At 49.1% G+C, this 57,671-nt stretch carries 47 protein-coding genes (2 of these 47 cut by a window edge); 29 read left to right on the top strand and 18 right to left on the bottom strand.

All coding sequences use genetic code 11. From position 1 onward, the window contains the following. From IEY24_RS31735 to rimK, 6 genes are all read left to right on the top strand, one after another. A protein-coding gene (locus tag IEY24_RS31735) for a sugar phosphate isomerase/epimerase family protein (protein ID WP_188939318.1) crosses the window boundary here: on the top strand, window positions 1-591 show its 3' portion. 321 nt of this gene lie to the left of the window's left edge; the window shows 591 of its 912 coding nt (coding positions 322-912); its start codon lies off the left edge, out of view; the stop codon is at window positions 589-591. Between the two features lie 130 nt (window positions 592-721). Then, on the top strand, window positions 722-964 hold the full coding sequence (locus IEY24_RS31730; RefSeq protein WP_188939317.1) for a type B 50S ribosomal protein L31: 243 nt from the start codon (window positions 722-724) through the stop codon (window positions 962-964). Window positions 965-1,118: 154 nt separating this feature from the next. Next, on the top strand, window positions 1,119-2,309 hold the full coding sequence (locus IEY24_RS31725) for a putative sugar nucleotidyl transferase (protein WP_188939316.1): 1,191 nt from the start codon (window positions 1,119-1,121) through the stop codon (window positions 2,307-2,309). Between the two features lie 35 nt (window positions 2,310-2,344). Then, the gene (locus tag IEY24_RS31720; protein ID WP_188939315.1) at window positions 2,345-3,463 is read left to right on the top strand and encodes a DNA polymerase III subunit; all 1,119 of its coding nucleotides are present in this window, start codon (window positions 2,345-2,347) and stop codon (window positions 3,461-3,463) included. Continuing rightward, on the top strand, window positions 3,460-3,936 hold the full coding sequence (locus IEY24_RS31715) for an ATP-dependent zinc protease family protein (protein WP_188939314.1): 477 nt from the start codon (window positions 3,460-3,462) through the stop codon (window positions 3,934-3,936). The genes IEY24_RS31720 and IEY24_RS31715 overlap by 4 nt, the downstream gene beginning before the upstream one ends. A gap of 54 nt (window positions 3,937-3,990) precedes the next feature. Beyond that, window positions 3,991-4,893, top strand: a complete 903-nt coding sequence (gene rimK, locus IEY24_RS31710) for a 30S ribosomal protein S6--L-glutamate ligase (protein ID WP_188939313.1) — start codon at window positions 3,991-3,993, stop codon at window positions 4,891-4,893. Here rimK and IEY24_RS31705 read toward each other — a convergent pair. Then, window positions 4,890-5,969, bottom strand: coding sequence for a DUF2652 domain-containing protein (locus IEY24_RS31705; RefSeq protein ID WP_188939312.1), 1,080 nt, complete (start codon window positions 5,967-5,969; stop codon window positions 4,890-4,892). The genes rimK and IEY24_RS31705 overlap by 4 nt on opposite strands. 166 nt (window positions 5,970-6,135) lie before the next feature. Here IEY24_RS31705 and hemC point away from each other — a divergent pair, with 166 nt between their 5' ends. Further along, window positions 6,136-7,068 carry a hydroxymethylbilane synthase gene (gene hemC, locus IEY24_RS31700; RefSeq protein ID WP_188939311.1) on the top strand — a complete coding sequence of 311 codons (933 nt, stop codon included), beginning with the start codon at window positions 6,136-6,138 and terminating at the stop codon, window positions 7,066-7,068. Window positions 7,069-7,137: 69 nt separating this feature from the next. Here hemC and IEY24_RS31695 read toward each other — a convergent pair whose 3' ends face one another. After that, window positions 7,138-10,065 carry a TonB-dependent receptor gene (locus IEY24_RS31695; RefSeq protein ID WP_188939310.1) on the bottom strand — a complete coding sequence of 976 codons (2,928 nt, stop codon included), beginning with the start codon at window positions 10,063-10,065 and terminating at the stop codon, window positions 7,138-7,140. Between the two features lie 357 nt (window positions 10,066-10,422). Between IEY24_RS31695 and IEY24_RS31690 the strand changes: the two genes are divergently transcribed. The 3 genes from IEY24_RS31690 to IEY24_RS31680 are packed head-to-tail and all read left to right on the top strand — an operon-like array spanning window position 10,423 to window position 13,655. Then, on the top strand, window positions 10,423-11,493 hold the full coding sequence (locus IEY24_RS31690; RefSeq protein ID WP_188939309.1) for a sensor histidine kinase: 1,071 nt from the start codon (window positions 10,423-10,425) through the stop codon (window positions 11,491-11,493). Window positions 11,494-11,495: 2 nt separating this feature from the next. After that, window positions 11,496-12,227 (top strand): LytR/AlgR family response regulator transcription factor, encoded by a 732-nt coding sequence (locus tag IEY24_RS31685; protein ID WP_188939324.1) that lies wholly within the window; start codon window positions 11,496-11,498, stop codon window positions 12,225-12,227. Between the two features lie 60 nt (window positions 12,228-12,287). Then, complete coding sequence (locus tag IEY24_RS31680; RefSeq protein ID WP_188939308.1) at window positions 12,288-13,655, top strand: hypothetical protein; 1,368 nt, start codon at window positions 12,288-12,290, stop codon at window positions 13,653-13,655. Between the two features lie 58 nt (window positions 13,656-13,713). On the opposite strand, the gene uvrA is transcribed toward IEY24_RS31680, so the two are convergent. Beyond that, entirely contained in the window at window positions 13,714-16,566 is a 2,853-nt protein-coding gene (uvrA, locus tag IEY24_RS31675; protein ID WP_188939307.1) for an excinuclease ABC subunit UvrA, read from the bottom strand. 326 nt (window positions 16,567-16,892) lie between these two features. Here uvrA and IEY24_RS31670 point away from each other — a divergent pair, with 326 nt between their 5' ends. The 3 genes from IEY24_RS31670 to IEY24_RS31660 all read left to right on the top strand — a co-directional run bounded on the left by IEY24_RS31670 (window position 16,893) and on the right by IEY24_RS31660 (window position 22,224). After that, window positions 16,893-20,150, top strand: a complete 3,258-nt coding sequence (locus IEY24_RS31670) for a SusC/RagA family TonB-linked outer membrane protein (protein ID WP_229223376.1) — start codon at window positions 16,893-16,895, stop codon at window positions 20,148-20,150. A 34-nt stretch (window positions 20,151-20,184) separates the two neighbouring features. Beyond that, window positions 20,185-21,948 (top strand): RagB/SusD family nutrient uptake outer membrane protein, encoded by a 1,764-nt coding sequence (locus tag IEY24_RS31665; RefSeq protein ID WP_188939306.1) that lies wholly within the window; start codon window positions 20,185-20,187, stop codon window positions 21,946-21,948. 111 nt (window positions 21,949-22,059) lie between these two features. Next, window positions 22,060-22,224 (top strand): hypothetical protein, encoded by a 165-nt coding sequence (locus tag IEY24_RS31660; RefSeq protein ID WP_188939305.1) that lies wholly within the window; start codon window positions 22,060-22,062, stop codon window positions 22,222-22,224. On the opposite strand, the gene IEY24_RS31655 is transcribed toward IEY24_RS31660, so the two are convergent. The 3 genes from IEY24_RS31655 to IEY24_RS31645 all read right to left on the bottom strand — a co-directional run bounded on the left by IEY24_RS31655 (window position 22,221) and on the right by IEY24_RS31645 (window position 24,651). After that, a complete protein-coding gene (locus IEY24_RS31655; RefSeq protein WP_188939304.1) occupies window positions 22,221-22,829 on the bottom strand; it encodes an IMPACT family protein in 609 nt (202 codons plus the stop codon). The two genes, IEY24_RS31660 and IEY24_RS31655, sit on opposite strands and share 4 nt — an antisense overlap. Beyond that, window positions 22,819-24,006, bottom strand: a complete 1,188-nt coding sequence (locus tag IEY24_RS31650; RefSeq protein WP_188939303.1) for an MFS transporter — start codon at window positions 24,004-24,006, stop codon at window positions 22,819-22,821. Before IEY24_RS31650 ends, IEY24_RS31655 begins: the two co-directional genes overlap by 11 nt. A gap of 168 nt (window positions 24,007-24,174) precedes the next feature. After that, window positions 24,175-24,651 (bottom strand): DUF6934 family protein, encoded by a 477-nt coding sequence (locus IEY24_RS31645; protein WP_188939302.1) that lies wholly within the window; start codon window positions 24,649-24,651, stop codon window positions 24,175-24,177. Window positions 24,652-24,763: 112 nt separating this feature from the next. Between IEY24_RS31645 and corA the strand changes: the two genes are divergently transcribed. Both corA and IEY24_RS31635 read left to right on the top strand, forming a co-directional pair. Next, window positions 24,764-25,708 (top strand): magnesium/cobalt transporter CorA, encoded by a 945-nt coding sequence (gene corA, locus IEY24_RS31640; RefSeq protein ID WP_188939301.1) that lies wholly within the window; start codon window positions 24,764-24,766, stop codon window positions 25,706-25,708. 383 nt (window positions 25,709-26,091) lie between these two features. Then, the gene (locus IEY24_RS31635) at window positions 26,092-27,078 is read left to right on the top strand and encodes a glycosyltransferase family 2 protein (protein ID WP_188939300.1); all 987 of its coding nucleotides are present in this window, start codon (window positions 26,092-26,094) and stop codon (window positions 27,076-27,078) included. On the opposite strand, the gene IEY24_RS31630 is transcribed toward IEY24_RS31635, so the two are convergent. Together IEY24_RS31630 and IEY24_RS31625 are read right to left on the bottom strand one after the other, a co-directional pair. Continuing rightward, window positions 27,065-28,099, bottom strand: a complete 1,035-nt coding sequence (locus IEY24_RS31630) for a glycosyltransferase family 4 protein (protein WP_229223375.1) — start codon at window positions 28,097-28,099, stop codon at window positions 27,065-27,067. The genes IEY24_RS31635 and IEY24_RS31630 overlap by 14 nt on opposite strands. A gap of 44 nt (window positions 28,100-28,143) precedes the next feature. Continuing rightward, on the bottom strand, window positions 28,144-28,938 hold the full coding sequence (locus tag IEY24_RS31625) for an FkbM family methyltransferase (RefSeq protein ID WP_188939298.1): 795 nt from the start codon (window positions 28,936-28,938) through the stop codon (window positions 28,144-28,146). A 255-nt stretch (window positions 28,939-29,193) separates the two neighbouring features. On the opposite strand from IEY24_RS31625, the gene IEY24_RS31620 reads away from it, so the two are divergent. After that, entirely contained in the window at window positions 29,194-30,189 is a 996-nt protein-coding gene (locus IEY24_RS31620) for a ribonucleoside-diphosphate reductase small subunit (RefSeq protein ID WP_188939297.1), read from the top strand. 126 nt (window positions 30,190-30,315) lie between these two features. On the opposite strand, the gene IEY24_RS31615 is transcribed toward IEY24_RS31620, so the two are convergent. After that, window positions 30,316-30,768, bottom strand: coding sequence for a regulatory protein RecX (locus IEY24_RS31615; RefSeq protein WP_188939296.1), 453 nt, complete (start codon window positions 30,766-30,768; stop codon window positions 30,316-30,318). Window positions 30,769-30,889: 121 nt separating this feature from the next. Between IEY24_RS31615 and IEY24_RS31610 the strand changes: the two genes are divergently transcribed. Together IEY24_RS31610 and IEY24_RS31605 are read left to right on the top strand one after the other, a co-directional pair. Then, window positions 30,890-31,705: a metallophosphoesterase family protein gene (locus tag IEY24_RS31610; protein ID WP_188939295.1), complete on the top strand. Its 816-nt coding sequence runs from the start codon at window positions 30,890-30,892 to the stop codon at window positions 31,703-31,705. A 143-nt stretch (window positions 31,706-31,848) separates the two neighbouring features. Then, complete coding sequence (locus IEY24_RS31605; RefSeq protein ID WP_188939294.1) at window positions 31,849-33,069, top strand: NAD(P)/FAD-dependent oxidoreductase; 1,221 nt, start codon at window positions 31,849-31,851, stop codon at window positions 33,067-33,069. A gap of 24 nt (window positions 33,070-33,093) precedes the next feature. Here IEY24_RS31605 and tyrS read toward each other — a convergent pair whose 3' ends face one another. Continuing rightward, entirely contained in the window at window positions 33,094-34,389 is a 1,296-nt protein-coding gene (tyrS, locus tag IEY24_RS31600) for a tyrosine--tRNA ligase (RefSeq protein WP_188939322.1), read from the bottom strand. 149 nt (window positions 34,390-34,538) lie between these two features. Between tyrS and IEY24_RS31595 the strand changes: the two genes are divergently transcribed. After that, window positions 34,539-36,320: a family 43 glycosylhydrolase gene (locus tag IEY24_RS31595; protein WP_188939293.1), complete on the top strand. Its 1,782-nt coding sequence runs from the start codon at window positions 34,539-34,541 to the stop codon at window positions 36,318-36,320. 23 nt (window positions 36,321-36,343) lie between these two features. Here the strand turns inward: IEY24_RS31595 and IEY24_RS31590 are convergent, their stop codons facing one another. Together IEY24_RS31590 and IEY24_RS31585 are read right to left on the bottom strand one after the other, a co-directional pair. Further along, on the bottom strand, window positions 36,344-37,612 hold the full coding sequence (locus IEY24_RS31590; protein ID WP_188939292.1) for an S-adenosylmethionine:tRNA ribosyltransferase-isomerase: 1,269 nt from the start codon (window positions 37,610-37,612) through the stop codon (window positions 36,344-36,346). Window positions 37,613-37,623: 11 nt separating this feature from the next. Next, a complete protein-coding gene (locus IEY24_RS31585) occupies window positions 37,624-38,136 on the bottom strand; it encodes a hypothetical protein (protein ID WP_188939291.1) in 513 nt (170 codons plus the stop codon). 107 nt (window positions 38,137-38,243) lie between these two features. Here IEY24_RS31585 and IEY24_RS31580 point away from each other — a divergent pair, with 107 nt between their 5' ends. Continuing rightward, the gene (locus IEY24_RS31580) at window positions 38,244-38,804 is read left to right on the top strand and encodes a cob(I)yrinic acid a,c-diamide adenosyltransferase (RefSeq protein ID WP_188939290.1); all 561 of its coding nucleotides are present in this window, start codon (window positions 38,244-38,246) and stop codon (window positions 38,802-38,804) included. 141 nt (window positions 38,805-38,945) lie between these two features. Next, window positions 38,946-40,013, top strand: a complete 1,068-nt coding sequence (locus tag IEY24_RS31575; protein ID WP_188939289.1) for a branched-chain amino acid aminotransferase — start codon at window positions 38,946-38,948, stop codon at window positions 40,011-40,013. 128 nt (window positions 40,014-40,141) lie between these two features. Here IEY24_RS31575 and IEY24_RS31570 read toward each other — a convergent pair whose 3' ends face one another. Then, window positions 40,142-41,026 carry an AraC family transcriptional regulator gene (locus IEY24_RS31570; RefSeq protein WP_188939288.1) on the bottom strand — a complete coding sequence of 295 codons (885 nt, stop codon included), beginning with the start codon at window positions 41,024-41,026 and terminating at the stop codon, window positions 40,142-40,144. A gap of 232 nt (window positions 41,027-41,258) precedes the next feature. On the opposite strand from IEY24_RS31570, the gene IEY24_RS31565 reads away from it, so the two are divergent. The 6 genes from IEY24_RS31565 (at window position 41,259) to IEY24_RS31540 (ending at window position 51,022) form a co-directional block, all read left to right on the top strand. Beyond that, a complete protein-coding gene (locus IEY24_RS31565) occupies window positions 41,259-43,088 on the top strand; it encodes a sodium:solute symporter family protein (RefSeq protein ID WP_188939287.1) in 1,830 nt (609 codons plus the stop codon). A 31-nt stretch (window positions 43,089-43,119) separates the two neighbouring features. Further along, entirely contained in the window at window positions 43,120-44,337 is a 1,218-nt protein-coding gene (locus tag IEY24_RS31560; RefSeq protein ID WP_188939286.1) for a glycoside hydrolase family 130 protein, read from the top strand. A gap of 294 nt (window positions 44,338-44,631) precedes the next feature. Then, a complete protein-coding gene (locus tag IEY24_RS31555; RefSeq protein ID WP_188939285.1) occupies window positions 44,632-47,832 on the top strand; it encodes a SusC/RagA family TonB-linked outer membrane protein in 3,201 nt (1,066 codons plus the stop codon). Window positions 47,833-47,843: 11 nt separating this feature from the next. Then, window positions 47,844-49,424, top strand: a complete 1,581-nt coding sequence (locus tag IEY24_RS31550) for a SusD/RagB family nutrient-binding outer membrane lipoprotein (RefSeq protein ID WP_188939284.1) — start codon at window positions 47,844-47,846, stop codon at window positions 49,422-49,424. A gap of 107 nt (window positions 49,425-49,531) precedes the next feature. Beyond that, window positions 49,532-50,047, top strand: a complete 516-nt coding sequence (locus IEY24_RS31545; RefSeq protein WP_188939283.1) for a cupin domain-containing protein — start codon at window positions 49,532-49,534, stop codon at window positions 50,045-50,047. 75 nt (window positions 50,048-50,122) lie between these two features. Continuing rightward, window positions 50,123-51,022 carry a DUF72 domain-containing protein gene (locus IEY24_RS31540; RefSeq protein WP_188939282.1) on the top strand — a complete coding sequence of 300 codons (900 nt, stop codon included), beginning with the start codon at window positions 50,123-50,125 and terminating at the stop codon, window positions 51,020-51,022. A gap of 33 nt (window positions 51,023-51,055) precedes the next feature. Here the strand turns inward: IEY24_RS31540 and IEY24_RS31535 are convergent, their stop codons facing one another. Next, the gene (locus IEY24_RS31535) at window positions 51,056-52,003 is read right to left on the bottom strand and encodes an MBL fold metallo-hydrolase (protein WP_188939281.1); all 948 of its coding nucleotides are present in this window, start codon (window positions 52,001-52,003) and stop codon (window positions 51,056-51,058) included. A gap of 95 nt (window positions 52,004-52,098) precedes the next feature. Between IEY24_RS31535 and IEY24_RS31530 the strand changes: the two genes are divergently transcribed. Both IEY24_RS31530 and IEY24_RS31525 read left to right on the top strand, forming a co-directional pair. Further along, window positions 52,099-52,593, top strand: coding sequence for a GNAT family N-acetyltransferase (locus tag IEY24_RS31530; RefSeq protein ID WP_229223374.1), 495 nt, complete (start codon window positions 52,099-52,101; stop codon window positions 52,591-52,593). Window positions 52,594-52,616: 23 nt separating this feature from the next. Next, the gene (locus tag IEY24_RS31525; protein ID WP_262892454.1) at window positions 52,617-53,750 is read left to right on the top strand and encodes an AI-2E family transporter; all 1,134 of its coding nucleotides are present in this window, start codon (window positions 52,617-52,619) and stop codon (window positions 53,748-53,750) included. A 27-nt stretch (window positions 53,751-53,777) separates the two neighbouring features. Here the strand turns inward: IEY24_RS31525 and IEY24_RS31520 are convergent, their stop codons facing one another. The 4 genes from IEY24_RS31520 to pdxR form a co-directional block, all read right to left on the bottom strand. Beyond that, window positions 53,778-55,079, bottom strand: coding sequence for an ABC1 kinase family protein (locus tag IEY24_RS31520; protein WP_188939279.1), 1,302 nt, complete (start codon window positions 55,077-55,079; stop codon window positions 53,778-53,780). A 2-nt stretch (window positions 55,080-55,081) separates the two neighbouring features. After that, the gene (locus IEY24_RS31515; RefSeq protein ID WP_188939278.1) at window positions 55,082-55,756 is read right to left on the bottom strand and encodes a TetR family transcriptional regulator C-terminal domain-containing protein; all 675 of its coding nucleotides are present in this window, start codon (window positions 55,754-55,756) and stop codon (window positions 55,082-55,084) included. A gap of 62 nt (window positions 55,757-55,818) precedes the next feature. Beyond that, a complete protein-coding gene (locus IEY24_RS31510) occupies window positions 55,819-57,162 on the bottom strand; it encodes a D-arabinono-1,4-lactone oxidase (RefSeq protein WP_188939277.1) in 1,344 nt (447 codons plus the stop codon). An 82-nt stretch (window positions 57,163-57,244) separates the two neighbouring features. Further along, window positions 57,245-57,671 carry the 3' portion of a MocR-like pyridoxine biosynthesis transcription factor PdxR gene (gene pdxR, locus IEY24_RS31505; RefSeq protein WP_188939276.1) on the bottom strand. The gene runs 1,061 nt beyond the window's last position, so 427 of the gene's 1,488 nt are visible here — the last part of the coding sequence; its start codon lies beyond the right edge, outside the window; the stop codon is at window positions 57,245-57,247.

Genomic DNA, 57,671 nt, shown 5'->3' with positions numbered 1-57,671 from the left:
AGCCTTAAGACGCTGGGTCCCGAAGCGAACCACGAGGCGATCCTCCAAAGAACGGAGACCGTATTGAAACGCGCCAAGGAATGCGGCTCACAATTTGTCGTATTCGGAAGTGGTGCTTCCAGAATCATCCCCGAGGGTTTCGACCGCGCGAAGGCGAAGGCGCAGCACATTGAATTAACCCAGAAAATGGCCCCGCTCGCCGAAAAATACGGGGTTACCATCGCCGTGGAGCCTTTGAACCGCGGAGAAACCAACTTCATCAACAGCCTGGCCGAAGGCGTTGAAATTGTGGATGCAGTTAAAAGCCCGCGCGTGAAGCTGCTTTGCGATATATACCATATGTTGAAGGAGGACGAACCTGCTTCCGAAATCGTTAAATATGGTAAGCATATTGTGCATTGCCATATTGCGGAGAAGGAAAAACGCACGCCACCGGGCGTGAAAGGCGACGATTTCAGGGCCTACCTGGGGGCATTGAAGAAAATCGGCTACAAAGGCGGGCTTTCGATCGAATGCTTCGTGTATACCGATTTCGAGAAGGAAGCTAAACGCGGCGTCGAAGTGCTCAAACAACAACTCAGTGAAGTTTAGTACATTAATTTCCGCCGTATTGCATTAATATTAAAAAAGATAGCGTTTCAATACTTGATTTACAAGTCAGGATTTTTTACTTTTGCAATCCTTTTGAAAACCGTATAGAAACAAATAATACCATATACCAATGAAAAAAGATATTCATCCCAATTACAGAGAAGTAGTTTTCTGGGATCTATCAAGCGACTTTAAATTCATTACTCGCTCTACCATAGAGACTTCTGAAAACGTTACCATGGAAGATGGCAAAAGCTACCCTGTGTACAAAGTCGAGGTTTCTTCGCAATCACACCCTTTCTACACTGGTAAGAACGTACTGGTTGATACAGCTGGTCGCGTTGACAAGTTCAGAAAGCGTTACGGAAAATAAGCGACGCATTGACTTTTTCCTGCGTGGTCGAACACAGCAGGACGACGAAAAAATACGGTGGCAGTCTCCCGACAAATATGTCCGGGAGACTGCTTCTTTTTTTGCCGTAACCAATAAAATGCCCGAACTTTGGCAGGCACATACGATTTAATTTATGCCCAGTACCATTCTGTTCGACGATCCCAAAATAAGAATCCAGCTTTTACCTTTTACCTATACAAGACCAGTCGCCGGCATCCGGTGCGGCATTCACACACTGGCCGAGAAATGGGCCGACAGATGCCACACCACGGTTTCGTTCCAAACGGAAACTTACCTTGCCGCCAAATTTCCAGAGCACACTTCGGGTGATAACCTGTATATCAACGGCGCGTTATGCCCGGATGAACATCTGACCGGCATTGTTAAAGGCTTACCGCACGGCAATGCACTCGTGTCCGATAAGGGCGAGATACTGGCCGTACGCACGTATGACGCCTGGAAAGCGTCGGAAGGCACCAAAAGCCTGTCGGTTGTGCAATATGCCGAGCCATTTACCATGGTCCGCAATGTGTGGGATATTTTTGGCCAGAATGGTGCGCAGATTAAAGCCGATTACGAACGCATTGTTTCCGTTAGAAAATCGGTAGGTATTAATGATCCGTTTACGCATTGCTATAAACAAGAGCATATTTTCGTGGAAGAAGGCGCGGTGATCAAAGCATCCATACTAAATGCGGAGAACGGCCCTATTTACATTGGTAAGAATGCATTGATCCAGGAAGGTTCGATGATCCAGGGGCCATTTGCCATCGGCGAAAATGGTGTTTTAGCGCAGGGAACGAAGATACGGCCGAATACGACCGTTGGACCTTCATCCAAAGTGGGCGGCGAAGTGAGTAATTGTGTGGTGTTTGGATATAGCAATAAAGGGCATGACGGCTACCTGGGTAATTCGGTTTTGGGAGAATGGTGCAACCTTGGGGCCAATACCAATAACTCGAATTTAAAAAACGATCACACGAACGTCAAGCTGCATAGCTATGCTACCAATACATTGGCTGATACCGGCCTGATCTTCTGCGGGCTGATGATGGGCGATTATTCCAAAGCAGGAATTTCGACCATGTTCAACACCGGGACGGTTGTTGGCGTAAGTGTGAACGTATTCGGCGCGGGATTCCAGGCCAAACACATCCCCTCTTTCTCCTGGGGCGGAGCGACCGAGGGCTATTGCGAATATCGTTTTGACAAAGCATTTGCCGTAGCGAGCGACACGGTGAGCCGCCGGGGAGTTCCATTCGGGAAGATAGAAGAAGACATTATGAGTGCGGTTTTGCAAGAGACCCAATCCCAGCGCAGCTAACAGGCTTTTACCCATTTATTAATTGATTTAAAATCGTGCTTTTCAGAGATATTCCGGGACTTGAAAATATCAAAGCGACATTGCGGCGCTCGGTCCGGAACAGCCATCTGGCCCACGCCCAGCTATTCGATTACCCCACCGGCGGCGCTGGCCTGGCCATGGCGCTGGCATTCTCTACCTATATTAATTGCGAAAACAGGAACGAAGAAGACGCCTGCGGCACCTGCGCGTCATGCGCGAAGATGAGCAAGCTCATTCACCCGGATTTTCATTTCATATTTCCCATTGCCACCTCCAAAAAAGTTGATGGTAAAACCAGTGAGGCATTCCTGCCGCTCTGGCGTTCATTTTTGCTGGAAAACCCCTACCGCGTCCTGCCCGACTGGCTCGACCACATCGGCGCAGACAACAAGCAGGGAAATATTTCGGTAGAAGAAGCACGCGGGATTTTGAGAAAATTGTCGGTGAAGGCCTACGAAGGCGAGTACAAAATCCTGCTAATCTGGAAGCCCGACATTATGAATGCGGCTTCTTCGAATGCCATTTTGAAGATTCTCGAAGAACCGCCTGAAAAAACATTGTTCCTTTTGATAAGTGACCAATCGGACAAATTGCTGACTACCATCATTTCGCGGACACAGCGTATTACCATTCCGGCATTCACGGATTCGGAAATCAAAACCTACCTGAAACAAAACGATGCGACCGATGCGATGGCCAACCAGGTAGCATTCCTGTCCGACGGAAACATGGCCGAGGCGCTGAAACTCGTTCAGGAAGAGCAGGATGACCGTTCGGCATGGTTTGCGGACTGGATGCGATCTTCTTATAAATTCGATGTGGCGCATTTGGTCAAACTCTCCGACAATTACGACGTCATGAGTAAGGAAAAGCAAAAAGGCCTGCTTGAATATGCATTGCGGCTGTTCAGGGATATGCTCGTGTGGAGCCACGGCGCTGGCGAGCTTTTGCGCGTTCCGCAGGAAGAGCTTACATTCGTGCAGAATTTTTCCAAAACCGTCAATTTTGAGTCGCTGGAAAGGATGATCGGGGAAGTGAATACGGCCTATTACCACATTGAGCGCAACGTGCGGGCCAAAATGGTGTTTCTGGACCTGTCGCTGACGGTCGCCCAGTTTTTTCAACGCAGATGAAACGTCCATTGGAAATTATCGGCGCGACCGATATGGCGGACTTACCGGAATTGGGCTGGCATAATGTACCTGTGCGAGTGGATTCCGGTGCGGCAACCTCTGCCATTCATTGTTCGCGCGTGAAACTTGTAGAAAAAGAAGGGAGCAAAGAGCTCCATATATACCTCGACGCCAAGCGGGGGGCACCTCAACATTTCTTTATAGTAACCGATTTCAAAGAAACCGTGATCCGGAATTCCTTCGGGAAGGAAGAAAAACGGTTCGTGATCAAGACACCGATCAGGCTCTTCGGCCGGAAAATACGTACCGAATTTTCGCTGGCCAACCGGCAGAAAATGAGCTACCCCATACTACTCGGGCGAAAACTGCTCAAAAACAGGTTCATCGTGGATGTTTCCAAAAAGAACCTGTCGGCGGCAAGGCATTCGCTGGCACCAACTCGTTCCCAAAAACTACCTCAAACCTCAGCTTAGGGTGCATAACCCTCGGCCACGGCCCCAACCTCCACATTTTCTAAAAACATTTTTATGAAAATCGCCGTATTATCCACCAATCCGGACCTGTATTCAACCAGGCGTCTGGTGGAGGCAATCAAACAAAAGGGACACGAAGCGGTTGTGATCGACCACGTCAAATGCTTTGTCATGATCGAAGGCGGCAAGCCGACCGTAATTTACAAAGGCAAGCCCCTCAGCGGTATCGACGCCGTCATTCCACGGATCGGCACTTCGGTAAATGCATTCGGCTGCGCGGTAGTGCGTCAGCTCGAATTGATGAAAATATTTACCACCGTAAAATCGCAAGCCATCCTACGCTCGCGCGACAAGCTGCGTAGCATGCAAGTACTCGCGAAGGCCGGTATCGACATTCCGAAGACGGTTTTTGCCAAAAATCCTGCGCAAGTCAACGAGCTCATTCATATGGTAGGCGGCCCCCCGGTGATCATCAAACTGCTGGAAGGCACACAGGGCGTAGGCGTGGTGCTCGCTGAAACGATCAAAGCTGCCAAATCGACCATCGAGGCATTCTACGGCCTGAGGGCCAACTTCCTGATCCAGGAATACGTGGCAGAGTCCAAAGGGGCCGATATCCGCGCATTTGTGATCGGCAATAAGGTGATCGCCGCTATGAAGCGCCAGGGCGCCGAGGGTGATTTCCGTTCCAACCTTCACAGGGGCGGCTCCGGCTGCATGATCGAACTCTCGCCCGAAGAAGAGCACACGGCTATTGCAGCGGCTAAGGCATTGGGCGTAAAAATCGCCGGGGTGGATATGCTGCAATCCGAGCGGGGGCCACTAGTAATGGAGGTGAATTCTTCGCCGGGACTTCGAGGCATCGAGGAGGTAAGCGGGATCGACATTGCGTCGCTGATCGTGTCTTATATTGAAGACAAGATTGTTACAGACGAGAGCGATACGGTCGGGGTTTAAAAATCAATCGGTAAGGTAATTTCCGGGAGCAGCCTTTCGAGATTGGCCAGCGATTTCCGGAATTCGGCTTCCATTTTATCCTTTTTGAAGAATCTGAACGAAAGTTGTTTTAAAGGATCTTTTTTGAGATAATATTCCAGACTGAGGCGCGTGCGGTTCTCGCTCAGCTTATCGAGCACAAAATAGAGCGCACTCGTGAACTTCTCATCGGATTCACTGAAAATGACCCGGGATTCGGGATCGTACGAAAATCCGCTGGCGTACATGACCGTTTCGCAGTCCTCACGGACGCACCGGTGGCGCGATCCCACACCCGGAATAAAATGATCCAGCTCTTCGATCGATTTCACACCATCCTGCCAGTGAGAACGCAGTTCCAGGTGACCGGAGGTAAAGAAAACTTTTTTGATATTCGCATCATATTCTCTTGAAACCGACACCATTTTGACCTTCTCCTTCGGTTCCAGCAATGGTGGTCTGTACGGTGGAATGCTGTCCTTCAAATAGCCTATCTGGGTGTATTGAAAAGGTATTTGCTCATTTTCGGTCGTTTTTGAGCCGGGCTGCCATTTCATACCGTCAGTAAAGTATTCGGGGTTTTGCCCGTTCAGCAGATTTTGGGTTACCAGCCAGTACTCATGCTGTTCGATATCATTTTTTAGCAGCTGGTGCGCCACGATAATATCCTTTCCAATCAGCTTTTTGAAATCCTTGACCTGATAAGTGGTAAACTCGCCATAATGTGCTACCACTTTCAATGTGAGGTTGATCGCCGAAATGCAGGACTTGCATTGGCAAAACCGGCGGTTGTCGAAGGCGATCAGGTATTTATGAAAATCACAGAACATCTTCTCGACTTGCCGGTACAGTGTTTCAAGCTCCGGTGCTTCCCCAAATTTGAAGAAAAGGATCGCATCGCCCTCGATCTCAGAGATTTCCAGGCCGATCTGGTTCGCATTCACAAGTGTTTCTAACAATTCCTGGATAATCTGCCGGCCATGCAGGATCTCGATTTCATGCATAAACTGCGTGAAGCCGCTGATATCGGGGATGAAGATGAGGCCTTTGGTTTCCATAGTGCTGATTTTGATTGTGTTAATTTACGGGTATTTTCTCTCTCAATCCACTAAAACCTGAGCCTAAAAAGGAGAATACGGGAACTGTAAGATTTCACGCGGCAGTTTCCCACTTATGGCATAACTTCGCCTTTGAGTTGATATCGTTTAGGATCATTTTATTACCATGCATATAAAAATAGGAACCCGCGGGAGTAAACTCGCACTTTGGCAGGCATATTATGTCGAGGAGCTGTTGCAACGGGGCGGTATTGAGACAGAGATCGTTATAATTGAAACAAAGGGCGACAAGATCCTTGACCGGTCGCTTTCCAAAATCGGTAGCAAAGGAGTTTTTACGGAAGAACTGGAAGATCAGCTTCGCAGCGGCGGGATCGATATCGCCGTCCACAGCGCCAAAGACTTGCAATCGCAACTGGATGACGCATTTGAAATCGTCGCATTCACCGAGCGCGAGCAGGCGAATGATGTGCTCGTCAGCCACGATACCACATTATCGCTGAAAAGCGGCGAGTCGTTTACAGTAGGAACATCGTCGACGCGCCGGGTAGCGGTTCTGAAACATTATTACCCGCATATCAAAACAGTGGATATGCGCGGAAACTTGCAAACCCGCCTCCGCAAGTTGGAGGAAGGCCAATGCGACGCCCTCCTGCTCGCTTACGCGGGCGTGCACCGCATGGAGTACGACGACAAGATAGCCGAGCATCTGCTTCTCGACGAGTTTACACCCGCAGTTGGCCAGGGCAGCGTTGCCATCGAATGCGCTGTTTTATTAGACGCTGAAAAGAAAAGCAAGCTCCGCGAACTACTCAACCACGAGCCAACCGAAACCTGCCTGCTTGCCGAAAGGGCATTCCTGAAACGCCTCCAGGGCGGTTGTAGTATCCCGGTTTTCGGTATGGCGACATTGCACGACGAGGAAATCCGGATGACCGGCGGGATCATCAGCCTAGACGGCAAGGAACTCATCCGCAAAGCCGAGAGCGGCGGGCATGCATTTCCACAGGAGCTGGGCACAGCACTGGCAGAAGAATTGCTCGCAGCCGGTGCCGACCGCATTCTGGCAAGCATTAAGCAGCAAAACGGCTCGCTATAAAACTTTGTTAAACGAAAGAAGCCCGGCTGATATCAACCGGGCTTCTCTCGTTTATGATACAATACTAGACTAGTCTTTCTTCGTCGAATCGGCCGGTGTGGCTGGTTTCGTCGGCAATGCGGTGGAATCTTGTTTCACCGGTGCAGTCGGCAATGCCGGGCGAGCGGTACTGTCGGGGCGAACTGCACTGCTGTCAGGACGTACCCGTGTTGAATCCGGCCTGAATTGTGTAGAATCACGTTTCATAGTCGAATCCGGGCGTGTTCCTGGCTGTCCGGGGAAGTTGCCCTGCCGAACCGGGCGGCCTGTGCTGTCGGCAGCGGGCCGTGCGCCCTGCGGGCGAGCCATTCCGGGAGCGCCTGCTCCCTGACCGCCACGTCCGCCTGCTGCTGGAATAACTGCCGGCGTTGGAGCACCACCTTGTGCGCCACCAGCACCTCCGCCAGCATCCATACCACCTCCGCCATCGCTTTTCTGGTCGTCGTTATTCACGGATTTTTTGCGGCGCGTTTTCTGCTCCACGAAAGTCATTTTACCAAAACGGTAAGAGAAGTTCACGCGGAAACCGCGGTTAAACAGGTAATTGGTGTTGTTCTGGGTAAATGTTTTCGATTCCAGGCTCGTCTCCATTTTGAACGACGGCGCCAGGAAGTTCTCCATGGCAAAACCGATGCTTCCGCGCTTGTTCTTGAAATCTTTGCGGATACCGAAATCGTACATTCTGAAACCGGCTTGCGTTCCCTGGAGCTGCACATCCCGCCCACGCATGAACCCACCCGCCTGCAAGCCCCAGCCGTTTTTGATGGTAAGGCTTGTCCGCATACGACCGCTCAACACGAAGCCGCTGTTGGAGTTCTGCAATGCTGGATCAGGGCTGTTGTTCGACAGATCGGCATAATAGAAGTCGAAACCGCCGCCCAGCTGCCATCTTTTGAAGAATGTCACGTTTCCGAAAATGTTGGCACCGTAGTTCTTTTTCGAGCCGATGTTGCCGTAAGTCGTCGTGATCACGCCCTGGTCGCTGGTAGTACGGATGCTTTCGATGGAGCTATTGGTGAACCGCGCAAATGTCGAAACGTTGATGTACATCGAGTTTTTGAAGAAGCTCGTACCCAATTCTACCTGATCGGTAAGCTCCGGCTTCAGATTTGGGTTACCCACTGTTACGTTCTGCGGGTTGGCAGCATTCAGGTTGGGGTTCAGGAACTGAATACCCGGGCGTTGCAAACGGCGGTTATAGGCCAGTTTAATGGTCTGCCCTTTCCCGAAAACCTGCGAGAGGTTAATACTGGGCACGAGGTTGCCGTAAGCCGGTAGTTTCAAATCACCCGCCTCGCCCTGTTGCGCGTCGATACTCGTGTATTCGTAACGCGTACCCGCCTTGACGGTAAACTTGCTTTTAGTAGTGTAAGTATAGGATAAATATCCGGCAGCGACATTCTGGTCATAGTTCAGATTACTGGCTGGTTGTGCTTGCCCAACCTCGCTGTAATAATCATAGTTACTCACAACCTGACGGAAAATTCCTTTACCACCGAGCTCTAACATCTGGTTGTCTTTGATAGGCGTCTGGTAATCGACCTGAACGGTACTTTCCTGGTTATGGCTGCTATTGTTATTACCCTGTGCCCCAAGCAGTTCCTTCAATTGCGTGTTATTCAATGAGTATACATCCGCATCGTAGTCGTTGGTCCGGTTGTTACGGCTGTACTGTGTTGAAATGCTCAACTCCTGGCCTGCTTTGCCCAATGTTTTCATGTAATCCACATTCACGTCCCAGGTACCGGAAAGATCCTTGCTGTTCACGTCGCGGAAGCTGGTTTTTGTCGTATCGTTTACCGTATTGTAAGTGTAAAGTTCCTGATCGACTTTCGCATTCCGCATTCCATAGCGTACACCGGCCGACAAAGATGTTTTAGCGTCGATCTCCCAGTCCCATCCGAAATTGTATGAACCGAAAGCCATTTTATTTTTAGAATCACTTGTCTGAAGAACCGAGAACGGGCTCAGTTTTCCAACCTGCTTATTCTCCGATTTACCCGGCATATTATAATTGAACCGGCCAAAACCACCGAGGCTGAAACCCATTTTGCCAACACGGTAATTGCCGCGCAAGCCAAGGTTCGAACCACGGTTACCAATACCCGTATCAAGGTTGAGCGTACCGCCCTGGATCGTGCTTTTCTTGGTGATAATATTGATAATCCCCGCAGACCCTTCGGCATCGTAGCGCGCAGAAGGCGAAGTAATCACTTCCACCGACTTGATCATATCCGCCGGAATCTGCTTCAATGCATCGGCCACACTCGTCGCGATAATGGTCGAAGGCTTGTTGTTAATCAACACGCGCACGTTGGAGCTACCGCGAAGCGAAACGTTACCATCGAGATCGACGGTCAGCATAGGCACCTTTTTCATCACGTCCGAAGCATCACCGCCTTTGCTGGTAATGTCTTTTTCTGCATTATAAACCAGCCTGTCGACTTTTTCTTCAATCATCTGCGCCATTCCCACCACTTCGACTTCATTGAGCTGAACCACATCCGGCACCAGCGTTACCGAACCCAGGTTCAGCTCCGTCTTCCGATCGATTTTTACATTATTGATCGTCTTCGTTTTATAGCCGATAAAGGAAATCAGGATCTTGAAGTTACCTGACGCCACTTTCGTGAGCGTAAATGCGCCCTTTTCATCGGTAGTGGTACCGTCGATAGGATTGTTGGTTTTGATATCCACCAAAGATAGCGCTGCAAATTCCACCGGTTTTTGGGAAGTCGAATCCACGAGTATGCCCGTGATCTTTCCACTACCTTTAGGAGTGTCCTCTGCCGTTCCCGGAATGACCGTCTGCCGCTGCCTGTCGCCGCCTCCACGGAAATCTCCTCCGCCGCCGCCCCGGCCTCCACCGCCTCCGCCGCCGCCCGGAAATTGGGCAAATGCTGCTGATGTTAGCCCTGAGAACACAGCCAGGAATGTTAGATGTAAAACAAGTTTCATGGTTGGGGTTTTAAAAGTGTACTTTTCGAATTTCAAAATAACAACCTATATCTCTGGGATAAAAAAGGAATAGATAGATAGGACGGATATGCCGATCAAAGGGCACTTTCAAACGATACAACCCTGGAAATGACGGGCGGTTCAGCAGCCGGGCCGCAAATCCACACCGGTTTCCAAACAAGGCTTATATATGCTACAAAAACCGCTCCCGATACCTGGTCCGTTAATAGATTGCCATGCACCGCCGGTCGGTATTCAGGGTACATTGATCGATTGGAATAGGTGGTTTCGTAAATTCCACGTAAGATTGCAGTGATGTGTTGCGTTCAAAGCACATTGAAACTAACTAATTGCTAAATGGATACGCGCGCCGCCCGGAAATACCCCCCGTTATTCCTCCATTTACTTGGATGGAGTTTTCTGGCCCTGTTCTTGATGTGGCAACCTCTCAGCTGGCAGATCGAATTCCCCGTCAGTTTCTGGATCAAACAAGCGGTATTGTTTACACTGCTGGTCGCAATATTTTATCTCAACTATTATTACTGGTTCCCCAATTTTCTGGCGAAAAACCGGTATTTAAGATTTATCCTTTTCAATATCGTGTCGGTTGTCATGCTGGCGGTTGTGATCGAACAAGTGAAGGTGGCCGTCAACCATGGCGAGCAAATGGACCGTGCATTCAAACTGGCGCGGGAAACGAACGGCGACAAAAAACGCCACGACAAGCTCGACTATTTCTCCCTGATGACCGCCCTGATGATCATCGGGCTCAGTACCAGCGTTGCCGCCGTGCGCACGGCGCAGCTCGACAAGCAGTACCGTCAGAACCTGGAAAAGGAGAAGATCAACTCCGAGCTCTCGTTCCTGAAAGCGCAGATCAACCCGCATTTCTTTTTCAATACACTAAACAACATTTATGCACTCACTGTGATCGACGTGGAAGCTGCGCGCGAGGCATTGCATAAGCTCTCGCGCATGATGCGCTACGTGTTGTACGAAACCCAGCACGGTACCGTATTATTGAGCCAGGAGATCGCATTTGCACAGGATTATATTCAGCTAATGCAGCTGCGCCTTACCGACAAGGTAACTGTGCACCTCGATCCGCCTAACCCGCTCCATGACGTTTCAATCGCACCAATGCTATTCCTACCCTTTATTGAAAACGCATTCAAACACGGAGTAAGCGCCGTCCAGCCGAGCCGGATCGACATTCAGATCCGCCAGGAAGGCCACAAGATTTTTGTAGAAGTGAAAAACACGCTGTTTACGGACAAAAGGGCCATTTTGGATGAAAGCAATGGCATTGGCCTCGCCAATACCCAGCGCCGCCTCGATTTACTTTACCCTGGAAAATACCAGTTGGAGGTAACCGAAAACAAAGAGGAAAAAGAGTTTGAAGTACACCTCGAACTGGAAACGACATGAGCGTGACGTTAGAATGCATCGCCGTCGACGACGAACCGCTGGCACTTGGACTGGTATGCGCATTTATCGAGAAAACGCCGTTTCTGAGCCTGGCAGGCAGGTATTCAAGCGCCGTGGAAGCATTGCAGATGATCAACAGCAAGCCTATCGACGTCATTTTCCTGGATATTCAAATGCCGGACCTTACCGGTATCGAATTGGCAAGAGTGCTTGAAAAAGCCGGGCACAAAGCGCCGAGGATCATTTTTACAACCGCATTTAACCAATACGCACTCGATGGTTTTCGCGTAGACGCCATTGACTATCTCCTAAAACCCTTTAATTATGAAGAGTTCCTCCGTGCTGCATCCAAGGCGCAGACCTACGTAGAGCTGGTTCGAAAAGCCTCGTCGGCCGGCTCATCGGAGCCGAAAGACGAGTACTTATTCCTGAAAGTGGAATACCAGCTGGTACGGATAGCCTACGACGACATTTTGTACACGGAGGGACTCAAAGATTATGTCAAAGTCCACCTTAAATCGGATCCGAAGCCCATTCTCTCGCTCACGAGCTTGAAAGCACTGGAAGAAAAATTGCCCGCCTCGAAATTCATGCGCGTGCACCGGTCGTTCATCGTCAATCTCGACAAAATCAGCGCCGTTACCCGGAATACCATCCAGATCGGCGCGACTTCCATTCCCGTCAGCGAACAATATAAGGAGGCATTCAACCAGTTTTTGAGTAAGTGGATGTAACCGAAGGTGTTTTTTACTTACTTTGGTGATTGGTAATTGACTCATCAACCCGACGTAGCCGTGAAAAGACTTCTTCTCCTGTTATCCGCCTCGCTGATATTTTTCCTCGCCTGTCACAAAGAACAAAAAGACGCTACGGAACCACAGCCGGAGGAGATTAAAGTTACGCCACTGACCGACCCGGCTTTCATACAATATATCGAAGTAGCCGGTGCGGAAAAGATCACATTCGACTCCACGCTGGATGCTTATCAGATCACCCTTGAATCCGGTCACAAGGCCGATGAAATTGGTATTCAGTTCAAATTGTATCCCGGTACCTACCTCAACTGGAGCAATACGAGTTCAAACACATTGGTTGATTTCACATTCAAGAACAAACCACCGTTGCGCCTGGAAATCACCACGGCATTCGGGCAAACCAAAACCTACGAATTTTACGTAAAACATCCTGGTCAGTTAAAGGCCGCCCTCGAAACGAATGATGACTTTCAGCTTACGAGCGCCAGCGGGTTCGGGCTATCGTGCGACCTCATCACCGGTATCGGCACCGTTCCAGAGAGCCCAGGTGCCGAAGCCAAGCTGACAGCCGTACTTACCGATGCCAGTACAGGAAAGCAAATCGTAGGAAATACATGGCTCAATTCGATTTATTTTGAAAATGTCAGCCAATTCGAAAAATCCACTCAGTTGAGCGTCGTACTCCGCTATGGCGACAAAACTTTCGAGTTGACCAAAAACCGGAAGTTATTGCCGTTGCGCTCGCTCGTGTACTTGTTCGGAGATTATCCGCTTTTTTCAGCTGCGCCGCTCAACAAGAAAATCCCGATTTCAGGAGCCCGCTTCTCACCGAAAGCCATTTACAAAGTGACAGTTCAAAGCGATTTTCTGTTAAACTCGGTCACCATCCCCGCTACTTTCAGTGATTCCGCATCACTCAGCTGCACGCTGCCGTCGGGCATCCCCGATGGTTCTTATAATATCAGCATTTTCGAAAATGATACTTTGGTAAAATCGCTGGTGCGCGTCATTGCCCGAAATGAGAAGGAAAATGCAGTCGGTCAGATATGGACCTCGCAAAATGAATATTTTATCAACAGCCTGCCCTACTATAATGCAAGAAGGATAACTGCCGAAAGAGGCCAGGTTATTTATGTAAACCCCTTCCCGGGAGTACTCGGCAGGATGTATTCTCCATTCGACCCAAACCTGACCCTGCCCGATTTACAGCTGAAAAACGCGGGAAACTCCATTACATTAAAAGCAGTAACGAAAGCTGACCCATCCTTCGCTGATGGCACTTTTCGCATTTATTACGGACAATATACGCTGCCTACCGACCTTGCACCCGGCTCATACGAAGCCCGGCTTTCGTATCCCGATAAGTCGGTATCGATGCCCTATTGGAACAAAATTGAAGTGCGCTGAATGCATAACGCCCGGCATTATGACAAGTACCGGGCGTTATTATGATGTGCTAAAAAGTCTATTTCAATTCCTGCTTCAAAAAGTAGCCCGTGAAGCTATCCTTTACCTTCGCTACCTTCTCGGGCGTGCCTTCGGCGATAATACGGCCGCCTTTCGCACCACCTTCCGGGCCCACGTCGATGATATGGTCGGCCACCTTGATCACGTCGAGGTTATGCTCGATGATGAGGACCGTATTTCCTTTTTCAACCAGTTTATTCAAAACATTGAGCAAATGGCGGATATCCTGAAAATGCAGCCCGGTGGTAGGTTCGTCAAGTATATACAGGGTTTTGCCGGTATCTCTTTTCGATAGCTCTTCCGATAATTTCACACGCTGCGCTTCACCGCCCGATAATGTGGTCGCATGCTGGCCAAGCGTAATGTAACCCAAACCAACATCGTTTAATGTCTGCACTTTGCGAAGCAGTCTCGGTTGGTTTTCAAAGAATTCCAATGCGGATTCTACGGTCATATCGAGCACGTCGGCGACGGATTTCCCTTTGAAACGCACTTCCAGCGTCTCGCGGTTGAAGCGTTTGCCTTTACAGGTTTCGCAATTGATGTGCACATCGGGCAGAAAATCCATTTCGATCTTCTTCATACCCGCGCCTTCGCAGTCCTCGCAACGGCCGCCTTTCACATTAAACGAGAAACGCCCCGGCTTGTAACCTCGGATTTTTGCCTCCGGAAGCTCCGCGAAAAGCGTCCGAATGTCCGTAAACAGGTTGGTATAGGTGGCCGGGTTGGAGCGCGGTGTGCGGCCAATCGGCGACTGGTCTACTTCAATCACCTTATCGATATGTTCGAGCCCTTCGATAGATTTATAGGGAAGAGGTTCCCTCCTCGACTTGTAAAAATGGTGATTCAATAGCGGAAACAACGTTTCGTGGATCAGCGATGACTTGCCGCTGCCGCTGACGCCCGTCACACAGATCATCGTTCCCAGTGGAATTGAAACCGAAACATTTTTGAGGTTATGACCTGTACAGCCTTTTAAAGCAATGAAGTCTCCTTTGCCTTTCCTGCGTTTTTTGGGTACTTCAATCGCTTCCCGACCGGCCAGGTAATCGGCCGTCAGCGAGCCATTTTGCAGGAACTTCTCCGGCGTTCCGGCTCCTACTACGCTTCCGCCATGGCGGCCAGCGCCGGGACCGATATCGAGAATGTAATCCGAGGCGAGCATCATGTCCTTGTCGTGTTCCACCACTAGGACCGTGTTGCCCAGGTCGCGCAGGCTTTTAAGCGAATTAATAAGCCGCACATTATCCCGCTGGTGCAGGCCGATGCTTGGCTCATCCATAATATAAAGGACCCCTGTGAGCTGGGTACCGATCTGCGTCGCGAGGCGAATGCGTTGTGCCTCACCGCCCGACAATGTCCGCAATGCACGGTTCAATGTCAGGTAGTCGAGCCCCACATCGAGCATAAACCCGACACGCTTGCGGATCTCCTTCAACACTTCATGTCCAATCACACGCTGCTTTTCTTCGAGGCGGTCTTCAAGGCCTACGAGCCATTCCGCCAATTCGCGGATATCGCTGTCAGCCAGGTCGGCGATGTCTTTTTTATCTATTTTAAAATGCAATGACTCCTTCCGCAAACGCTTGCCTTTGCATTCGGGGCAGGTTTGGGTTACCATAAAATCTTTCAGCCAATCCTGAATCTTTTCATTCCCCGATTCCTGCTGTCGTTTCAAAAAGTTGATGATTCCGTCGAATTTGGTTTCCCATTCAGTACCCGGGTATTTCTTCGAGGGTACGGGAACCGCTTCTTCACTGCCGTATAGCACCAATTTTAAGGCTTCCTCGGGAAATTTTTCCAGAGGGGTCGCGAGCGTGATCTTGTATTTTTTAAGGAGTACTTCCAATTGCTTGAATATCCACGCCTCGCGGTACTCGCCCATTGGCGCAATGCCTCCACGACTGATGCTCAGCGATTTGTCGGGAATGATGGAGTCCTCCGTAATCTCTTCGATAATGCCCAGGCCCTGGCAGGTAGGGCACCAGCCATAGGGTGAGTTGAATGAGAAAGCATTCGGCGCCGGATCGTCGTAGCTGATCCCCGACTCGGGGTCCATCAGGTTTTGGGAAAAATAATGCGTGTTGGCTTTGGCATCGAGCACCATTAATGCGCCTTTACCCTGCTTGATGGCCGTCGCTACCGACTGGCTCATCCGATACCTTGATTGCGCGTCCTCTTCTTCCTTCTTCGGGATCACACGGTCGATCACGATCTCAATGTCGTGGACCTTGTAGCGATCGAGCTGCATTTTGGGCGTAATGTCCTGCACTTCGCCGTCGACACGGACTTTGGTGTAACCCAACCGGGCAATCTGCACGAAAAGCTCCCGGTAATGCCCCTTCCGACCTTTAACTGCTGGTGCCAGCAGCACGATTTTCTGCCCGAGGAACTGGGTCATAAGCTGGTTGACGATCTGATCCTGCGATTGCTTGATCATCCGCCGGCCCGTCACGTACGAATATGCCTCACCCGCACGCGCGTATAGCAGGCGCAAGAAGTCATAGATTTCCGTCACCGTTCCGACAGTCGACCGCGGGTTTCTTGAAGTCGTTTTCTGCTCGATACTGATCACCGGCGACAGCCCGCTGATCTTGTCCACATCCGGCCGCTCCATTTCACCGATAAAGCCACGTGCATAGGAGGAGAAACTCTCCATGTACCTGCGCTGGCCTTCCGCGTAAATGGTGTCGAATGCAAGGGACGATTTTCCGCTGCCACTGATGCCCGTCACCACCACAAGTTTGTTGCGTGGAATCGCTACGTCGATGTTTTTGAGGTTGTGTTCCCGGGCGCCTTGTACTTCAATGAGATCCTGCTCTGTTACTTCGAGGCCATTTAAATATTCCAAAATCCTGATGGTAGTTTGTGAGTTAGTCTGTAAATGAAGCTGTAATTCTGATAACCACAAAAATACACTTTGAGTTGCAAATTTTCTCGCACGCTACCGCTCCTGTATGTAATTCAGAGATTGGTTTTTTCCAAGATCAGTAGCAATAATGCAAACGATTGCATAATAAGATTTTTCAAAGAAAAAATATTTTGTAACCGGTAATATATTTATATTAAATATGAAAATATTCCTAAAAACGATCCTCACATGTGTCCCATATTTCTATATTTGACAGTATATTGACATTTAGTAATACATTTTTAACATCATCCCCAACTCAATTTATGAACAAACATTTACTAGTCCCGCTTTTCCGGGGTGTCATGATTATGCTGTTCGCAATAGCAGCTCATCTGTCCTACGCCCAGGATCATCAGGTCAAGGGTAAAGTATCCTCCTCTGCTGATGGAACCGGTATTCCCGGTGTGAACGTGCAACTGAAAGGAACGGCTGTCGGTACTGTAACCGACGCTGAAGGCAATTACGCCGTCGATGTGAAAGGCAGCGGTGCTGTCCTTGTCTTTTCTTCGATCGGTTTGATTAAAAAAGAAGTAGCTGTCGGAAACCAGACGAGCATTAACGTGTCGATGGAAGACGATATCAAGAACCTGAGCGAAGTGGTTGTAACCGGTTACGCGGCACAGCGTAAGAAGGACATTACGGGCGCTGTAACGGTTATCAATCCCAAGGAACTGACATCCGTTCCAAGCGCGAGCGTAACACAAATGCTGCAAGGCCGGGCTTCCGGGGTTACCGTCGGAAATGACAACTCTCCCGGAGGTGGAACGATGGTCCGTATCCGTGGTTTTGGTTCGATCAACAACAACAGCCCGCTTTACGTGATCGACGGCGTGCCTACACAAGGTACATTGAACCAGATCAACCCGAACGACATCGAATCCATGCAGGTATTGAAAGATGCGTCTGCGGCGTCTATCTACGGTGCGCGGGCAGCGAACGGGGTGGTGATCATTACTACCAAAAAAGGGAAGACCGGCGCACCCAACATCACTTTCGATTTTTACACCGGCTCACAGCGCCCGGGCAAGATGCTCGACCTGCTGAACACCAAAGAACTGGGCCAGTACCTGTACGAAGCTGACCTCGGTGCGGGCAAAAACCCGTCGGTGACATCGCCTTCCGCACAATACAAATTCGATGAAAACGGCAACCAGACCATCGCCGACTACATTTATCCGAACGTATACGGCGAACTTCCCAGCAATTATACCTACACCAACGACATCGCTGACCCTAACCTTGGTAAAACCGCATTCAACATTACGAAAGCGAACAAACAGGGAACCGACTGGCAGAATGAGATCTTCGATCCCGCATCGATTTCAAATTACCAGATCGGCGCTTCGGGTGGTTCGGAAGTAGCTAAATATGCACTGTCGGCCAATTACTTTCAGCAGAATGGTATTTTGAGATATACGAAATACAAAAGGTACTCGATCCGTGCCAATACCGAATTCAAAAAAGGCCCGGTAACTGTGGGTGAGAACTTTACTTTCTCTTACGACCAGAGACAGGGGATTACCAACAACGATGAAAGTAACCCGATCATGTTCGCGATCCGCGTGCACCCGATCATCCCGGTGTTCGATATCACAGGCGGCCCGAAAGCATTGGGCGGAACGAATACTTCCGATTATAACGGATTTGCAGGAAGCCGCGGTAGCAACCTCGGTAACGCACCCAACCCGCTGGCGCGTTTATACCGCGAGAAAGACAACCTCACGAAAGGGACGCACGCATTCGGTAACGTGTTCGCACAGATCGACATCCTTCCAGGCCTGTACGCCCGTACCAGCCTTGGTGTTGAATACAACCAGTTCAACCGCTCGGAATACTTCCACCGTGATATCGAAGCTGCGGAGGCGAGAAATGCCAATAGCTTGAACGTGATCAACAACGTCGACCGTTCGTTCACCTGGTTCAACACATTGAACTATGCCAAATCATTCGGCGTACACAGCTTCAACGTGCTGGCGGGTATGGAAGCTGTGAAAACTTACGCGGCTGAATTCCGTGCAAGCCGGAGTTCATTTGCATTCGACGACCTCGACTACCGCTACCTCGATGCGGGTTCGGCAGCTGGTTTGAGCAATGCCGGTCCGGGTGCAACGGAAAGTGCGCTGTTCTCTCAGTTCGGAAAAGTGAACTATTCATTTAAAGAACTCCTCCTTGCCGACGTAACCATACGCCGTGACGGATCGTCGCGCTTCTCGGCCGCCAATCGTTACGGTGTCTTCCCTGCATTCTCGCTGGGTTTACGGATGACCGAGCTGGGTTTCATGAAGCCCGCTAAGTTCGTCGACGATTTGAAAGTCCGCTTTGGCTGGGGTAAAACCGGTAACCAACTCATCCCTAACGTTTATAACGCTTATACGCTTTATGCAGCCGACCCGCAAAACAACGCCTATGACATCAACGGCACGGGTACCTCTATCGTAGGCGGCTTTGACCTAGTTCAGTTCGGGAACTCCAATGGTAAGTGGGAAACCAATACCTCTACCAACATTGGTATCGACGCGACCTTGTTCAACAGCAAACTGGAAGTGGTGCTCGACCTTTACAACCGCGTTACTTCCGACATGCTGACGCAAATCGCCATTCCAAGAACCGCCGGTTCAGGTACGATCCCTTACACCAACATCGGTGAAGTACGCAACCGTGGTGTGGACCTTGGATTGACTTTCCGTGATAAGAAAGGTGACTTCAACTACATGGTGGGTGTAAACTTCGGCCACTACAAAAACGAAGTGCTGAAACTGAACAATGACCCGAATGCGACTATTTTCGGTTTTACAACGCGTCTGCCGGCTATGTCCGCTACGAAGGCCGGTTTGCCGATCGCGAGCTACTATGGTTATTTTGTGGATGGCGTAATCAAAGACCAGGCAGAAGCTGATGCCGCTCCGAAATTCGGATCCTATACAAGAGAAGGTACTTTTAAATTCCGCGATGTGAATGGCGACGGTGTTATTACCGCGGCCGACCGTACCATTATCGGCAGCCCCCACCCCGATTTCAACTATGGTATCAATGTGAGTGTCGGCTACAAATGGTTCGATTTGACATTGTTCGGACAAGGCGTGCATGGCAATCAGATCTTCAATTATGTGAAGTACTGGACAGATTTCAACGTATTCCAGGGTAACCGCTCGAAAACCATGCTTTACGATTCCTGGAAAAAACCGGGGGACAATGCAAAACTGCCGCGCCTGAACTCAGGTGATGCTACCAGCCAGCAGGTCTCGTCCTACTTCCTGGAAGATGGTTCATACTTCCGTTTGAAAAACATCCAGTTGACATTCAATTTACCTTCATCGTGGCTGAAAAGTTTGAAACTGGGATCGGCTCAGGTCTACGTTCAAGGACAAAACCTGTTTACATTCACCAAATACACAGGACTTGACCCGGATATTAACCTGAGAAGATCGGGCGAAAACAACCAGGATACCCATATGGGTGTTGACGAAGGCTCCTACCCTGTGGCCAAGTCGTTCCTCGGTGGCTTGCGTTTCAATTTCTAATTCTCCATTGATCTTCATTAGACAGAACCATACAATGAAAAAGACATTATTAATATGCATGTTGGTCGGCCTGAGCTTCTCCTGCTCCGACGATTTCTTTGATCTGAAACCCCAGGGGCGTGCGTCGAAGGAGCAGCTCAGCAACAAAAACGGTGTAAATGCGCTGCTCATCGGCGCTTATTCACTGCTCGATGGTGTGGGCGCTGGTAACACAGGTCGCCAATCGACGATTTCGAACTATGTTTTTGGTGGTATCAGCAGTGACGACGCCGTGAAAGGCACCGATGCCGGCGACCAGCCGGAGCAATCGTTCATCGAACAATACAACTGGCTTTCCGACAATACCTATTTCCTCGGTAAATGGTGGCATTCCTACGATGGTGTTGCCCGCGCCAACGAGACGATCCAGATTGCAGGAAGTCCAGACGTGAAAGACATGACCGATGCGGAAAAGACCCAGGTAGTTGCAGAAGCACGTTTCCTCCGCGGCCATTATCACTTTGAGGCCAAGAAAATGTGGAACAACGTACCTTTTATCGACGAAAAGATTTACAATGCCGGTGATCCTAATTCGACAAAAGTCCCTAATACCGAAGATATCTGGGCTAAAATCGAAGCCGATTTCCAGTTTGCAGCTGATAATCTCCCTGCAACACAGGCTCAGAAAGGCCGTGCTACCAAATGGGCTGCCAAGGCATATCTGGCCAAGGCACTTCTTTTCCAGAAAAAATGGGCCAAAGCCAAAGAATTGCTGGACGATATTGTTAAAAACTCCGGCAAAAAGCTGGTAGCGAACTACCACGACAATTACCGTACAGCCGGCAACAACAACAGCGAATCGATTATGGAAGTACAATTTTCTGTAAACGATGGAACGAACGGTAATAACGGTAACGCAGGTGACAACCTGAACTGGCCCTATTCGGCAACCGCTCCGGGACGCGGATGCTGCGGTTTCTACCAGCCGTCACACAACCTGGTGAATGCATTCAAAACCGAAAACGGGCTTCCTATGATCGGAACTGCCGCTGACGGCACATTGGATACTTACAATAAAGTGGATTTGCCAAACGACGAAGGAATCGTTGCTTCGGCGACATTTACGTTGGACAAGACCGTTCCTGTTGATCCCCGCCTCGACTGGACCGTCGGCCGCCGGGGTGTAAACTTCCTGGACTGGGGCCCTATGCCAGGTTCGACCTGGATTCGTGACCAGGCGTACGCGGGTCCATTTACAGGTAAAAAATGGATGTATTATCTGGCGGAAGAAAACAGCACCACCCACTCGACCAGCAAGCGGAATGTTAACAACAACTACCGCCTCATTAAGTTTTCGCACGTGTTGCTATGGTTGGCTGAATGTGAAGTAGAACTGGGTAACCTGGCAGTAGCTCAGGATCTGGTAAACCAGCTCCGCATCCGGGCAAAAACCGGTTCGGTACAGGACGAATCCGTTACTTATAAAGTGGAACCATATCCGGCAGGGGCTTTCGCTGCAAAAGGTGCCGATTATGCGAGAAATGCGGTACGGATGGAACAACGTCTCGAATTTGCGATGGAAGGCCACCGTTTCTTCGACCTTGTACGCTGGGGCATTGCCGAAAAAGTACTGAACAAATACGCGGCGGAAGAAGCTGTACCGGGCAAAGAGCCATCGGGACGTACGTTCAATAAGCGGGGCTACATGGCAGGTAAAACTTTCACGCAGAAAAACCTGTACTTCCCTCTGCCACAGGACGAAATCCTGAACAGCCAGGTAGACGGAAAGCCTACTTTGACTCAAAATCCCGGATATTAATACCGGTGTAACTCACTAATGCACCCACAAAAGAGCCGGCCTTCGCGCCGGTTTTTTTGTGCATTGCGAAACAATGAAATACTTTTGAGAAAACATTCAACTCCTGCGACGATGAAAATCACAAATGAAAGCGAATACGAAAAAGCTTCGGAACGGGCCGAGGAACTATTCGATGCAAAAAAAGGCACTCCAGAGGAAAAGGAACTTCAAGAACTCCTGAAAGCGATCAAGGACTACGAAGACGATTTCGTGCGAATGCTTCGTGAAAACAACTAATCCGTCAGTTCTACGGATAGGCCTTCAGTCTTTTCCGAGCGCGTCATAAACCGCTCGACGAGCGTGGAGCGGACTTCTACTTCCAATGTGCACTGCATTTCAAATACCTGCTCACGCACCGGCAGCTCCATTTCTTTCACAATCCGCATGACCTCGTTCATTTGCGGGTACTGGAATGACAGCCTGTATACACTGAAGTAATGCCGGGTGACGATCGCTGCAACATCCAATGCCGCCTCGGTAGCGGTTTTGTAAGCGTTGATCAACCCTGGCACCCCGAGCAATGTCCCGCCGAAATACCGGACAACCACAACGAGCACATTCGTAACATTCCTCGAATATAATGTATTGAGAATCGGACGCCCCGCTGTCCCCGATGGCTCACCGTCATCACTCATGCGGTAACTCATTCTGTCTGCTCCCAGGCGGTAGGCATAACAATGGTGGACCGCTTTGGGATGCAGCTCGTACAGATCGGCCAGGCGTGATTTGGCTTGCGCGTCATTCTCGACAGGGTAAGCATATGCCAGAAATTTGCTTCCCTTATCCTTGAAAAAGCCTTCCGCCGGTTCGGCAATGCTTTGGTAAGTATCGTCAAATAACACGGGCGCGACGCTTTTTAAACTGATAAATAACTACCGTATAAGAAAGTGCCGCCATTGCAAATGCCGCCATACAGAAAAATACGAGCGGGAGGTTCTCGCGCTGGTTTTCAAACAACTCCGCAGAAAGAAATGCGCCGAGGCCAATGCCTGCTTCCAGAGAAATGAACATTGTCGCGATCGCGCGACCACGATTATGATCGCCGCTCAGATCGACCGTCCAGGCAGAAAGTACCGGCGAGAGAATACCCATCGATACGCCAAAGAATGCAGCGCCTGTGAGGAACATCGCCACCGACCCGGCAAAGCCTGTCAGTACCATCGCTATAATGAGTACAATACATCCAACGATCGTAACAGGCATCCTACCGTGGCGGTCGGATATTTTCCCGGCGAAGAGGCGCACCATGATGGACGAGATCGTAAACATCATGAAATACAACCCCCGGTTCTGCAAACCCAGGTAACCGCTGAAATCCGGCGTGACGGTAGCGACGGCGCCGAATCCAAAATAGCAAAGGAATGTAATCAGTGCCGGGCTGAATACATCCGGCTCGAAAATATCCCGCCGGGTGATTTGAAATGATTTTAAAGTGAGCTTTTGTTTTTCCTGCAAAGTCTCCTTCATATTCAAAAGAATCGCGATAGAAAGAAATGCAAGGAGCGATGATGTGTAAAAAAGTGCATTCAGAGAAAATTCCTGGCTGATCATGCTCCCTATCGCTGGTCCGAACGCGGAGCCTACGCTCATGCACATCCCATGTATGCCCATTGCTTCCCCGCGCCTGCTCGCGGGTACAATGTCGGCAACATAGGCCGCCGTGCCTGTTGGCTTGAAACCTGTCGAAAATCCGTGGACGAGCCTCAAAAGCAGAAAAGGCATCACCGTGGTGAAAATCGGATACAAAAACCCGCACACAAAGCACACCAGCGACCCGAAAGCCATTACGGGAACCCGCCCGATGCGGTCGGTAAGCCGGCCGCTGAATGGCCTCGAAAGCCCCGCCGTCAACGTAAAAAGACCGATGATAGCACCTTTGTACTCTGCCCCGCCCATACTCGAAAGATACGCCGGGAGTTCGGGGATCAGCATATTGAAGCTGGAAGAGAAGAGAAACGAGCTAAGGCCCAGCAACCAGAACTGCGTCGTCAATATTCCGGGAGAAGCGGTGTTTTGCATCGCACAAATTTACGACACTTTCCAGAATGAGCGGAAAATTACTTCGACTTATCAGCGAGTTCCTTTAAATAGGGCGCAAGTACTCTCTTCGCCTCTTCGACTTTGCGCATGATGAACGGGTCGTTTACCCGTCTTTTCAAGTTTGGATCTACGATAACTTTCGATAGATCAAAGATGTCCTTTTTGTTGGCTCCTGGCTTCATATGTGTTCTCAATATGGCTTATCAAAAAAGCTTCGCAGTGCATACTACTCTGAAACGGCTCTGGTTTGCCCTTCACTATACCCTTAATATCAAAAACCTCAGACCAATGCTCGGCTTCCCGGCTTAGGATCGCACGGTACAGTCGGGTCCTTGAAGGTGAGCTTCCTGCGAAATACACTTGCTGGTTGGGATACGCACCCAAAAATACAATGACTATCTGAACTACGGTTGCCATAACTTTTCGCATATCGCCGTTGTTGCTAGTCACCACGTCATTAAAATCGTGGCCTTCGTGCAAATCCCCAAAACCCAAATTGTAAATATCTGCTCCAATCTTTTCAAACTGCACTGCTTTCGGAATAGTCCGTTCCTCCGAGCGGCTTTCGAAATAATAAAACAAGTAATCCTCCGACGCCCGGAACTGGTAAAATTTCTCTTTCACAGTGTGTGTATTAAAAGAATACAAGTTAGCTTTAACCGTCGAGCGCTCCAAGTCAATGCAACACCGATGAACGAACGGTTAAGCGTATGGCTTTTTTTCCCAACTTTAACGCATGGTACGCATATTCTATAAGGAAGGCCGAGTCATTAAACGCGAAAACGACATCCGCGAGCTCGGGAAGATCCCGAACCTCGTGTGGGTGGATTTGCAGTCTCCCAGCGCGGAAGAGGAAGAATGGGTGGAAAACAAGTGCAATATCAGTTTTCAAACACCCCAGGAAATCGTTGAGATCGAAAGTAGTTCGCGGTTTTTCGAACAGAACGAGACGATCAACGCCAATTCCAACTTCCTGAAAATAGATCGTGAGGGCTACGAAACTTACCCGGTTTCGTTCATCCTCAATCAAAACGTCCTTTTTACGTACCGTCGGGGCGATTCGAAAACCTTTGCCGACACGGTTAAGAAGATGAAAGTTGGTCCGGACGGCATCCAGGGCGGCGTCGATTTTATGCTGCTGTTGCTCGAAACACGCATAGAAGCCGATGCGGATGCGCTGGAAGGCATTTCCAAGGACATTTCTGCCATCAGTAAGGACCTTACGCACGAGCAGAAAACACGGCAGGAAGTCCTGATCCGCATCAGCGGTTTGCAGGAGATCACGATGATGCTCCGTGAAACGAGTATCGACAAGCAGCGCGTACTCTCCGGCATCCTTCGAAGCCAGTATTTCCCCGAGGACCGGAAGGAACACCTTCGCATTATTCTCAAAGACATCAATTCCCTCCTCGAATACACAACCTTCAATTTCGAGCGGCTCGAATACCTGCAGAACACCTTCATGGGTCTGATCAATCTCGAACAGAGCCAGGTAATCAAAATCTTCACCGTGGTGACGATCATCTTCATGCCGCCGACGTTGATAGCCGGTATTTTCGGCATGAACTACCAGCACATACCCTCTACCGGTGAACCGTGGGGATTCTGGCTTTCGCTTCTGCTGATGGTCTCTTCTTCTCTCGTAGTCCTTTGGTTTTTCAGAAGAAAAAAATGGATTTAGAAGAGAATTTACCACCCGTTTTTATTTTTTACGATGATTATACGTCGCGGGTACAATTTTAATGTAATCTTTATTGTTCCAAGTGAATGCAATAAATATTACGCCGTAGTGTTAGTATAGAAGTTATATTTCCGCCACTTGGTTTTGCACCTGGTGCTATCGACCCTCTTCCAACCATTTCCCTAACAACAGAGTCATAAGTCCAGGCGGCGTAGCTCAAAAAACGCTGGCTTGATATTTGTACAAAAAATATCCGCATGGATATGGAAATGAGCTATATAATTTCACCAAAGGAGAAGATCATGAACGCCATCCTGTTACGAGGAAGTATTAAAGAATCGGGTATTAACAAAACGCTCAACTAACTGGATAACCGATTATATATGAAAAGTATATCAGTAGTAATTCCCAATTATAACGGAAAACACCTGTTCGAAAAATATTTTGAGCATAATTATAAAGTCCTTCAAAAACTTGAAACAAGTGTTCAGATTATCGTAATCGACGATGCATCCACCGATGAATCTGTTGCATATTTACAAGAACATTACAACGATAAAATCACGCTGATTCGCAAAGATACTAACTCAGGATTTTCGGATACTTGCAATATAGGCATTCAGAATGCCACCAATGACCTGATTTTTCTCCTGAATACCGATGTAACCCTTGAACCAGGTTACATGGAAAAACTCTACAAATATTTCGAGTTGAAAGACACTTTTGGTGTTATGGGTAGGGTTATAGGCATGAACGATGATTTGATTCGCGAAGCAGCAAGAGAGCCTAAAATTTCGGGGAGGAAAATAAAATCGTCGGATTTCTTCCATTTGCAAAACATCAACACATTTACTCCAACATTTTATTTGTCGGGAGCAATTGCATTAATGGATACACAGAAACTGAAAGCCATTAATGGCTTCAATGAAATGTTTAATCCCTATTATGGCGAAGATCAGGAGCTTTCGATCCGGGCTTGGAGATTGGGCTGGAAATGCTATTATGAACACGATGCTGTTTGCCGGCATGAAGTTTCAGCCAGTACCAAAAACCATAATCATAAAAAAGCAATCAAAAGAATCCATTTCAGGAACCGCTATTATGTTCATTACCTGCATTTACAAGGAATGGATTTAAAATTGTGGCACTTACAGATTCTCCTTTGTGATGTATTACTCGGTCTTCTCACACTGCAATTTTTCAAAGTGGAAGCTTATTGGGATTTCTTCAAGAATCGGGAAAACCTGCAAGCGAAGAAAGTGGCTTTTAACAGGGAAATGAAGAAGCACCACTCAGAAATCGGCATTATCGATGTGATTAATAACTTCCGGATGATGCTAAAATATCAGCAGGTTATTAAACTGAATTAGCAAGACTTCGATATAACTCAAGGTATTCCGAAGCAGCCCTGTCCCAGGAAAAGAATCTGGCCCTGTCCTGGATTCTTTCCCTGGGCTTTGTTTTATTATAATGTTCGAGGCTCGTATTCAACACATTGCGCATGTGCTCCGGCTCGAAGTTATCAAAATAATACGCACAGTCCCCTCCGATTTCCGGCAACGAGGTGCAGCGTGACAGGATCACCGGCTTGCCGTAATACATCGCCTCGATCACCGGTAACCCAAAACCCTCTGCAATCGACGGAAAGACGAAAGCCGCACAGTTACTGAGATACCATTTCTTGTCGTTCTCGGAGATGGGCCCAGTAAAAACCAGCCTGTCGAGCACATCGAACTTCTGCGCTTCCCTGATAATTGTCTTTTTATATTCCTGGCTGCTTTCGATACCCGCTATAACCAATTTAAAATTGCTACCTGCCAGCAATGCAGGCAGCACGTGGAAGTTCTTCTTTCCCACAATCGTACCTATGGTAAATAGAAATGGCTGTTCCACCGGGTTTTCAGGCTTAAATATGATGCCCGAATCCTCGATATTGCAACCATTATAAATCACGGACGTCGGCTTGTCTCCTAATTCAAGGTACTTTCTTAAATCTTCCAGAACATAAAATGAAATGGCCACAATATGATCGGCCCTGTCGATTTTGAGCTGCAATCGGTTCAGGTACTTTTTTATGCGTTTTTCGGACCGGTTTCCATCATAAAGAAAATTCAGGTCATGGACCGTTAAGACCACCGATACTTTCTTGCCGAACGGAAAATATCTCGACCCCTGGTAAGTACAATGCCAGATGTCGACAGATTTGGTATCCGGAAAAAACAATTTGTGAATAAAGTGCTGGGAAACGTAATTAGCATTTTCTCCGAATGCATGTTCTGCGGAAGTTGGCAAATAAAAAGCGATCTTCTCTTTGTCGTCGCCCACTTTTTTCAAAATGGAATTCCCCAATTGAAGGCAGTAATGATAAAGCCCGGTATGAGGGTGCCTCATCCTTTCGCAATCAATCAGAATTCTTTTCAACATAAATTGATCATTCATTTTTTGCAAGCATCCAGGGCATAACAAAAACCGTTAATGGATGTGTAAGTCACCTCATACCCCAACTCACGAAGATACCGGGTAAATGTTTTTATATTAAATTGGCTATCAATATCATGCACTTCTATCAGCATTCTTTCAATCCGGCGGATCATATCCGGAGAGGTATTCAGAATAATGTCGTACTCGCTTCCTTCACAATCCATTTTCAACAGATCGATCTTCACCTTCGGCATACCGGCTATAATATCCGAAAGCGAAATCGCACGTGTCCACAGCTCTTTTGTATTACCAATATCAAACCCCTTCAACGATGAAGCAACGACCTGATTATCTTCGGTATCCTGTGTGTAGAGACGCAACGTTTCGCAGGGTGTCCCGGTCACGGCAACGGGATTGATAATCACGCTCTTATCAAACTCGCGATTGAAGGAGGCAACCGAACGCATTCGTTCGATATTACTGCTTAGAGGCTCATACGCATAAATTTGGGCATTCTTTGTCTTAGATAAAAGCAATATATCAAAAAAACCGGCGTTGGCGCCGATATCGATAACCAGCGGATCATCCGGCAGTACGCGCCTCAGGGCCTCGATGTTGTACACGTCGGCCATAAAAATTTCTTTGAATACTTGATAGAGGCTAGGCGGGACTTCGAACCTGAGTTTGTTGGGTTTAGTGACAAAGTGTAGCGTCCTGCCACGGTCGCGGAACTTATCGAAAACATATTCCGAGGGGTTGCGGAGATGACGAAACAAATTGACGTACCTCCTCAGGCCTGTGACGGGCATAGGTCGTTATTTTAATATTTGCGGGGTAGAAATCCAAAGCACTACCCACCTGCATTATACCCACAGGCTCATTCACATGACTTTAATAATTATCGGGCGGGGCGTTTCGGGTTTTCTAACGGCCTCATGTCGGTAACTTTGTTTGAATTTTAGCCCAAAGCATGTAGCTTTGTTTTCTTCCGGCCCGGCTGTCAGAGCCAACGGCAAGTAATAACGTTATATCATTCTGATCGCAGTAAAATACTCTAATCAACTATGTCACAAGAACTTACCAGACAGGAACCCCTGTTGACCGAAGATCCCTTGCGGTTTGTTTTGTTCCCCATCAAACATTCCGACATATGGGAAATGTACAAACGTCATGAGGCTTCGTTCTGGACCGCCGAGGAAATCGATTTGTCGCAGGATATGAAGGACTGGGAGAATCTGAACGATGGTGAAAGGCATTTCATTTCCCACGTACTGGCATTTTTTGCGGCATCCGACGGGATCGTCAACGAAAACCTGGCTGTCAATTTTCTTAGCGAAGTGCAATATGCGGAAGCCAAATGCTTCTACGGTTTCCAGATCGCGATGGAGAACATCCACTCCGAAACCTATTCCCTGCTGATCGATACTTATATTAAAGATCCCGTTGAAAAGGACAGACTGCTGCGGGCAATCGAGACCATTCCCTGCGTGCAGAAAAAAGCCGATTGGGCATTGAAGTGGATAAATAGCCCTGTTTTTGCGGAGCGCATTATCGCTTTCGCGGCCGTAGAGGGAATTTTCTTCTCGGGATCATTTTGTTCGATATTCTGGCTTAAAAAACGCGGCCTGATGCCGGGACTTTCGTTCTCCAACGAGCTGATTTCCCGGGACGAAGGCTTGCACTGCGAATTCGCATGTTTGCTCTATACCAAGCATATCGTCAATCAGTTGCCCCAAGAACGCGTGATCGAAATCATGCTGGACGCCGTGGCAATCGAAAAAGAGTTCGTGAGCGAGGCACTTCCCGTGTCGCTGATCGGCATGAATGCAGAATTAATGAAGCAATACATTGAATACATCGCCGATTTCTGGCTCGAAAGACTCGGCTGCCCAAAACAGTTCGGCTCGGCCAACCCGTTCGACTTCATGGAGCTGATCTCGCTTCCGGGCAAGACCAACTTCTTTGAAAAACGCGTGGGAGAATATCAGAAAGCGGGTGTAATGAGCGGTGTGAAAGACAAAGAGTCGGCACACAGAATCTCGTTCGACTCTGATTTCTAATAAATTAAAGAAAGAACTTCGCTCGGAGTGTTACTGTCACCCTGAGCGGCGTCGAAGGGCATTTGCGTGATGCAATTACCCTTCGACTCCGCTCAGGGACATCGTTCCCGCCTATTACTACAACCTTTATAACTCCCCCAACTCCTTCCACACCAGTTCGCTTTCATACCCCTTCCCGAGCGCGAACCTCGCCAGTTTTTGTTTCAGTTTGAAAGGGTCGGTCTCTGTTTTCGACAACAGATCCCGCTTCTTGGAAAGCAACTCGCGCAACCCGGCTACATAATCCTCGTTGCCGATCTCTCCCATTCCTTTTTCAATGCTATACGTGCTGAGCCCCCGGCGGTTGAGTTCCTGCCTGATTTTCATACGGCCCCAGTTTTTGACCCTGAACTTGCCGCCGGCATATGTTTTTGCAAACCGTTCCTCGCTGAGGTAATTCATGGAAATAAGCTCGGCAATGATCTCGTCGGCCTCGTCGCCCCACACATTCCATTTTTTCAAGCGCTGCTTCACCTCGTCCTGCGTCCGTTCCTGATAGGCGCAATAGGAAGCCGCTTTTTGCAGAATAAGCCGGTCCATGAATGCTATTTTTATTAAATATTCTTAACACCGTGCAAGATTAAGGAAATATCACGGACTAATACCTATTTTTGAAAGTACAAGAAACCCCTGTTTCCATTTTATTTAAACCCCTAAAACCATGACTTTCCAGAGACGGTCTTTTCTTAAACTCCTGCCTGCATTATCCGGAATCACCTACCTGTCGGAACCCGTAAAAGCGCAACCTGCCGCTAATATCTCGCTGCGGTTCATCGTCGCCTCCGACGGACATTACGGACAGGCCAACACCGAGTTTAAGACTTTCCATTCGGACCTGGTAAGCTGGGTAAACCGCGAAAAGCTGCAAAAAGGCGTGGATTTTCTCTTTCTGAACGGCGACCTCATCCACGACGACCCAACATTGTTATACGATTTCAAGAACACCATCTCGAACCTCAGCGTGCCCTATTACGTGAGTCGCGGCAACCACGACAAAGTGGGACTGGATGTGTGGCAAAGCACCTGGGGATACCCTACCAACCATAGTTTTGCCAAGGGGGAATATGCTTTCGTGGTAGGTGATACTTCGAATGAAAAAGGGGAGTACGTGTGCCCGGACGCGACCTGGCTACGCAGCGAAATCGCTAAGTACAAAGACAAAAAGGGCATTTTCGTGTTCCTGCATATTACTCCGGCCAAATGGACGGTTAACGGTATCGAATGCAATGAAGTGATCGAACTCTTCGAAAATACGCCAAATCTGAAAGCGATTTTTAACGGACATGACCACGACCAGGACAGCACGAAGATCTACGGCAAAAAGCCTTATTTCTTCGACGGCCATTTCGGCGGCAACTGGGGAACCGCATACAAGGGCTACCGCATCGTTGAAATCTACAACGACCACACCTGGCAGTCATACCAATACAACCCGACCGCCGCGCCGGTTTTGAATACGTTTTCCGGGAAGAGCTAATTGAGATTTAATATTCAACGGCTTCCTCGTTTAATAGGCGTATCAGATTTAAGTATTCCTTTTCCATAAAAATATCAGTGCATTCCAAACCTCCTGGTACAGAATTTTAACCACCTGATCCATTCAGTTAACAAAAACTCTCGATGGATCTACTCAGTGGGCAGCCTCATTGGTTTTACAAAAACGGGGCGATGCATGCTTACCCTGCTTTGTCAGAAAACCTGACAGCGGAAATAGTCATCATGGGCGGCGGCATTACCGGTGCGTTACTGGCGTGGCATCTTACACAAGCCGGTTTCCCCGTGGTGGTGCTGGAAAAACGGCATATCGGAATGGGAAGCACGTCCGGTTCCACGGCATTGCTTCAATACGAGATCGACACCATGCTCACAGATCTTATCGGTATGGTCGGAGAAAAACATGCCGTGCGCAGCTACCTTTTGTGTGTGGAGGCTATTCATAAAGCCCGCGAAATTGTGGACTCATTGCAGGTCAAAACCGGCTTTTCGCTTGTAAAGAGTGTGTATTACGCGTCCCAAAAAGAGGAACTGCCGCTGTTGGAAAAAGAGTACGAGGCACGGAGAAAGATCGGTATCGATGTTGAGTGGTGGGACCAGGCCACATTGCGTTCCCATTTTCCCGGCATTCGCAAAAGCGGCGCCATCCTCTCGCACGAAGCCGCGCAGGTAGATGCGTACGCGCTCACGCATGCGCTATTGCAGGAGTGCATTCAGAAGGGTGCGCGCGTGTATGATACAGTGGAAATCACCGACATCCGACATGAGCGGGTCGGTGTCACCCTGGTGTTGGACAACGGCAACATCGTCAAAACAAAGAAATTGATTGTTGCCGCAGGTTATGAGTCACAGAAGCTGGTATCGCACAACTTCGTGCGCCTGCATTCTTCCTATGCGATCGTCAGCAAGCCTATGCCCGAAAAGGAAGAACTGTGGTACGGGAATGCGTTGCTGTGGGAAAGCGCCCGTCCTTATCTGTACTTGCGCACAACCGCGGATCACCGGGTGTTGATCGGCGGTAAGGACGAAATGTTCCAAAGCGCCATTAGAAGGGACAAACTGCTAAATAGAAAGTCCAAAGAACTGGAAAAAAATGCCCGCAGCATGTTTCCCGATCTGCCCTTTGCTACCGATTACAGCTGGTGCGGCACTTTTGCGGAAACCGAGGACGGTCTTCCATTTATCGGAGGTGTCAGGGAGCACCCGAATACCTATTTCGCATTGGGATTTGGCGGGAACGGCATCCTGTTCAGCGTCATCGCTGCCGGGATCATCACGGATCTTATTGCAGGAAAGAAAAATAAGGATGCCGCTATTTTCAGCTTCGACCGGCTTGGTAAGGCATAATCGCCTGCCAAGCCGGTCGAAACATCATATTACCTTGATCAAATGGTTCTTCTTACCTTTTGAAATTAACAAGAACTTGTTTTGCAGCAATGCGAAATCGCTCAAAGGCTGTTCGGCTGAACTAACTTTCGATTTATTCACACTCACCGCATTCTGCTGGATCGCGCGGCGTGCCTCGCCTTTGGAAGCATACACTTCCGAGCGGGTCACAGTGGAAACCAGGTCGGTAATATTAGCACATTCGTCCCATTCCCGACGGCTGATCTCAGTTTGCGGCACACCATCGAACACTGCCTCGAACTCATTTTCCGCAATGCTTTGAAGCGTTTCCAATGTCGCTTTGCCATATAAAACTTCCGATGCCTTCAACACGAGGTCATAGGCCTTTTGCGAGTGAATACGGATCGTCAGCTCCGATGCCAATGCTTTTTGCATAATACGCAAATGCGGCTCGGCAGCGTGGCTCGTTTCCAATGTTTCAATTTCCTCCCGGCCTTTCAGCGAGAACACGCGCAGGTAACGCGGCATATCGTCGTCGCTCTGGTTGAGCCAGAATTGGTAGAACTGATAAGGCGACGTCCGTTCCGGATCGAGCCAAATGTTTCCCCCCTCGCTTTTCCCGAACTTGGAGCCGTCGGCTTTGGTAACGAGCGGCGTGGTCAATGCGTAGGCCTTGAAATAGCCCTCTTCATCGCCTTCCTTGCGGCGGATGATCTCCGTACCGGTCGTAATGTTACCCCATTGATCCGAACCGCCCATTTGCAGCCGGACATTTTTGTTTTTATATAAATGATAAAAATCGTAACCCTGCAAGAGCTGGTAGGAAAATTCGGTAAACGAGATACCGGTTTCCAGGCGCTTCTTCACAGAATCCTTAGACATCATATAATTGACACTCAAATACTTACCAGCATCGCGCAGAAACTGCAAAAAGCCGATATCCTTGAACCAGTCGTAGTTATTGACCATTTCAGCGGAATTTTCGCCGGAATCGAAATCCAGGAACGATTCCAGCTGCTTGCGGATACCTTCCTGATTGATCCGCAATGTATCTTCATCGAGGAACGACCGTTCGGCCGCCTTAAAAGATGGGTCGCCAATCATCCCTGTAGCACCTCCCACCAATGCGATCGGCTTGTGACCTGCGCGTTGGAAATGCACCAAAAGCATAATGGTAGCCAGGTTACCAATGTGCAGCGAAGGAGCCGTTGGGTCGAAACCGATATATCCGCAAGTCATCTCCTTTTGAAGTTGCTCATGCGTCCCCGGCATCATGTCGTGCAGCATGCCCCGCCAGCGTAGTTCCTCTATAAAATCAATCGCCATTCTAAAAACTGTTGCTTATTTCAAAATCGACCGCAAAGGTAAAGGTTATCGGTTTCAAAACTTCTTAAAGACGCGATGGTTTTGCCCGCACGGAAGATTATTAATTCAAAAACAGGTAATTTTGCAAGATTAAAAAGGATAATATGTACCCTGTCATCAGCAAAATCATGTTGTTACGCTCTTTCGGAATATTCATGGGTTTGATACTCGTTCTCAGTGCAATGCCCGCCACTGCCCAGAGCACTTATTGCAACCCGATGGACATCGATTATAAATACAATTTCGAACAGCTCAACGAAAATATCAGCTACCGCTCCGGCGCCGACCCGGTAATTATCAATCACAAAGGCGAATACTTCCTTTTCGTAACCATTTCAGGTGGCTACTGGCATTCCAAAGACATGATCAACTGGAAATACCTGACCGCCAACCGCTGGCCTTTCGAGGACATGTGCGCGCCGGCAGCCGTTTCCGTCAGGGATACATTATTTTTGTTCCAATCCACCTTCGAATCGCGTCCGATATTGTATTCGGTTGCACCTGAAAAAGGCATTTGGGAATTCTACAACCGCTGGACGCCGCGGCTGCCGAAGGACATTGGCCCGTGGGACCCGGCATTGTTCCACGACTCCGATACCGACAAATGGTATATGTATTGGGGCTCTTCGAACGTCTATCCCATTTTCGGCTCGGAGCTGGATTATTCCAAACGGCTTGCATTCAAGGGGCAATATCAGTCCATGTTTTGGCTAAATCAGTACGAGCATGGCTGGGAACGCTTTGGGCCAAACCACTCGGACCCTTTCAAACCATTCACCGAAGGCGCCTGGATGACTAAGCACAAAGGCAAATACTACCTGCAATACGGCGCACCCGGCACAGAATATAATGTATACGCCAATGGCACATATGTGAGCGACCAACCGCTGGGGCCATTTACCTATGCACCTTACAACCCGGTTTCCTACAAGCCGGGCGGCTTCGCGACCGGCGCCGGGCATGGCAATACGTTTCAGGACAATTTTGGCAACTACTGGAATACCGGAACCTCGTGGATCGGCCTGAACTGGGCCATGGAGCGCCGCATTGTGCGATATGCGGCCGGTTTCGACAAAGACGGCCAGATGTTCGCCAATACCCGCTTCGGCGATTTTCCGCACAAAATGCCCACCAAAACCTGGACAGGCAAGGGCGACGAGCTTTTCACCGGCTGGATGCTATTGTCCTACAAAAAGCCCGCAACCGCCTCTTCCACGCTTGATACCATGGCGGCGCAAAAAATTACCGACGAAAACCCGCGGACATTCTGGGCGGCCAAGCAAAACAAGCCCGGTGAAACATTGACGATCGATTTGCAAACCGAGCAGGAAGTGAAGGCTATCCAGGTCAACTACACCGACTACAAATCCGACATTTTCGACAACAAGCCTGAAAAAGTCTATACGCAATTTAAGATCTGGACATCGAAAAACGGCAAAAAGTGGGACCTCGCGAGCGACCTTACAAAGGAACCCAAGCGCGACCGCCCCTGCGCCTACATCGAACTTGCGACACCCGTCCGTGCGCGTTACGTGCGTTATGAGCATGTATACGTAGCCTCGCCAACCCTCGCAATCAGCGAATTGCGCATCTTTGGGAATGGCTTCGGCAAAGCCCCCCAAACGCCGGCGACCTTCACAGCCATCCGCCAGAAAGATACTCGAAATGCGGATTTGAAATGGGAAAAAGTACCGGGTGCTGTCGGCTACAATGTGCTATGGGGCATCGCTCCCGACAAGCTTTACCAAACCTATCAGTTTTGGAACGACGAGCCGGATACGTTCGAGCTACGCGCCCTGAATGTCGGCGTGCCTTATTACTTTGCTATTGAGGCTTTTAACGAGAATGGGGTGTCGGCAGCAAGTAAGGTGGTTGCTGTTCAATAAGGCGGATTTCGCAAATGATAAGATCATGCATTATCATTGAGCCAAAGGAGCGACGAGTCGCCGTAGCTCAAAAAGCGATAATCCTTCGCTAATGCCTCTGAATATATCTTATTCCAGTCATTTCCGACAAACGCAGCAACAAGGAGAATGAGTGTGGAGCCCGGTTGATGGTAATTAGTAATTATTCCGCGGCATAAGCGGAAACGATAGCCCGGAAAAATGAAGATTTCCGTTTCTCCTACGATCTCTTCCAAACCAACGCTATTCATATAATCGGCAATGGCTTGAAGAGACTGCTTAGCCGAGGGCAATTCTTCCTGCTTCCAGGGATAAGGATAAAGTTTTTCTATATTGAAGTCTGTCGTCTCCTTTTTGAAGAGCTTCACTCCGTACCAATACAAGCTTTCGAGCGATCGCAGAGAAGTAGTCCCTACGGGTACAACGCGTTCAACTGATTGAAGCAAATCCTCAATAAGCGCCTTCGTGAACACGACCTGTTCGGAATGCATCCGGTGTTCGGTCACTTTCTCCGCCTTAATAGGCTGAAAAGTACCGGCTCCTACATGCAAAGTGAGAAACGATTTACGAATATTCTTCTTTTCCAGTTCATCAAAAACGCGCGAAGTGAAGTGCAATCCGGCTGTCGGGGCCGCCACTGCTCCGTCATGGTGTGCATACACAGTCTGGTATGTCTCCTTATCGGGCTCTTCCGTATCACGGTTGAGGTAAGGCGGCAACGGGATCTCACCCAACGCTTTCACGAGATCCAGAAAGCTAACGTCAGTGTCCCAGCGCAATCGTATAAGATTTTGCTCGTAATCGTGATAGGAGACCTTCAGTTGTACGTCCGCCCCACTTACCTGTATGACGGCTGACAATGTATCGCCTACTTTCCACCGCTTTTTGTTTCCGATCATACATTCCCACACACACGAATGCTGCACCAGCATAGCATCGTTGATCACCCGGGTAGGCAGTTCGGGATGCAGGAGCAAGAGCTCTATCACCGCGCCGGTTTCTTTTTTGAAATGGGCGCGGGCCGGGATAACCTTGGTATCGTTAAAAACGAGGAGTGTGTTTTCGGGTAACTGCGAAGTAATGTCGGTAAACCGCAAATGGTTAATTTCACCGTTCCTGTATACCATGAGCTTCGACTGATCACGAATTTCCATAGGATACTTCGCAATCCGGTCGTCGGGCAGGTCATAGGTATAGCTTTCCAGATCGATCGCCTCTGCCTCTCTCCGCCATAATGCGTCGTGGTTCTCCTCAGCCGTTAGTCTACCTTCCATACCACGCCATGTTACAGTTTATCCTCGTGTACAGGCGGCCACAGCAGGCGCAACGGAAGCAGGAAAACAAACAAAACGAGGGCAACACTGGCGTAATAAAGCCATGAGAAGTCGAAAACGTCCAGTTTGTAGCTGGTACTATTGATAGTCGCCAATGCCAGCAGGCTGAAACCTATAATGGTATTGATCACGGCCACGAGGCAAAAAAGCCAGTTGGTAAGGTGCTCATTAAGTTCAGTTCGGTGCTGCGCCCATTCCTTGCGTTTCAAAATAGGGAGGTTCATCGGATCGATGTTCGGGATGTGGCGGGCAATACCTGTGATGATCACATTGTTCACCAGAAACAGGCCCATTACGATATAAAAAATATGCTCCTTATCCACATAATGCTCGGCCAAACCGCTATCCGCGAAGTCGACCGCGACCATTTCCGGGAAAAGCGAATACGTCCATACCAGCGCCCCGATAACGAATAATAACGATGCCCAACGCCAGATCTTTATTGCAAATGTTGTAACTTTCATGAATTGGTAACCTAAATAGAGGTCTTTTCGCCATAGTAAATCGGGTGCAAAATTAGGTCGGGAAGCTTCTAAAACCTAATTGAAAAAAGCAAAGGCCTAATTCCCACATGAAAATCTACACCAAAACCGGTGATAAAGGCACAACCTCACTCATCGGGGGTACGCGCCTGAGTAAAGCCCACGTGCGTATCGACGCGTACGGGACCGTCGATGAACTGAACGGCTACATCGGAATGCTCCGCGACCAACCGGTGAATGAGAGTCGTAAAGACCTGCTCAAAGAAATCCAGGACCGCCTGTTCACGATCGGCTCGCACCTCGCTTCGGAGCCAGACCAGAAAAAGAAGATATTACCCGATCTTTACGACGACGACATTACGCTGCTCGAAAAGGAAATGGACCTGATCGACGCTAATGTGCCTCCATTAAGAGCATTCATATTGCCGGGCGGGCATCAGGCTGTTTCATTCGGGCACATCGCGCGGACGGTCTGCCGCCGGGCCGAGCGCGCGGTGATCCATTTACAGCAGGGAGAAGAAGTCGAACCTGCCGTAATCCGCTATCTGAACCGCCTTTCCGATTACCTTTTTATGCTCTGCCGGGCGATGACGCACGAGCTGGGAATTGAAGAGGTTACCTGGCAACCTAGGGTCTCGCGGGAAAAATAATTGTTATACTAAATATCAATTATTTATAGATTAAATTCTTTAAATTGCGGGACTTAGAGAATCCGCCGGGATCTCCAAATCCTGCCTTTTTTCAAAGTATTAGCTTCGGAAAGCGTTTGAAAAATTAAAATTTTTGGCATCATGACAGCCGACACAGTACAAATAGAAGTTCAGCAAACCACCAAATCCCGTTTGCAGGAGGTTGACTTCAACAACCTCGTTTTTGGACGGAACATCTCCGACCATATGTATATCGCCGAATACAAAAACGGACAATGGCAAGACCTGCGCATCGTCCCTTACGGCGACCTCTCGTTGAGCCCCGCGACCGCCGCGCTCCATTACGGTCAGGCTATTTTCGAGGGAATGAAAGCCTACAAAAACGACGCAGGTGAAGTGTTGCTTTTCCGTGCTATCGATAACTGGAAAAGGCTCAACAAGTCCGCCGAGCGCCTTTGTATGCCGCAAATCCCGGAAGAGGTCTTCATGAACGGTCTTACGGAATTGCTTCGCCTCGATGCAGGCTGGGTGCCGTCTCAGCCTGGCTGCTCGCTTTACATTCGTCCATATATGTTTGCCACCGACCCTTACATTGGTGTCAAACCGTCGGAATCATACTATTTCATCATTTTTACCAGCCCGGTAGGTACCTATTACGCAAAACCTCCGCGTGTGAAAGTGGAAACGCATTTCATCCGTGCTGCGGAAGGTGGCGTAGGTGCTACCAAATGCGCAGGTAACTACGCAGGTTCGCTCTACCCGGCGAAACTCGCCCAGCAGGAAGGTTACGATCAGTTGATCTGGACCGACGCCCGCAATCATGAGTACATCGAAGAATCGGGTACAATGAACATCATGTTCATGCTGGACGGCAAACTGCTTACCCCTCACGTTTCCGAAACCACGCTTGACGGTATCACACGTAAAAGCATCGTGGCCATCGCAGAGCATTGGGGAATTCCGGTAGAAGAGCGCCGTATCACCGTGAAAGAGATCATCGACGCATTGAAAGCCGGTAAGCTCGAAGCCGCATTCGGAGCCGGAACTGCCGTGGTAATCTCTCCGTTCGCGACGATCGCGTACGAAGGTGTGGATTACGCACTACCCGAAATCAAAGAAGATTCATTCGTGAATAAAGTAAAAAATTACCTGACCGACCTCCGCACCGGCAAAGAAGAAGATATCTTCGGCTGGATGTTGAAGGTTTAGTGATTGAATGACTGAATGAGTCATAAGTTATGAATTCCGGAAGAGTTCAAAGTCAAGGGTTATCTGAGACTTTGAACTCTTTTTTATTTGGTCATTCAAAATTCAATCATTCGGTCATTAACTAGTTCCTACACAAATGTTCGCGTTCCGGAATAGTTGTCCCGAAACTCCTTTGGTGTGCAGCCGTTCCTGCTCTTAAAAATCCGGTTGAAATACGAAAGGTTATTAAAACCGCACTTGTAAGCGATCTCCGAAATCGTGTTTGAGGTATTGATCAACGACCTAGATGCATGGCCGAGGCGGATCTCGTTCAGACTTTCCACAAAGGTCTTGCCCGTGCGCTTTTTAATAAACCTGCTGAACGACACCTCCGACATTCCGGCCAGCTTCGCTACTCCTGCCAGATTCACGTCCTTATCATAATTGTCACGCATAAATGCGAACACTTTTTCGATGCGGCGACTATTGAAATTGATGTCTTCGTCCGTAAATGTGCTGCTGGAAAGCGTTCGCATATCACGCGAAACCGACAAGTCGTGCAGGATAGACATCAGTTCCAGCATTGAATCGAAGCCGCTCTTTTGCGCCAGAGAGGTGAGCCTGGGCTTGATCCGCTCAATCGTATCCCTGGAAAACGCGATTCCCTTAGCCGATTTTTCCAGCAGCGAACGAACAAAAAACAGCTGGTTCCGTTTCAGAAATTTGTCGTCGAACAAGTCTCGGTGAAACTGCACGGTCACTTCCTTAATCTCCGGCATTCCCTCCTGCCATCGGTAGGAATTCGTAAGCCAGCCATGTGGCAGATTGTTCCCCACCAGCACCAGTTCCACGTCTTCGATCACTTCGGTATGATCGCCTACGACCCGCTTCACGCCTTTCCCCGACAGGATCAGGTTCAGCTCGAACTCCTCGTGGTTGTGTAGCGGGAAATCGAAAACGGTCTTTTTTCGGTCAAAAACAGTAAAACAATCGTACTGGGTTAATGGGGTAATTTCTCTGTAAATTTCATTCATAGGCTAAATTGTATTTTTAGATTAAATTGAAAACGACCCGGTCGGTATCGGCTCACTATGTTATATTGAGGTAACAATTTAAATATTAATTACTAATAAAACCATTTGTAACTCTTCCTATAATTCTATAAACAGTTAGTATTGGTCTAATCATGGATAAAAAAGTACTATACCCCGCGGCGGTTTTGTCGATAAGTTTGTGCCAGGCGCGGATCGATCTGCCGGCTCACCGATGAAAATCAGGGCGATCGACCTCCTCGTCATATTACTCTACCTGATTACAGTAATGGTGATCGGCATTTACCTGAAACGGCAGGCGTCAAAAAGCAAAAACGACTACCTGCTCGGAGGGAAATCCATGCCGTTCTGGATGCTTGGTATTTCCAATGCATCGGGTATGTTCGATCTTTCCGGCACAGCCTGGATGGTCGCTATTATGGTAGTGTACGGCGTAAAAAGCATTTGGCTGCCGTGGTTGTGGCCGGTATTTAACCAGATATTCATGATGGTATACCTCTCGATGTGGCTAAGGCGCTCCAATGCGGCTACCGGCGCAGAATGGATGCTGTTCCGTTTCGGCGACCGGCACGGAGCAGGGCTCTCTCATAAAATCATCATTATTTTTGCATTGCTTTCCTGCATGAGCTTTATGGCTTACGGTTTTATCGGGCTCGGCAAATTCATTGAAATATTCATACCGTGGGAAATAGTCAAAGCATTCCTTCCATTTGATTTACCGCACGCGTACACCGCCCATTTCTACGGGATCCTTTTCACGGTTTTCACTGCCTGCTATGCCCTGCTGGGTGGTATGAAAAGCATTGTGTGGGCCGATATGCTGCATTACCTGATCATGGTCGTCGTTTGCGTTTCGGTGGCCGCTATGGCATATACGGCACTGCCAGGCGTGGCCAGTTTACCGATTCCCCACGGCTGGACTGACCTGTTTTTCGGAAAGGAACTCGGCCTCGACTGGTCCGACCGCCTCCCAGCCGCCGCCAGAAAGCTGCAAAACGACAGCTTTGCCCCCTTTGGCTACTTCTTCGCGCTCATGGCCGCGAAAGGTATTCTGGCGAGTCTCGCCGGCCCGGCGCCTAATTACGATATGCAAAAAATCCTCTCGACCCGCTCGGCGCGGGAAGCGGCGCTGATGAGCATGATCGTGAACATTGTATTACTACCCACGCGGTACCTTTTTATCACCGGCGTTGCCGTGTTAGCGCTGCTTTATTTCCGGCAACCAGGCATTTCGGCCGCCATCGGTACTGATTTCGAGAAAGTACTTCCCGCCGTGCTCAACACCTACATTCCCTCGGGTTTATTGGGATTGGTGCTGATCGGCCTGATGGGTGCGTTCATGGGTACGTTTGCCGGTACTTTCAACGCAGCGCAGGCCTATTTCGTAAATGACATCTACCTCCGCTCCTTCAATCCCGATGCGAGCAACCGGCAAATCAGCCGCGTAAGCTATCTTTCCGGCATTGTGATCGTCTGCGTCAGCATTCTGCTCGGTCTGCTTGCGAAGGATGTCAACAGCATTCTTCAATGGATCGTATCCGCTTTGTATGGAGGATATATCGCTTCCAATATGCTCAAATGGTACTGGTGGCGGTTCAATAGTGCCGGATTTTTTTGGGGAATGGCGGCAGGTATCCTCTGTGCGCTGACTTGTCCGCATCTTTTTGCAGACACATTGCCCTTGTACTACTTCCCGCTTATACTGATCATCTCGGCGATCGGGGCAGTTGCAGGATCGCTGGCAACGAAACCTACCGACATGGAAGTCCTCAAAACATTTTACCGCACGGTAAACCCGTGGGGCTTCTGGGGGCCAGTCAGGGAGGCAGTCTGCAAAAGCGATCCATTTTTTTTACCAAACAGGCATTTTGCAAGAGACCTTTTCAATGTAGCCGCCGGCATCGTCGCGCAAACCGCCCTCACAGCAGTACCTGTTTTTGGTATCCTTAAAATGCCTGCTGAAACTTTCGTCGCCACAGCTGTTTTTCTGATATGCTCAGCGATTCTCTGGAAGACGTGGTACAAGCGTCTTCCTCACCTGTGAGTTTTAGAACAATCCCTGACAAAAATCAACCATGACTATCTTCGAAGAGCGTCTTCAACGCATCAAAAGCGAAAAGCAGCGGCTGACCGAAACACCTAACGAAATGTTAGGTTCAGGCGACGGATTCTGCGACCGCTACAAATTTCCCGTGCTCACGGCAGCACACGTCCCGGTTTTTTGGGAATACGACCTCGACCCGGGCAGTAATCCCTATTTCATGAAGCGGTTCGGGATCAATTCGGTTTTCAATGCAGGCGCCATTAAGCTCAATAGCAAGTACCTGCTTGTGGTACGGGTCGAAGGTTACGACAGGAAATCGTTTTTTGCCGTGGCCGAAAGTCCTACCGGCACCGGTGGTTTCGAATTTTGGAAATATCCGCTCGATATGCCCGAAACCTCGGAGCCGGATGTGAATATCTACGATATGCGGCTCACGGCGCATGAGGATGGCTGGATTTACGGACTGTTTTGTACCGAGCGCAAAGATCCCGCCGCAGTTCCGGGCAACGAATCGCAGGCGATCGCCCAATGCGGGATCGCACGCACGCGGGACCTGCGCAGCTGGCAAAGGCTCCCGGACCTGAAAACATCCTCAGTCCAGCAACGGAATGTGGTTTTGCACCCCGAGTTCGTCCACGGTCAATACGCGTTCTATACCCGCCCTCAGGATTCGTTCATCGAGGCGGGGCGGGGCGGTGGTATAGGTTTCGGATTAGCCCAAAGCATCGAAAATGCGCAAGTAACCCACGAAACGATCATCGACCCTAAGAAATACCACACAACCTACGAATCCAAAAACGGCCAGGGCCCCGCACCCATCAAAACCCGGCTTGGCTGGCTTCACTTAGCGCATGGCGTCCGGCAAACCGCGGCAGGCCTGCGCTACGTGCTGTACCTGTTCCTGACCGACCTTGCAGATCCGGCGAAGGTCCTTTACAAGCCCGCCGGCTATTTTCTCGCGCCAGAGGGCATCGAACGCATCGGCGACGTCTCCAATGTCGTATTCTCAAACGGGTGGATTGCCGACGACGACGGCTCAGTATTCATCTATTACGGCTCTTCCGACACGCGACTGCATGTGGCCACCACGTCGGTAGAGCGGCTACTCGACTACGTCATCCACACACCACCCGACGGCCTCACTTCTGCCGCCTCCCGGAATACCCTTACCGCGATTATCGGCCGCAATCTTCCCTTCCTCTCCCCCAGCGATGTGGAAAGCGGTACTCCCTCTGACATTTTAAGATAGCGTCTATTACAAACGTATACACACCACCGAACATGTGTTTTGATAATTTTTGATGTGATTCAGGCCAATCTGTATTGTTAAAGCCAGGGAAAAACCGGCATCCAAATCTATAAATATCTCTATCCAATATAGGAATACTTATGAATTCAATATTAAAAAGGTGTTAAAAATGTGTTATTTTCAGTTAAAAAAGCACTATATACATATGGAGTCAACTGCGGTATATTTGACCTGATTTTCAGCCCTAATTCCTTAATCCAAGAAAACGGCTTAACCTATCGATGTACAAACTGTATGAAAAAAAATTTACTAGTTAAGATGCTGATACTGCTCACTGTGCTCTCCCTTAGGGGGTATGCGCAGGAAATGACAGTATCCGGGAAAGTAAGCGACGCTGCCGGCGGTGAGATAGCCGGTGTCAATGTAGTTGTAAAAGGTACCACAAGAGGTACCTCCACCAACAATAAAGGCGAATATAGTATCACTGTCGAGAAGGGGAAAACATTGGCTTTCAGCTATATCGGTTACGTTACCAGAGAAGTGACAGCCAATGCGACCATCCTGAACCTTTCACTGACCGCCGAAGCAACGGCATTGAACGAAGTGGTAGTAACCGCATTGGGTATCAGTCGCGAAAAGAGATCTCTTGCCTATTCCATTACGGAAGTAGCAGGAACCAACATGACGGCGGCTCGGGAGGCCAACCTCGGTAACGCCCTGGCCGGACGTGTAGCGGGGGTTAACGTCAGTAAAATCGCCTCCGGGCCTGCGGGTTCCTCCCGTGTGATCATCCGCGGTAACAAATCCCTCCAAGGCAACAACCAGCCGTTGTATGTAATCGACGGTATTCCAATGGATAACAACAACTTCGGCCAGGCTGGTCTGTGGGGAGGTTCTGACGAAGGCGACGGATTGTCGAGCATTAATCCGGACGACATTGAGTCAATCACCGTTTTGAAAGGAGCGAATGCAGCGGCACTTTACGGTTCGCGCGCTGCAAATGGGGTTATTAACGTAACCACCAAGCGTGGAACCAAGAGAAAGGGTATCGGCGTCGAATTTGGTTCTAACTACGTTTTTGAAAAACTGAACGACCTGTCTGATCTTCAGCAATCGTATGGAGCAGGCGGCTATGTAAATGGCGTTGCGACTAAACCTGCCAACCAAAATCAGGCTTACGAATGGGGTGACGATTCCTGGGGGCCCAAGTTCGACAACAGCCAGGTTGTAGGTTTTGACGGGAAAATGCACCCCTATTCTCATGCCGGCAATAACTTTTCGAGGTATTTAAAAACAGGTTATGCGTTTACAAATAGCCTTGCATTCTCGGGAGGTAACGAAACCCAAAACTTTCGCGCTTCGGTCACGAATATGAAAAGCACATCCATTATCCCAAATTCCGGGTTCGATCGACTTAATTTATCGTTGTCTGCCCAATCCAAATTTGGAAAAAGATTGACACTGGATGCTAAAATATTGTACTCAGAGGAGAAAGCTAAAAACCGCCCTAATGTATCAGATTCCCCCGGAAATGCAATCCAAAGCGTCTGGCGGACTCCTGGCGACTACAATGTGCTCTCTTACTATGGTGATCCCAGCAAGCCTGGTGCTATCGCACCTGGCACCGACGCAGCGAGTCTTAGCATCTGGGGAGGCACCGAACCTAAAAAGGTTGGAGAGGAGTTTCAACAGGCGAATAACAACTGGGGGCAAAATCCATACTGGGTGGCTTATCAGTTTATCAAATCCGACCAGAAGAATCGGATTATCACCTCAGGCCAATTGAAATACCAGCTCACCGACTGGCTCTTTATCCAAGGGCGCGTCGGTTTGGATAAATATTCCAGACGGGCGGAAAGCCTTACGCCCGAAGGTACCGGCTACCAGCGCGGAGGAGCGAGAAGCCTGGGAAACTGGAACGTTTCAGAACTTAATGCGGAGTACACCATCGGCGTAACCAAAGACTTTGGAAAAATTGGCCTCACCGCTTTTGGAGGAGGTAACAGGATGAGGAAAAAATATGAATATGTAAACGTTTATGGTAATGGATTCAACGTTCAATTCTTTCCTGCGCTGAATAACGTTAAAGACAAATCCTTCAATTATGAGCCAAAAGAAAGCGGTATCAACTCCCTTTTGGGCTCAGCTGAATTATCGTACGACGGTTTCCTTTTCATCACAGCAACTGCAAGAAATGACTGGTTCTCAGTCCTTAACCCGGAAACAAACAGCATTTTGTATCCATCTATTGGTGGTAGTTTTGTTTTCTCAGATGCCTTCAAGGCCCTTCCTTCATGGCTTTCTTACGGTAAATTAAGAGCGTCCTGGGCGCAGGTGGGGAATGTCACAATTGATGCCTATCAGAATAACCTGACTTATTCCCTAAATGGCAACCCGCATTTGCAGCATCCCATGGCCTCATTTTCACAGGCAATGGGCAATGGAGGAAATATCCCTAACCCAGCGCTTAAACCGCTGACAGTTACAGAGACCGAAGTCGGAATCGATTTCAGGGTATTTAACAATAAACTGGGCGTCGACTTCACCTATTATGATCAGCAAACCACGGACGATATCCTGAATGCGACGATCTCAAGAGCTTCCGGATTTGGCAGCACCTCGGTAAACCTGGGTAAGTTACAGAACCGCGGTATTGAGCTTTTGTTAACAGCTACTCCCCTTAAGGCTAAAAACCTGACCTGGGACATTACCGTGAACCTGGCCAAAAATAACAGCAAGGTAAAATCGCTCATCGAGGGCACAACCGAGTTGGTGATGGATGAACCGCGGACCAGAAATGCTTTCATCAAAAATATCGTCGGCCAGCCTTTCGGTATGATCACGGGACGCGTGCAGAAACTATCTCCTGATGGTCAGCCTGTATTTGACAAGGATGGTCGTCCGGTCAGCGCTCCGGGTTATCAGGTCATTGGAAACGGCATTGCAAAAATGACCGGCGGCGTAACCAATGCATTTAATTACAAAGGCTTCGATCTCTCCTTCCTCGTCGATTTCAAAGTAGGTGGTGACATTCTTTCGGGCACCAACATGAGGCTCGACCAGTGGGGAGCAAGCAAGCAATCTCTGCAGGGTCGTGAAGGCGAAGCTTTACTTACCGTAACTGGTGTAACGCAGGAAGGCTCCGAATACAAACCTTTCACCAAAACTTTGACTCCACTGGAAGCATTTAACTACTGGGGTGCCGTGGGTGGCGAGGGGGATAACGCTAATACTTCGATGTATGTTTATGACGCGTCCTTTATCAAATTAAGGCAGCTTACAATTGGCTATTCATTCCCTAAAAAATTGCTTGAAAAAACCCCGCTGCAAAATCTGACACTGTCGTTTGTCGGCCGGAACCTGGCTATTCTGTTCAAAAATACGCCAAACATTGATCCTGAGTCTAACTACGCTAATGGTAACTCGCAGGGTTTTGACTACTTCGGCTTCCCTTCTACGCGTAGTTATGGTTTCAATTTGAGAGCAACATTCTAATTCCGTACAAAATGAGAGATTTGAAAAAATATATAAAATACGGCCTTGCTGTAATGTTGGTGACGGGGTGCGATACAAAGCAACTACACGACCTTAACATTAACCCGCAAGCACTGAACACGGTAGATTTGAATTTCATTTTCACTTCTGCCGAGTTGGGGATCGCATCCAACGGAAGCACAGGCGACAACAGGTATATCGACTGGCGGACCAATATTGGTATGTGTGCTTATGCAATACAGCAGCTTGCTAATTCTGGCGGTGGTATTGCACCCGGTGATAAGTATACGGTTAATGCCGAAACCAACGCAGCGCCGTTCGAATTCACCTATAATGACCAACTGAAAAACATCGCCGAGATTCTCAAACAATCGGGTCCGGGTGGTTTTGCCGAAGGAAAGTATCTGAACATGCGCCAGGCCGCGCGAATTTTACGTGCGTTCAGTTTCGCCAGGTTGACGGATTTTTATGGCAACATTCCCTATTCAGAAGCAAACAAGGGAATTGAAGGGATATTTTTCCCAAAATATGATAGCCAGGACGCAGTTTACGCGGATTTGCTGAAAGAGCTTGATGAAGCTACTGCTGCCCTGAGCTCCTCCAATGCCGACGAAGGCTTTGCTAACGCCGATTTTATTTACAAAGGTGACATTGCAAAATGGAAAAAATGGGGATTCTCGTTGATGTTACGTCTTGCGATGCGTATCTCCAATGTAGACGCGGCAAAAGCAGCAACTTATGTTACCAAAGCAGCGGCAGGCGGCGTGTTCACCAGCAACGCTGACAATGTCTGGATTGCCATGGCCGACGGTCCAAGCGAATGGGTAAACCAGAATGGTATTTCCAGAGCATTTGACCCCGGAGATGGAGGACAGCCGCCATACCTGAGCGCCACGCTGGTCAATTGGTTAAAAGGAGCTAATCAGGCTGTCGCAACAGATGATGATCCGCGTTTGATGATCATCAGCGGCGGAATTGGCGACGTTTCCATTATTACAGACCCGGTAAAACAAAAAGGCATGCCCAATGGCTATGACCAGGCAATGCTCGACAAACTGGAAGGTCGCGCCGTAGACGTCCCCAAAACCTATTCCCGCATCAATCCCAAAATGTTGCAAGACTCGGATCCATACATGATCATGAACTACGGCGAAGTCGAGTTTCTACTGGCAGAAGCTATTGAACGCAAAATCGGAACCGGTATCTCCGGAACGGCGAAATCGCATTACGACGCAGGTGTGAAAGCATCCATGCAAATGTACACACCGTACGATGCGTCTCTCACAGTGTCCGACGCGGCGGTAACCGCTTATCTCAACACCTACCCCTATGGCACCGCCAAACCGGCGCTGGAAATGATCGGGGAGCAAATGTGGGTGAACAAATTCTTCAACTGGTGGGAAGCTTGGAACGACTGGCGCAGAACCGGCTTTCCCAAGCTGACACCCACCAATTACCCAGGCAACGTAACCCAAGGAACCATTCCCGTAAGACTCCGCTATCCGACCAACGAAGTAGCAGGTAACCCGAACTACCAGACAGGCGCTACTTTGCCCGACGAATTCACCACAAAGGTATGGTGGGACAAATAGTATAAATTAGTAGATTTAATTCAAAAGGTGCCCTGAATATTTTGGGGCATCTTTTTGTTTTTTATCCTAATTTTGAAATTCACCTGATTCATTAATTACTATTGGTTATGATACAATCGTTTGCGGCCGATGCCGATAAAAATGAGGTTTTCGAAAAAGTACAGCAGTTTATAGATGAGCAAGGCTTCACGGTTGTAGCCAAAGACCATTCACGCCCATGGGGCGGTTTCTTTGTACTCGACGAAAGTCAGGCACCCAAGTTCATCTCCACATTCTTCCCGCATTTGTCGCTCGCTGATTTCGCGGGTTATGAAAAATTAAGCCCCAAAGTTCTTGTGGTGGCCCCGAACAAACGCCTTTCATGGCAATACCACCACCGTCGCGCCGAAATATGGAAAGTGATCGGCGGAAACGCGGGCATCGTGATCAGCGACACCGACGAAGAAACCGAATTGCAGCAACTGTCGATCGGTACGGTCGTGAACCTCAAAAAAGGCGAGCGCCATCGCCTGGTGGGTGTCAACGAATGGGGTTTCGTAGCCGAAATCTGGCAACATACAGATCCTTCCAATCCATCCGACGAAGACGATATCGTTCGGGTTCAGGACGACTTCGGAAGATAATCCGGTCGTATTCGACAACTGGCAAGTCTTGGAGGCTTGCCAGGTTTTTAATTCCTCATCCTAACCTAGCCAGTCATGAAATTCGGAAAAGTTGAAAATCCCGATGACATAGATTTCAGTTTGCCGCCCGATGCTCCTGCCAACAAAGCGCTGCTGAATGCGGCGAAAGCCGGAAAACCGGGAATCTACATCGGATGTGCCAAATGGAATAAAACCGACCTCAAAGGTTTTTATCCCAAGGGTACTAAAGATGAATTGGCGTATTATGCGACGCAATTCAACAGCATTGAGCTGAATGCCACCTTTTACAATAATTTCCCTGTTGAAACGATCGAAACCTGGTATACTAAAACGCCGGCGGGTTTCAAATTTTTCCCGAAACTGCACCAGGGTATCAGCCATTGGAAAAGGTTGAAAGATGCCAAGGAGCCGACCGACATTTACCTCGACGGGATCGCTCATTTGCAGGACAAACTCGGAATGCTTTTCCTGCAAATGCCCGACAATTTCGGCCCCAAAAACTGGGAAATATTGAAGGCATACCTGGAAGAATGGCCTTCCGGCTTCCCGCTTGCGCTGGAATTGCGGCATACGGGATGGTACGACGGGTCATTTGACAGCGAAGAGCTTTATAGTCTGCTGGAAAAGAAAAACATCTCGCATATCGTGACCGATTCGGCCGGACGCCGTGACCTGCTGCACATGCGACTCACAACGCCCACCGCATTCATCCGCTACAACGGTGCTAATGTCGATTCGGATTACACCCGCCTCGACGACTGGTTTGAAAGGCTGAAACGCTGGACGGAAGAGGGCATTCAGAATATCTATTTCTTTGTTCATCAGAACCATGAGGAAGCATCGCCTTTGCTATCCTCGTATTTGATCCAGAAACTAAACAAAGAATTGGGAATAGAACTACAAGTCCCCTACGACCCGAGAGTGGCAAGCGGCCAGGTTACCCTATTCAAATAGCAAAAGGCGGGTCGCAAAACCCGCCTTTTGCATTCAATTCAATTCAAACTTTACACCTTGTTCGGGGAAGATCAGCCGAAGCCCGAGGGTATTACCGGCATTTAATTCCTTGCGTATTATTTCTTCATTATTTCCGGTGGGTTTAATGTGCGTAACGACCACGTTCAGGCCTCGTAAACGCTCTTTTCCGGTCAATCCGGCCAACACTTCAAATTCCTGGATGAACCATTTCGGCGTGAGGTGCCCGTACAAATGGCGGTCGGGCTGCGCGTTGGGATACGAGACTTCCAGGAAAACCCCTGTCAATTGGCCCGATTTCACCAGCGGCGCCACAGCGGCCCAAACCCTGCGCATATGATCGGTTTTCTCTACCTCATCCGGCCCTGTATCACCGAAATACAGCGCATAGGATTCTCCACTCTTCACGAGAAAAGCAGTACTGGAATAAGGTTTCGAATGACTTAGCGGGAAGGCTCTCACGGACATTCGTGTCTCCGCAAGCGGCGTTTCTTCCCCCTCCGACAATTGTTGGTAACGATATTTGTTCAATGCGGGCGCATTACCGTCGTTCGCCAGGTTAGGCCAGCTTTGCCAGTTGAAATAATGCGCTTTCATCACACCAATGCAATGCTCCATAGCATAAACCTGCTTCACCGTATCGTCCACCGAATTGATGACCATGCCGGAAATATGATCGAGATGCGGGTGTGAAATGAGGTAGCCTTTGATATATTTTTTTAAAACCGTTTCCCCATTCACGTTGAATGTCTTCTTTTCGATAGCCTTTTCAATGCCGTTACTCACCGTACCCGCATCCAGGCACACATACGCATCCGAGCCGGCAGGCGCGAGCAGGTATGCGGAAAGGTTTCCATCCATTGTTCCCCCTTTAACACCCAGAGGCACGACTTTGAAGCCCTTTTGCGCAAATGCGGCCAACGACAGGACCAGTAACAGGAGAGTAGCAACTATATTTTGCATATTCTTTTAAGTATTAACAAACAGCCCTGAAAGCGCCGCGATGCAAAACTACAAGTCGTTTCGAAAGATCGTCAAATAAAACTCGGATAACGCAAATGCCTATCTTCGCAATCCAGACATTCAAATTGCGTAAACTAATGCCCGAAATCATCCGCACCACCAGCGACAACCCCGATTTCCAGAATCTTACCAGCGAGCTTGACACCGAACTCTGCCGCATTTATAACACTAAAAAGGAAGATTACGAGGACTACAACCGCATAACCGGTCTGTCAACCGTCGTGCTTGCCTACGAAAATGGCATCGCCATCGCCTGCGGATGCTTCAAACAGTTCGACACGCAGCGCATCGAGTTGAAACGAATGTTTGTTACACCCGACTTCCGTGGCATAGGTCTTGCCTCGATGGTGGTTGAGGAATTAGAAAAATGGGCCGGGGAGCTTGGTTATCCAACGGCGATTCTCGAAACCGGCATCGGCCAGCCGGAGGCCATCGCATTGTACCGGAAGCTGGGATACAACGATATTCCGCATTTCGGAGAATTTCCGGATGAAGCGCGGAGTGTTTGTTTGGGGAAAACTCTATCTTAACCGTTTTCAACGCGAACTGACACATAGTGGAAACCTCTACCCCTCCCTTCTACCAAAAACTCTCCCTAACCCTCCTCGCGATCGGCATTATCATGATCGCGATTTACCTGGGGCAGGACATTATCGTGCCGCTTGCATTGGCGGGGTTACTTGCCGTTTTGCTCCGCCCATTGGAACAGCGACTGATTCAAATCGGTATTCCAAAAACACTCGCGATTACGCTGGCCCTGTTTTGCGCGGTTTTGGTGGTGTCGGCGGTAACAGTATTGATATCCATGCAAGTTGCCGACTTCTCCGACGAATGGCCGAAGCTCAAAAAGAATATCGACCTTTTTTACCGTGATGCGCGCCGGTGGATTCGCCGGGAATACAGTGTGAGCTACCGCCAGCAAGCCGAATATCTCAAAAATGCGCAGAGTAAAACATTGGAAACGTTTCAGGGACCAGATACGCTGGGTGCGGTAACAGGTCCGCTTGGCACATTGATCCTCATTCCTATTTATACTTTTCTGCTGCTCTATTACCGGGCAATGCTGATCCATTTTTCGGTGGTGCTTTTCGCAGAACGGCAAAAGCAACTCGTGCTGGAAATCCTTGGAGAAATCAAATCGATCATCCAGAGCTACATGGTGGGATTACTGCTCGAAACGACAGTGGTTGCCGTCCTCAACTCGGCCGGGTTATTAATACTGAATGTTCAATATGCAATCCTGTTGGGCGTAATGGCAGCCATTCTCAACCTGGTACCCTACATCGGCGGGTTGGTTGCGACAGCGCTTGCGGTAATGGTAACGTTTATCAGCCATCCCGAAATTGACGTGCTGCTGGGCGTTGTGGGTGTATTTATCGCCGTGCAGGTGATCGATAACAATTTCCTGGTGCCGTTCATTGTCGGCTCGAAGGTGCGCATCAATGCATTGGTGTCGATCGTAGGCGTGCTCGTGGGCGGCGCGCTCGCAGGCTTGTCGGGAATGTTCCTTTCGATTCCGGCGATTGCCATGATGAAAGTGATTTTCGACCGGGTAGAGGGGTTGGAACCGTGGGGGATTTTACTGGGGGACCAAACGCCCGAGCAGGCGAATAACAACCTGTTCCGTTTTGTAAAACTTAAAAAGCCGGCGGCAGGCACCGACCCGGAAGAAGAAAACCAGTCGTGAGGGTATCACGACCGGTTATGATTGGTGTCAGTTTACAAATTGCTTGGTATCCACCACCGCTTTGAGGTCATGCAGCAGGCTGAACAGCCCGAAGAACGTGCGGTTGATGTAAATAAAGTGCTTGGAACCCCGGTTCATATTCATTTTACGCAGCTCCTTGTCGTTGGCATATTTCTCGCCTAATGCCGCCAGTTTAAGGAAAAATTCTTCGTCCGAAAAATCGAACGTTTCGGCGTTGAAAGGCTGTGTGAGTAATGCCAGTATTTCCCGGAAAAGATTCGAGAAATAAACGGTTTCGGCTTTGGTATCCCTGTCCGTCAGAATTTCGAGTTCGACCAGTTTTGCATGAAAAATGGCTGGATTGTTCAGATTCTCCGGCTCGGCGAGCTCGAAATAGGGATTGTAGAACTCCTCGGGTATTTCTTTGATACACCCAAAATCGATGGCGATCAGATTGTCTCTTTCATCGATCAGGAAGTTACCCGGATGCGGGTCGGCGTGGACTTTGCGGAGCTGGTGCACCTGGAACATATAAAAATCCCACAATGCCTGGCCGATCTTGTTGGCCGTTTCCTGGTCAGGATTCGTTTTGCAAAACTCCGACCAATGCTTTCCATCCATCCAGTCCATCGTAATCACCCGCTCGGATGAAAACTCGGGGTAGTATTTCGGAAAACGCAGGTTCGGGATATGATCGCAAGCCTCGGCGATTTCAGCGCTTTGGGCTATTTCGAGAATGTAATTGGTCTCCTCGGTCAGCTTGGTTTCTACTTCCTTGAAATACTTGTCCGAATCCTTCGCCTGAATGTTGAACATTTTCATCGCGATGGGTTTCACCAGCGCCAGGTCCGACGAAATGCTTTCCGCCACGCCGGGATACTGGATTTTCACCGCCAGCTCTTTGCCATTATGCGTAGCCTTGTGCACCTGGCCAATGCTCGCGGCATTGATCGCATTGGGATTGAACGAGTCAAACAGTTCCAACGGCGATTTTCCGAAATATTTCCGAAAAGTCTTCACTACCAGCGGCGCAGAAAGCGGCGGCACCGAAAACTGCGAAAGCGAAAACTTCTCTACGTAGGCCTGCGGCAGGAAATTCTTCTCCATACTCAGCATCTGAGCGAGCTTCAAAGCGCTGCCTTTCAAACTTTTGAGGCTATCATAAATATCCTCGGCATTGTTGTTGTTGAGATTATCCCGCGCCGTTTCCGGACTGGTGATCTTCTCGCCGTAATACTTCAGATAATTCCCCCCGATTTTGACCCCTGTGGAAATAAGCCGGGTGGCACGCCGTATTTTGGAAGTAGGTATGCTGTCAATTGTCTCCATTCCTACTTCAATTTTTCTTTAATGAGAAACTTCCCAAAATCGATCACGCTCTCCAACGGCGTAGTATCGATCAGGTCGAATGTAGCACGGATCGATTTTTCGATGAACAGGTCCGTCTTTTCAAAACCTACGGATTCATCGTCGAGCCAGAATTTCAAGGTAAGCAAAAGTTGAATCCACGCACCTTCTTCCAGCGCGTCCTGCTGCGCTTTGCGGATACGTTCGCTTTTGGCTTTCAGGTAACCATCGCTGATCTCGTGGATGTATTCTTTGAAACTGTTGCGGAACTCTTTCAGCTTCAAAATACCGTTTAGCTTGTTCTTTTCCTCCTTCAATGCAAAAACCACATAGCTGCGGTTGGCGGTCAGGATTTCGACAAGTGTAAAATAGTAGGCTAAAAGTTTGTCTCGGAAACCCACGCCGTCGATCTCGCCGCTCTGGCTGATCAGGTTCGCGGCCAGGTTATGAAAACTGACAAAAACGCGTTTTTCAAGCGAATCGATGGAAGTAAAGAACTTGTAAAAGTCCTTTTCCGCGAAACCGTGCTCTTTGGAAAACAGGTACACCGATTCCGGCTTCTTGTGGTTTTCCAGGCAGTAATGCATGTATAACTCGGTAATCTTGTCGGCGGTGAGGTCCACGCTTGCTGGTGGTAGCGCCTTCGTTTTGGTAGCCATCAGAAGTATTTGTTTACTTATGGAAGATGAGTCACATAAGGGTAAACGCTTTGAGCGGCTATTTAATTCGCAAACACATTCAAATTCAGAAACCCATTGCGGAACTTCCCTTTCGGGTCCATTTGCGCCGCCAGCTCCCGGAACTCCGGCAGTTTTTCATATCTTTTTGCCAATAAACCAGGCGAAACCGTAAACAATTTGCCCCAATGCGGCCTTGGATTAAATGGCGCCAATTCCCTTTCGATCACCGGCAACAGCTTACTTACCGCCGGCCAATCCTGTTTCCAGGTAAAGTGTATCGCCACCGAATCCTGCTTGTAACAAGGGCTCAGCCACAGATTATCCGCTGCGATGGTCCTCACCTCTGATGTAAACAAATGCGGGCTGATTCGGCTGCCCATTTTAGAAATGGCCAGGATGGCATCCACCGCATTCCTGCGTGGCACGAAGTATTCCGTCTGCAATTCCTTGCCGCTGCTCGGTGTGAAACCCATTTTGAAATGCGGCATTCGCTCATACCACGGCCCCGGTACGCCCATTTGCTCGGTACAGTTCTCAGCAGAGAGTTCGGGGATCGGATGCAGGTTTTTCGTAGCCAGTTTTGCCCCAAAGAATTCCTTCGTTCCCGAAGGCTGGCCCTGCCCTGCTTTAAACTTAACCCACACCTCTGTAATGTCGTCAGTAGCCCAGTTTGTAAATAAACTCACACTGTCTCCGCTCGACTCAATTTCATCAAAATGCGCCTTCAATTGGCTCAATGGCAGATTTTCATATACATACTGGCCCATCATAAATGTAGGCTGGACATCGAGCGTCACCTTCGTCACAACCCCCAACGCACCCAGATGCACCACCGCCGCATTAAACTTTTCCCCATCTTTTTCCCTGTTCAATTTCACCAACTCACCATCCGCCGTCACAATTTCCATCGCCGACACCGCAGTAGCCAGGTTCCCATTCTTCTCCCCCGACCCGTGCGTGGCCGTAGCACAGGCACCAGCCACCGAAATATGCGGCAGCGAAGCCAGGTTATGCAATGCAAAACCTTTCTGGTGCAGATAGGGAGCCAGCTGGCCATATTTCAGCCCGCCATTGACGGTCACTGTTTTATTTTTGGTATCCAAATCCATTTGCTCCTCCGCACCCACGACCGTAATGAACTGGTCTTTCGTATCTGCAATGTCGTTGAAACAATGCCGGGTGCCAAGCACTTTCAGCCTGGGATACTTCTTAACGATCGTCTGTACTTGCTGTATATTTTTGCCCAAATCGAGCTTTTCGGTGCTGTATTCGAGGTTTCCTGCCCAGTTACGGAGCTTATCGCCATTGGCCCAGCCGCTCAGCGGGGAAAGTAAGGGAGCCGTCATTAATGCGGATGAAAGTTTGATGAAAGTACGTTTGTTCATGCGGTTGCCAGGTTGAAATGCACGAATAGGAATTTATCCCAAATTAATTGAATAAATCAGCATTCCAACCGCTTCCCGCGCATTAGCCGGTCTTTTCCAGGACTGCTTTCAAAATGGAAGTAGCCTCACGCAGCTCTTTCTCGTCGAGGCTGCCGAAGCCAAGCCGCATGGCACTGAGGCGGCCTGTCTGGAACAGCAACGTTTGCGGCAAATGCAGGTTCTCGCGCAGGCACTCCTTGCTTACACGCATGAGATTAATGTCACGCCGCCATTCGGTCCAGATCGCCAGGCCGCCCGGCGGGGCCTTGAATGTCAGATAAGGGCTGAAATCATTTCCCAGGAGCTCGGTAAACAAATCCCGGCGCTGATGGTAAACCTTTTGCGCTTTCTTGATATGGCGTTGGATTTCCCCTTCATCGAGCAGTTCGGCTAGTGCCTGCTCCATCATTAAGTCGCCCTGCCTGTCGATGATCCGTCGCATTTTTCCCAGTTCCCGGATCAAATTCCTC

This window comes from Dyadobacter endophyticus, from assembly GCF_014641595.1.
Classification (GTDB): domain Bacteria; phylum Bacteroidota; class Bacteroidia; order Cytophagales; family Spirosomataceae; genus Dyadobacter; species Dyadobacter endophyticus.
The sequence above is the reverse complement of the archived record's forward strand: the minus strand, read 5'-3'. Positions and strand labels throughout refer to the sequence as shown.

Excerpts from the sequence above, each read along its gene's own strand:
- IEY24_RS31575 (WP_188939289.1), top strand. The coding sequence starts at position 38,946 with ATGACAGCCGACACAGTACAAATAGAAGTTCAGCAAACCACCAAATCC.
- IEY24_RS31705 (WP_188939312.1), bottom strand. The coding sequence starts at position 5,969 with ATGGAAACCAAAGGCCTCATCTTCATCCCCGATATCAGCGGCTTCACG.
- IEY24_RS31630 (WP_229223375.1), bottom strand. The coding sequence starts at position 28,099 with ATGAGGCACCCTCATACCGGGCTTTATCATTACTGCCTTCAATTGGGG.
- IEY24_RS31660 (WP_188939305.1), top strand. The coding sequence starts at position 22,060 with ATGAAAATCACAAATGAAAGCGAATACGAAAAAGCTTCGGAACGGGCC.
- IEY24_RS31650 (WP_188939303.1), bottom strand. The coding sequence starts at position 24,006 with ATGCAAAACACCGCTTCTCCCGGAATATTGACGACGCAGTTCTGGTTG.
- IEY24_RS31670 (WP_229223376.1), top strand. The coding sequence starts at position 16,893 with ATGAACAAACATTTACTAGTCCCGCTTTTCCGGGGTGTCATGATTATG.
- IEY24_RS31610 (WP_188939295.1), top strand. The coding sequence starts at position 30,890 with ATGACTTTCCAGAGACGGTCTTTTCTTAAACTCCTGCCTGCATTATCC.
- IEY24_RS31590 (WP_188939292.1), bottom strand. The coding sequence starts at position 37,612 with ATGGAAGGTAGACTAACGGCTGAGGAGAACCACGACGCATTATGGCGG.
- IEY24_RS31725 (WP_188939316.1), top strand. The coding sequence starts at position 1,119 with ATGCCCAGTACCATTCTGTTCGACGATCCCAAAATAAGAATCCAGCTT.
- IEY24_RS31695 (WP_188939310.1), bottom strand. The coding sequence starts at position 10,065 with ATGAAACTTGTTTTACATCTAACATTCCTGGCTGTGTTCTCAGGGCTA.
- IEY24_RS31560 (WP_188939286.1), top strand. The coding sequence starts at position 43,120 with ATGACTATCTTCGAAGAGCGTCTTCAACGCATCAAAAGCGAAAAGCAG.
- IEY24_RS31625 (WP_188939298.1), bottom strand. The coding sequence starts at position 28,938 with ATGCCCGTCACAGGCCTGAGGAGGTACGTCAATTTGTTTCGTCATCTC.
- IEY24_RS31515 (WP_188939278.1), bottom strand. The coding sequence starts at position 55,756 with ATGGCTACCAAAACGAAGGCGCTACCACCAGCAAGCGTGGACCTCACC.
- IEY24_RS31580 (WP_188939290.1), top strand. The coding sequence starts at position 38,244 with ATGAAAATCTACACCAAAACCGGTGATAAAGGCACAACCTCACTCATC.
- IEY24_RS31540 (WP_188939282.1), top strand. The coding sequence starts at position 50,123 with ATGAAATTCGGAAAAGTTGAAAATCCCGATGACATAGATTTCAGTTTG.
- corA (WP_188939301.1), top strand. The coding sequence starts at position 24,764 with ATGGTACGCATATTCTATAAGGAAGGCCGAGTCATTAAACGCGAAAAC.
- IEY24_RS31715 (WP_188939314.1), top strand. The coding sequence starts at position 3,460 with ATGAAACGTCCATTGGAAATTATCGGCGCGACCGATATGGCGGACTTA.
- IEY24_RS31570 (WP_188939288.1), bottom strand. The coding sequence starts at position 41,026 with ATGAATGAAATTTACAGAGAAATTACCCCATTAACCCAGTACGATTGT.
- IEY24_RS31555 (WP_188939285.1), top strand. The coding sequence starts at position 44,632 with ATGAAAAAAAATTTACTAGTTAAGATGCTGATACTGCTCACTGTGCTC.
- IEY24_RS31620 (WP_188939297.1), top strand. The coding sequence starts at position 29,194 with ATGTCACAAGAACTTACCAGACAGGAACCCCTGTTGACCGAAGATCCC.
- IEY24_RS31730 (WP_188939317.1), top strand. The coding sequence starts at position 722 with ATGAAAAAAGATATTCATCCCAATTACAGAGAAGTAGTTTTCTGGGAT.
- IEY24_RS31520 (WP_188939279.1), bottom strand. The coding sequence starts at position 55,079 with ATGGAGACAATTGACAGCATACCTACTTCCAAAATACGGCGTGCCACC.
- IEY24_RS31535 (WP_188939281.1), bottom strand. The coding sequence starts at position 52,003 with ATGCAAAATATAGTTGCTACTCTCCTGTTACTGGTCCTGTCGTTGGCC.
- IEY24_RS31530 (WP_229223374.1), top strand. The coding sequence starts at position 52,099 with ATGCCTATCTTCGCAATCCAGACATTCAAATTGCGTAAACTAATGCCC.
- IEY24_RS31545 (WP_188939283.1), top strand. The coding sequence starts at position 49,532 with ATGATACAATCGTTTGCGGCCGATGCCGATAAAAATGAGGTTTTCGAA.
- hemC (WP_188939311.1), top strand. The coding sequence starts at position 6,136 with ATGCATATAAAAATAGGAACCCGCGGGAGTAAACTCGCACTTTGGCAG.
- IEY24_RS31510 (WP_188939277.1), bottom strand. The coding sequence starts at position 57,162 with ATGAACAAACGTACTTTCATCAAACTTTCATCCGCATTAATGACGGCT.
- IEY24_RS31615 (WP_188939296.1), bottom strand. The coding sequence starts at position 30,768 with ATGGACCGGCTTATTCTGCAAAAAGCGGCTTCCTATTGCGCCTATCAG.
- IEY24_RS31550 (WP_188939284.1), top strand. The coding sequence starts at position 47,844 with ATGAGAGATTTGAAAAAATATATAAAATACGGCCTTGCTGTAATGTTG.
- IEY24_RS31595 (WP_188939293.1), top strand. The coding sequence starts at position 34,539 with ATGTACCCTGTCATCAGCAAAATCATGTTGTTACGCTCTTTCGGAATA.
- IEY24_RS31635 (WP_188939300.1), top strand. The coding sequence starts at position 26,092 with ATGAAAAGTATATCAGTAGTAATTCCCAATTATAACGGAAAACACCTG.
- IEY24_RS31565 (WP_188939287.1), top strand. The coding sequence starts at position 41,259 with ATGAAAATCAGGGCGATCGACCTCCTCGTCATATTACTCTACCTGATT.
- rimK (WP_188939313.1), top strand. The coding sequence starts at position 3,991 with ATGAAAATCGCCGTATTATCCACCAATCCGGACCTGTATTCAACCAGG.
- IEY24_RS31665 (WP_188939306.1), top strand. The coding sequence starts at position 20,185 with ATGAAAAAGACATTATTAATATGCATGTTGGTCGGCCTGAGCTTCTCC.
- IEY24_RS31585 (WP_188939291.1), bottom strand. The coding sequence starts at position 38,136 with ATGAAAGTTACAACATTTGCAATAAAGATCTGGCGTTGGGCATCGTTA.
- IEY24_RS31690 (WP_188939309.1), top strand. The coding sequence starts at position 10,423 with ATGGATACGCGCGCCGCCCGGAAATACCCCCCGTTATTCCTCCATTTA.
- IEY24_RS31605 (WP_188939294.1), top strand. The coding sequence starts at position 31,849 with ATGGATCTACTCAGTGGGCAGCCTCATTGGTTTTACAAAAACGGGGCG.